This is a genomic window from Jannaschia aquimarina, assembly GCF_000877395.1.
GTDB lineage: Bacteria > Pseudomonadota > Alphaproteobacteria > Rhodobacterales > Rhodobacteraceae > Jannaschia > Jannaschia aquimarina.
Genome location: NZ_JYFE01000080.1, coordinates 1 through 55,798, shown reverse-complemented (window position 1 = coordinate 55,798; position 55,798 = coordinate 1). Strand labels below are relative to the sequence as shown.

57 protein-coding genes (1 of these 57 cut by a window edge) are annotated in these 55,798 nt (G+C 64.9%); 44 read left to right on the top strand and 13 right to left on the bottom strand.

The features are described from left to right. The 12 genes from jaqu_RS19540 to rpmD form a co-directional block, all read left to right on the top strand. Nucleotides 1-527, top strand: partial view of a TIGR02466 family protein gene (locus jaqu_RS19540; RefSeq protein WP_043920704.1) — the 3' portion only. 94 nt of this gene lie to the left of the window's left edge; only the last 527 of its 621 coding nucleotides appear in the window; its start codon lies off the left edge, out of view; its stop codon occupies nucleotides 525-527. Nucleotides 528-1,398: 871 nt separating this feature from the next. Beyond that, complete coding sequence (gene rpmC / locus jaqu_RS19535; protein ID WP_043920703.1) at nucleotides 1,399-1,602, top strand: 50S ribosomal protein L29; 204 nt, start codon at nucleotides 1,399-1,401, stop codon at nucleotides 1,600-1,602. Continuing rightward, complete coding sequence (gene rpsQ, locus jaqu_RS19530) at nucleotides 1,595-1,825, top strand: 30S ribosomal protein S17 (protein ID WP_043920702.1); 231 nt, start codon at nucleotides 1,595-1,597, stop codon at nucleotides 1,823-1,825. Before rpmC ends, rpsQ begins: the two co-directional genes overlap by 8 nt. Nucleotides 1,826-1,943: 118 nt before the next feature. Beyond that, a complete protein-coding gene (rplN, locus tag jaqu_RS19525) occupies nucleotides 1,944-2,312 on the top strand; it encodes a 50S ribosomal protein L14 (protein WP_013963207.1) in 369 nt (122 codons plus the stop codon). Further along, nucleotides 2,312-2,617 (top strand): 50S ribosomal protein L24, encoded by a 306-nt coding sequence (gene rplX, locus jaqu_RS19520; RefSeq protein WP_043920701.1) that lies wholly within the window; start codon nucleotides 2,312-2,314, stop codon nucleotides 2,615-2,617. Before rplN ends, rplX begins: the two co-directional genes overlap by 1 nt. Continuing rightward, a complete protein-coding gene (rplE, locus tag jaqu_RS19515) occupies nucleotides 2,617-3,180 on the top strand; it encodes a 50S ribosomal protein L5 (protein WP_043920700.1) in 564 nt (187 codons plus the stop codon). Before rplX ends, rplE begins: the two co-directional genes overlap by 1 nt. Nucleotides 3,181-3,190: 10 nt before the next feature. Continuing rightward, nucleotides 3,191-3,496, top strand: coding sequence for a 30S ribosomal protein S14 (rpsN, locus tag jaqu_RS19510; protein WP_043920699.1), 306 nt, complete (start codon nucleotides 3,191-3,193; stop codon nucleotides 3,494-3,496). 14 nt (nucleotides 3,497-3,510) lie between these two features. Next, nucleotides 3,511-3,903, top strand: a complete 393-nt coding sequence (gene rpsH, locus jaqu_RS19505; protein ID WP_043920698.1) for a 30S ribosomal protein S8 — start codon at nucleotides 3,511-3,513, stop codon at nucleotides 3,901-3,903. A gap of 10 nt (nucleotides 3,904-3,913) precedes the next feature. Further along, nucleotides 3,914-4,447, top strand: coding sequence for a 50S ribosomal protein L6 (gene rplF / locus jaqu_RS19500; RefSeq protein ID WP_043920697.1), 534 nt, complete (start codon nucleotides 3,914-3,916; stop codon nucleotides 4,445-4,447). Between the two features lie 12 nt (nucleotides 4,448-4,459). Further along, the gene (gene rplR, locus jaqu_RS19495; protein ID WP_043920696.1) at nucleotides 4,460-4,819 is read left to right on the top strand and encodes a 50S ribosomal protein L18; all 360 of its coding nucleotides are present in this window, start codon (nucleotides 4,460-4,462) and stop codon (nucleotides 4,817-4,819) included. Between the two features lie 128 nt (nucleotides 4,820-4,947). Next, nucleotides 4,948-5,535 (top strand): 30S ribosomal protein S5, encoded by a 588-nt coding sequence (gene rpsE, locus jaqu_RS19490; protein WP_043920695.1) that lies wholly within the window; start codon nucleotides 4,948-4,950, stop codon nucleotides 5,533-5,535. Then, nucleotides 5,536-5,721, top strand: a complete 186-nt coding sequence (gene rpmD / locus jaqu_RS19485) for a 50S ribosomal protein L30 (protein WP_043920694.1) — start codon at nucleotides 5,536-5,538, stop codon at nucleotides 5,719-5,721. It abuts the gene before it with no gap. A gap of 148 nt (nucleotides 5,722-5,869) precedes the next feature. Here the strand turns inward: rpmD and jaqu_RS19480 are convergent, their stop codons facing one another. Next, nucleotides 5,870-6,814, bottom strand: coding sequence for a 1-phosphofructokinase family hexose kinase (locus jaqu_RS19480; protein WP_043920693.1), 945 nt, complete (start codon nucleotides 6,812-6,814; stop codon nucleotides 5,870-5,872). Between the two features lie 16 nt (nucleotides 6,815-6,830). Beyond that, nucleotides 6,831-7,496, bottom strand: a complete 666-nt coding sequence (locus jaqu_RS19475) for a vWA domain-containing protein (protein ID WP_236687906.1) — start codon at nucleotides 7,494-7,496, stop codon at nucleotides 6,831-6,833. Between the two features lie 170 nt (nucleotides 7,497-7,666). On the opposite strand from jaqu_RS19475, the gene jaqu_RS19470 reads away from it, so the two are divergent. From jaqu_RS19470 to jaqu_RS19375, 20 genes are all read left to right on the top strand, one after another. Next, nucleotides 7,667-8,440 carry a substrate-binding periplasmic protein gene (locus tag jaqu_RS19470; protein ID WP_043920690.1) on the top strand — a complete coding sequence of 258 codons (774 nt, stop codon included), beginning with the start codon at nucleotides 7,667-7,669 and terminating at the stop codon, nucleotides 8,438-8,440. A 6-nt stretch (nucleotides 8,441-8,446) separates the two neighbouring features. Beyond that, complete coding sequence (locus jaqu_RS20880) at nucleotides 8,447-10,372, top strand: methyl-accepting chemotaxis protein (protein WP_084630066.1); 1,926 nt, start codon at nucleotides 8,447-8,449, stop codon at nucleotides 10,370-10,372. A gap of 599 nt (nucleotides 10,373-10,971) precedes the next feature. Continuing rightward, the gene (gene rplO, locus jaqu_RS19460) at nucleotides 10,972-11,439 is read left to right on the top strand and encodes a 50S ribosomal protein L15 (protein ID WP_043920689.1); all 468 of its coding nucleotides are present in this window, start codon (nucleotides 10,972-10,974) and stop codon (nucleotides 11,437-11,439) included. 124 nt (nucleotides 11,440-11,563) lie between these two features. After that, nucleotides 11,564-12,943: a preprotein translocase subunit SecY gene (gene secY / locus jaqu_RS19455; RefSeq protein WP_043920688.1), complete on the top strand. Its 1,380-nt coding sequence runs from the start codon at nucleotides 11,564-11,566 to the stop codon at nucleotides 12,941-12,943. Then, nucleotides 12,940-13,590 (top strand): adenylate kinase, encoded by a 651-nt coding sequence (locus jaqu_RS19450; protein WP_043920686.1) that lies wholly within the window; start codon nucleotides 12,940-12,942, stop codon nucleotides 13,588-13,590. The genes secY and jaqu_RS19450 overlap by 4 nt, the downstream gene beginning before the upstream one ends. A 167-nt stretch (nucleotides 13,591-13,757) precedes the next feature. Next, nucleotides 13,758-14,126: a 30S ribosomal protein S13 gene (gene rpsM, locus jaqu_RS19445; protein ID WP_043920685.1), complete on the top strand. Its 369-nt coding sequence runs from the start codon at nucleotides 13,758-13,760 to the stop codon at nucleotides 14,124-14,126. A 12-nt stretch (nucleotides 14,127-14,138) separates the two neighbouring features. Next, entirely contained in the window at nucleotides 14,139-14,534 is a 396-nt protein-coding gene (rpsK, locus tag jaqu_RS19440; protein ID WP_043920684.1) for a 30S ribosomal protein S11, read from the top strand. 116 nt (nucleotides 14,535-14,650) lie between these two features. Beyond that, nucleotides 14,651-15,667, top strand: coding sequence for a DNA-directed RNA polymerase subunit alpha (locus tag jaqu_RS19435; protein ID WP_043920724.1), 1,017 nt, complete (start codon nucleotides 14,651-14,653; stop codon nucleotides 15,665-15,667). Nucleotides 15,668-15,798: 131 nt separating this feature from the next. Further along, nucleotides 15,799-16,221 (top strand): 50S ribosomal protein L17, encoded by a 423-nt coding sequence (gene rplQ, locus jaqu_RS19430; protein ID WP_043920683.1) that lies wholly within the window; start codon nucleotides 15,799-15,801, stop codon nucleotides 16,219-16,221. A gap of 312 nt (nucleotides 16,222-16,533) precedes the next feature. After that, on the top strand, nucleotides 16,534-17,148 hold the full coding sequence (locus jaqu_RS19425) for a helix-turn-helix transcriptional regulator (protein WP_043920682.1): 615 nt from the start codon (nucleotides 16,534-16,536) through the stop codon (nucleotides 17,146-17,148). 76 nt (nucleotides 17,149-17,224) lie between these two features. After that, the gene (locus jaqu_RS19420) at nucleotides 17,225-17,812 is read left to right on the top strand and encodes an acyl-homoserine-lactone synthase (protein ID WP_043920681.1); all 588 of its coding nucleotides are present in this window, start codon (nucleotides 17,225-17,227) and stop codon (nucleotides 17,810-17,812) included. Nucleotides 17,813-17,895: 83 nt separating this feature from the next. Beyond that, nucleotides 17,896-19,227 carry a replication-associated recombination protein A gene (locus jaqu_RS19415; protein ID WP_043920680.1) on the top strand — a complete coding sequence of 444 codons (1,332 nt, stop codon included), beginning with the start codon at nucleotides 17,896-17,898 and terminating at the stop codon, nucleotides 19,225-19,227. 136 nt (nucleotides 19,228-19,363) lie between these two features. Continuing rightward, nucleotides 19,364-19,732, top strand: coding sequence for a fluoride efflux transporter CrcB (crcB, locus tag jaqu_RS19410; RefSeq protein ID WP_043920678.1), 369 nt, complete (start codon nucleotides 19,364-19,366; stop codon nucleotides 19,730-19,732). Beyond that, complete coding sequence (locus tag jaqu_RS19405) at nucleotides 19,729-20,757, top strand: RluA family pseudouridine synthase (protein ID WP_043920677.1); 1,029 nt, start codon at nucleotides 19,729-19,731, stop codon at nucleotides 20,755-20,757. Before crcB ends, jaqu_RS19405 begins: the two co-directional genes overlap by 4 nt. After that, complete coding sequence (locus tag jaqu_RS19400) at nucleotides 20,754-21,401, top strand: HAD family hydrolase (RefSeq protein ID WP_043920675.1); 648 nt, start codon at nucleotides 20,754-20,756, stop codon at nucleotides 21,399-21,401. The genes jaqu_RS19405 and jaqu_RS19400 overlap by 4 nt, the downstream gene beginning before the upstream one ends. Then, nucleotides 21,398-22,108, top strand: a complete 711-nt coding sequence (locus tag jaqu_RS19395; protein ID WP_043920674.1) for an ATP12 family chaperone protein — start codon at nucleotides 21,398-21,400, stop codon at nucleotides 22,106-22,108. Before jaqu_RS19400 ends, jaqu_RS19395 begins: the two co-directional genes overlap by 4 nt. 207 nt (nucleotides 22,109-22,315) lie before the next feature. Next, complete coding sequence (locus jaqu_RS19390; protein WP_043920673.1) at nucleotides 22,316-23,335, top strand: amino acid ABC transporter substrate-binding protein; 1,020 nt, start codon at nucleotides 22,316-22,318, stop codon at nucleotides 23,333-23,335. 110 nt (nucleotides 23,336-23,445) lie between these two features. Next, the gene (locus tag jaqu_RS19385; RefSeq protein WP_089268351.1) at nucleotides 23,446-24,741 is read left to right on the top strand and encodes an amino acid ABC transporter permease; all 1,296 of its coding nucleotides are present in this window, start codon (nucleotides 23,446-23,448) and stop codon (nucleotides 24,739-24,741) included. Nucleotide 24,742: 1 nt separating this feature from the next. Continuing rightward, entirely contained in the window at nucleotides 24,743-26,038 is a 1,296-nt protein-coding gene (locus tag jaqu_RS19380) for an amino acid ABC transporter permease (RefSeq protein WP_043920671.1), read from the top strand. Between the two features lie 12 nt (nucleotides 26,039-26,050). Next, entirely contained in the window at nucleotides 26,051-26,830 is a 780-nt protein-coding gene (locus jaqu_RS19375) for an amino acid ABC transporter ATP-binding protein (protein WP_392387226.1), read from the top strand. 201 nt (nucleotides 26,831-27,031) lie between these two features. On the opposite strand, the gene jaqu_RS19370 is transcribed toward jaqu_RS19375, so the two are convergent. The 3 genes from jaqu_RS19370 to moaA form a co-directional block, all read right to left on the bottom strand. Continuing rightward, a complete protein-coding gene (locus tag jaqu_RS19370; protein WP_043920723.1) occupies nucleotides 27,032-28,132 on the bottom strand; it encodes a PAS domain-containing sensor histidine kinase in 1,101 nt (366 codons plus the stop codon). 288 nt (nucleotides 28,133-28,420) lie between these two features. Then, nucleotides 28,421-28,888, bottom strand: a complete 468-nt coding sequence (locus jaqu_RS19365; protein WP_043920669.1) for a SixA phosphatase family protein — start codon at nucleotides 28,886-28,888, stop codon at nucleotides 28,421-28,423. Between the two features lie 192 nt (nucleotides 28,889-29,080). Continuing rightward, the gene (gene moaA / locus jaqu_RS19360) at nucleotides 29,081-30,097 is read right to left on the bottom strand and encodes a GTP 3',8-cyclase MoaA (protein ID WP_043920722.1); all 1,017 of its coding nucleotides are present in this window, start codon (nucleotides 30,095-30,097) and stop codon (nucleotides 29,081-29,083) included. Nucleotides 30,098-30,208: 111 nt separating this feature from the next. Between moaA and jaqu_RS19355 the strand changes: the two genes are divergently transcribed. The 4 genes from jaqu_RS19355 (at nucleotide 30,209) to jaqu_RS19340 (ending at nucleotide 36,802) form a co-directional block, all read left to right on the top strand. After that, nucleotides 30,209-30,709 (top strand): hypothetical protein, encoded by a 501-nt coding sequence (locus jaqu_RS19355; RefSeq protein WP_052501085.1) that lies wholly within the window; start codon nucleotides 30,209-30,211, stop codon nucleotides 30,707-30,709. A 5-nt stretch (nucleotides 30,710-30,714) separates the two neighbouring features. Continuing rightward, nucleotides 30,715-32,277, top strand: a complete 1,563-nt coding sequence (locus tag jaqu_RS19350; protein WP_316243076.1) for an AMP-binding protein — start codon at nucleotides 30,715-30,717, stop codon at nucleotides 32,275-32,277. Nucleotides 32,278-32,495: 218 nt separating this feature from the next. Further along, nucleotides 32,496-33,638 (top strand): efflux RND transporter periplasmic adaptor subunit, encoded by a 1,143-nt coding sequence (locus jaqu_RS19345; protein WP_043920667.1) that lies wholly within the window; start codon nucleotides 32,496-32,498, stop codon nucleotides 33,636-33,638. Beyond that, on the top strand, nucleotides 33,638-36,802 hold the full coding sequence (locus jaqu_RS19340) for an efflux RND transporter permease subunit (protein ID WP_043920666.1): 3,165 nt from the start codon (nucleotides 33,638-33,640) through the stop codon (nucleotides 36,800-36,802). Before jaqu_RS19345 ends, jaqu_RS19340 begins: the two co-directional genes overlap by 1 nt. Before the next feature lie 60 nt (nucleotides 36,803-36,862). Here jaqu_RS19340 and jaqu_RS19335 read toward each other — a convergent pair whose 3' ends face one another. Next, nucleotides 36,863-38,635: a PHA/PHB synthase family protein gene (locus jaqu_RS19335; RefSeq protein WP_043920664.1), complete on the bottom strand. Its 1,773-nt coding sequence runs from the start codon at nucleotides 38,633-38,635 to the stop codon at nucleotides 36,863-36,865. A gap of 191 nt (nucleotides 38,636-38,826) precedes the next feature. Between jaqu_RS19335 and jaqu_RS19330 the strand changes: the two genes are divergently transcribed. Genes jaqu_RS19330 through jaqu_RS19320 form a run of 3 tightly spaced genes read left to right on the top strand, consistent with a single transcriptional unit; the run spans nucleotide 38,827 to nucleotide 43,137 of the window. After that, nucleotides 38,827-39,576 carry an ABC transporter ATP-binding protein gene (locus tag jaqu_RS19330; protein ID WP_169746098.1) on the top strand — a complete coding sequence of 250 codons (750 nt, stop codon included), beginning with the start codon at nucleotides 38,827-38,829 and terminating at the stop codon, nucleotides 39,574-39,576. Then, nucleotides 39,573-41,942 (top strand): ABC transporter permease, encoded by a 2,370-nt coding sequence (locus tag jaqu_RS19325; RefSeq protein ID WP_043920663.1) that lies wholly within the window; start codon nucleotides 39,573-39,575, stop codon nucleotides 41,940-41,942. Before jaqu_RS19330 ends, jaqu_RS19325 begins: the two co-directional genes overlap by 4 nt. Nucleotides 41,943-41,946: 4 nt before the next feature. Continuing rightward, nucleotides 41,947-43,137: an efflux RND transporter periplasmic adaptor subunit gene (locus tag jaqu_RS19320; protein WP_043920662.1), complete on the top strand. Its 1,191-nt coding sequence runs from the start codon at nucleotides 41,947-41,949 to the stop codon at nucleotides 43,135-43,137. A 7-nt stretch (nucleotides 43,138-43,144) separates the two neighbouring features. Here the strand turns inward: jaqu_RS19320 and jaqu_RS19315 are convergent, their stop codons facing one another. The 5 genes from jaqu_RS19315 to jaqu_RS19295 all read right to left on the bottom strand — a co-directional run bounded on the left by jaqu_RS19315 (nucleotide 43,145) and on the right by jaqu_RS19295 (nucleotide 47,677). Beyond that, nucleotides 43,145-43,753, bottom strand: a complete 609-nt coding sequence (locus tag jaqu_RS19315) for an ABC-type transport auxiliary lipoprotein family protein (protein WP_043920661.1) — start codon at nucleotides 43,751-43,753, stop codon at nucleotides 43,145-43,147. A 5-nt stretch (nucleotides 43,754-43,758) separates the two neighbouring features. Continuing rightward, complete coding sequence (locus jaqu_RS19310; RefSeq protein WP_043920660.1) at nucleotides 43,759-45,273, bottom strand: MlaD family protein; 1,515 nt, start codon at nucleotides 45,271-45,273, stop codon at nucleotides 43,759-43,761. Further along, nucleotides 45,273-46,034, bottom strand: coding sequence for an ABC transporter ATP-binding protein (locus tag jaqu_RS19305; RefSeq protein ID WP_043920659.1), 762 nt, complete (start codon nucleotides 46,032-46,034; stop codon nucleotides 45,273-45,275). The genes jaqu_RS19310 and jaqu_RS19305 overlap by 1 nt, the downstream gene beginning before the upstream one ends. Next, entirely contained in the window at nucleotides 46,034-47,119 is a 1,086-nt protein-coding gene (locus tag jaqu_RS19300) for an MlaE family ABC transporter permease (RefSeq protein ID WP_043920658.1), read from the bottom strand. The genes jaqu_RS19305 and jaqu_RS19300 overlap by 1 nt, the downstream gene beginning before the upstream one ends. A gap of 213 nt (nucleotides 47,120-47,332) precedes the next feature. Next, the gene (locus tag jaqu_RS19295; RefSeq protein WP_161793908.1) at nucleotides 47,333-47,677 is read right to left on the bottom strand and encodes a phasin family protein; all 345 of its coding nucleotides are present in this window, start codon (nucleotides 47,675-47,677) and stop codon (nucleotides 47,333-47,335) included. Nucleotides 47,678-47,812: 135 nt separating this feature from the next. Between jaqu_RS19295 and jaqu_RS19290 the strand changes: the two genes are divergently transcribed. Together jaqu_RS19290 and jaqu_RS19285 are read left to right on the top strand one after the other, a co-directional pair. Next, nucleotides 47,813-48,526 (top strand): VIT1/CCC1 transporter family protein, encoded by a 714-nt coding sequence (locus jaqu_RS19290; protein ID WP_043920656.1) that lies wholly within the window; start codon nucleotides 47,813-47,815, stop codon nucleotides 48,524-48,526. Beyond that, nucleotides 48,516-49,652 (top strand): site-2 protease family protein, encoded by a 1,137-nt coding sequence (locus tag jaqu_RS19285; RefSeq protein WP_043920655.1) that lies wholly within the window; start codon nucleotides 48,516-48,518, stop codon nucleotides 49,650-49,652. The genes jaqu_RS19290 and jaqu_RS19285 overlap by 11 nt, the downstream gene beginning before the upstream one ends. A 148-nt stretch (nucleotides 49,653-49,800) precedes the next feature. On the opposite strand, the gene jaqu_RS19280 is transcribed toward jaqu_RS19285, so the two are convergent. Next, complete coding sequence (locus jaqu_RS19280; RefSeq protein ID WP_043920654.1) at nucleotides 49,801-50,637, bottom strand: universal stress protein; 837 nt, start codon at nucleotides 50,635-50,637, stop codon at nucleotides 49,801-49,803. Between the two features lie 129 nt (nucleotides 50,638-50,766). Between jaqu_RS19280 and jaqu_RS19275 the strand changes: the two genes are divergently transcribed. Further along, nucleotides 50,767-51,960, top strand: a complete 1,194-nt coding sequence (locus jaqu_RS19275) for a bactofilin family protein (protein WP_141134315.1) — start codon at nucleotides 50,767-50,769, stop codon at nucleotides 51,958-51,960. Further along, a complete protein-coding gene (locus tag jaqu_RS19270) occupies nucleotides 51,957-52,310 on the top strand; it encodes a DUF3775 domain-containing protein (RefSeq protein WP_052501084.1) in 354 nt (117 codons plus the stop codon). Before jaqu_RS19275 ends, jaqu_RS19270 begins: the two co-directional genes overlap by 4 nt. Nucleotides 52,311-52,356: 46 nt before the next feature. Here jaqu_RS19270 and jaqu_RS19265 read toward each other — a convergent pair whose 3' ends face one another. Then, nucleotides 52,357-54,903 (bottom strand): cation-translocating P-type ATPase, encoded by a 2,547-nt coding sequence (locus jaqu_RS19265; RefSeq protein ID WP_052501087.1) that lies wholly within the window; start codon nucleotides 54,901-54,903, stop codon nucleotides 52,357-52,359. Nucleotides 54,904-55,149: 246 nt separating this feature from the next. On the opposite strand from jaqu_RS19265, the gene jaqu_RS19260 reads away from it, so the two are divergent. Continuing rightward, nucleotides 55,150-55,764: an exopolysaccharide biosynthesis protein gene (locus tag jaqu_RS19260; RefSeq protein ID WP_043920652.1), complete on the top strand. Its 615-nt coding sequence runs from the start codon at nucleotides 55,150-55,152 to the stop codon at nucleotides 55,762-55,764. Nucleotides 55,765-55,798: the final 34 nt, after the last annotated feature.

Below are 55,798 nucleotides of genomic sequence, written 5' to 3'. Positions count from 1 at the left end.
GCTGCTATTCCATCGCCGAGGACGACGAAGCCGGCGACGCATGGTGCGAGGCGAACGGCTATCCCGGCTACACCTCCTACGCATCTCTGACCGACTTGCCGTGGCGCTTCCCGATCTTTGCCGATCTGGTCCGCGCGCTCGATGCCCACGTCGCGGCCTTCGCCAGGGATCTGGCCTTCGATCTGGGCGGCAAGGCGTTGGAACTGGAAGATATCTGGATCAATATCCTGCCCGAGGGCGGCAGCCATTCCGGCCACATCCACCCCCATTCGGTGATCTCGGGAACGACCTACGTGTCGATGCCGGAGGGCACGAGCGCCTTGCGCCTGGAGGACCCGCGCCTCCCCATGATGATGGCCGCCCCGCCGCGCGCGAAGGACGCGCCCGCGGAGTTGCGCGCGTTCCACTACGAGGCTCCGGAGGTCGGCGACGTGCTGCTGTGGGAGAGTTGGCTCCGCCACGAGGTGCCGCTGAACCGCAGCGAGGGCGAGCGTGTGTCGGTGAGCTTTAACTATAAGTGGGGTTGAAATGGCCCGAGCCGGTTCCGCAACGATCCCCCGCTCCTGCTCAAGAGGCACCCCATGCCCGTCGTGATCCATGTGGCGCATCGAAATGCGGACGCGCGTCGCTGCAGATGGCCCCGTCGGGGCGCCCGGTTACCCGCGCGAGCGATGGCCGGACCGTCGCCTCCGGTGCCTGGGGGCGACAAGGTCCGGTCCCAAGGGCGGATCCGACCGACGCCGATGACAAGTCGGCCTGTGGCTATCTCCGATGGCGTTCCGGCACCAAGGCGGCTGCCCATCCAGCGCTCGACGACATTGGGGTGATGCCGACCGAGACATACGTTTCGGTCATATCCCACGAGGGGTTTTTTCGGCATGTTGACGCCCTGCGCGAGGCGCGTTTTCTCGAGGGCGTATCGGCAGCCACCGCTATCGTTGTCTTCGTCCGCCCGCGTTCCCCATAATCGAGCACGTGGTCGGGACACAGTGCACCTTCCGAAACAGTGCCAATCCTTGGGCCATCCCCCGCGATCTGGCGGAGGCCATGTGCCGGGACATCGTCCGCGACACGCACCTCCGCCGGCTGACCTTGCAGATACACAACCGTCTTTTGCCAAGAGGCCAACCGTTGGGAACCGGTGATACATCTGGAATGGGAACGGAGTGGCGTCCATGTCCGCTGACATGACGTAGCAGGCGAAAACGATCGGTGCTTCGTTGAAGTGGGTCGGGCATGCGGTGGACTGGATGAGTCAGTCACATAAGCCGGGTCGAACCACCGATCTGCCCCTTGCGCCTTTTTGAACCTTCGTCTAAGCGGCGCGCTCCACCCACTCCACCGGGCGAAGGGTCACCCCACGCGGGGCCTTCCGGTGATGTTGCAAGGAGACAGGCGATGGACGCCACCGAACTCCGGGGCAAGACCCCCGACGAGTTGCGCACGCAGCTCACCCAGCTGAAGAAGGAGGCGTTCAACCTCCGTTTCCAGCAGGCCACCAACCAGCTTGAGAACACGGCCCGCATGCGCGCCGTGCGCCGCGACACCGCGCGCGTCATGACAATCCTCAACGAGAAGGCGAAAGGGGAAGCCGATGCCTAAGCGTATTCTCCAGGGCGTCGTCACCTCTGACCAGAACGCCCAGACCGTCACCGTGTCGGTCGAGCGCCGCTTCAAGCACCCGCTGCTGCAAAAGACGGTGCGGAAGTCGAAGAAGTATCGCGCACATGACGAGAAGGACCAGTTCAAGGTCGGCGACATGGTCCGCATCCAGGAATGCGCGCCGAAGTCGAAGACGAAGCGCTGGGAAGTGATTGCGAACTGATCGCGAGGGGTCTATAGGCCCCCTCTGACGAAGCCCGCCGCGCCAGCGGCGGGCTTTGGCCATACGAAACCCTGGGGACAAGGGCCGCATCGCCCCCCCACAGGTCGGGAGTAAACCAATGATCCAGATGCAGACGAATCTGGATGTTGCTGACAATAGCGGCGCGCGCCGTGTTCAGTGCATCAAGGTTCTTGGCGGATCCAAGCGGAAGTATGCCTCTGTCGGCGACATCATCGTGGTGTCGGTAAAAGAGGCGATCCCGCGGGGCCGCGTGAAAAAGGGCGACGTGCGCAAGGCCGTCGTGGTCCGCACCGCGAAGGAGGTCCGTCGCGACGACGGCACCGCCATCCGTTTCGACCGCAACGCCGCCGTCATCCTCAACAACAACAACGAGCCGATCGGCACCCGTATCTTCGGGCCGGTGGTTCGCGAGTTGCGTGCGAAGAACTTCATGAAGATCATCTCGCTCGCGCCGGAGGTGCTGTGATGGCTGCGAAACTCCGCAAGGGCGACACCGTGATGGTGCTGACCGGCAAGGACAAGGGCAAGACCGGCGAGATCGCCAGCGTCGACCCAAAGGCCGGCAAGGCAGTCGTCGACGGCGTCAACATGGCCATCCGCCATACCCGTCAGAGCCAGGCTTCCCAGGGCGGCCGCATCCCCAAGGCGATGCCGATCGACCTGTCGAACCTCGCCATCGTCGATACCAACGGCAAGGCGTCCCGCGTCGGCTTCCGTATGGAAGACGGCAAGAAGGTCCGCTACGCCAAGACCACGGGGGATGCGATCTGATGCTCGATCAAGCCAACTACACCCCGCGCCTGAAGACCTCCTATGCCGAGACGATCAAGCCGGCCATGAAGGAAGAGTTCGGGTACAAGAACGACCTGCAGATCCCGCGGCTCGAAAAGATCGTGCTGAACATCGGCGCGGGCTCGGAAAGCGTGCGCGACTCGAAAAAGGCGAAGTCGGCCCAGGAAGACCTGACCGCCATCGCCGGACAGCAGGCCGTCGTGACCAAGGCCAAGAAGTCGATCGCCGGCTTCCGGGTCCGCGAAGGCATGCCGCTGGGCGCGAAGGTGACCCTGCGCGGCGACCGCATGTACGAGTTCCTGGACCGTCTGGTGACCATCGCGCTGCCGCGCGTCCGCGACTTCCGCGGTGTGAAGGGCAGCGGGTTTGACGGCCGCGGCAACTACAACATGGGCCTCAAGGAGCACATCGTGTTCCCCGAGATCAACTTCGACAAGGTCGACGAGGTCTGGGGCATGGACATCGCTTTCGTGACGACGGCGCAGACCGATGACGAGGCGCGCGCCCTGCTCAAGCACTTCAACCTGCCCTTCGCTGCCTGAGGATCCTGATATGGCAAAAGAATCCATGATCCAGCGTCAGAAGAAGCGCGAGCGGCTGGTGAAGAAGTACGCCGCCAAGCGCGCCGAACTGAAAGAGATCGCGAACGACGAGTCCAAGCCGATGGAAGAGCGCTTCAAGGCGCGCCTGAAGCTGGCCGAGCTGCCCCGCAACTCGTCCCCGACCCGTCTCAACAACCGTTGCCAGCTGACCGGTCGCCCTCGGGGCTACTACCGCAAGCTGAAGCTTAGCCGCATCATGTTGCGCGACCTGGCCTCCAAGGGCCAGATCCCCGGCATGGTCAAGTCGAGCTGGTAAGGAGGATCTGACAGATGAATGATCCCATCGGCGATATGCTGACCCGCATCCGCAACTCGTCCATGCGCGGCAAGTCCACCGTCCGCACGCCGGCGTCCAAGCTGCGGGCCTGGGTGCTCGACGTGCTGGCAGACGAGGGCTACATCCGCGGCTACGAGAAGGTGACCGGCGAAGGCGGCCACCCCGAGATCGAGATCAGCCTCAAGTACTACGAGGGGGCACCCGTCATCCGGGAGCTCAAGCGCGTCTCGAAGCCCGGTCGCCGCGTCTACATGTCCGCGGCCGACGTGCCGTCCGTCCGTCAGGGGCTGGGCGTCTCGATCGTGTCCACGTCCAAGGGCGTGATGTCGGATGCCAATGCACGCTCCGCCAATGTCGGCGGCGAAGTGCTCTGCACCGTATTCTGAGGAGGGCGTCATGTCTCGTATCGGCAAGAAGCCCGTCGACCTGCCTTCCGGCGTGGAGGCGTCCGTCTCGGGCCAGACCATCAGCGTGAAGGGGCCCAAGGGCACCCGCCAGTTCACCGCGACGGACGACGTGACCCTGTCGGTCGCCGACAATGCCGTCACGGTCGAGCCGCGCGGCAAGTCCAAGCGGGCGCGTCAGCAGTGGGGCATGTCCCGCACCCAGATCGCGAACCTGGTGCAGGGCGTGACCAACGGCTTCAAGAAAGAGCTTGAAATCCAGGGCGTCGGCTACCGCGCCCAGGTTCAGGGCAATGTCCTGAAGCTGAGCCTCGGCTATTCCCACGACGTCAACTACGACATCCCCGAGGGGATCACGATCACGGCGGCAAAGCCGACCGAGGTCACCGTGGAGGGCATCGACCAGCAGCGCGTCGGCCAGGTCGCGGCCGAGATCCGCGCTTGGCGGGCGCCCGAGCCCTACAAGGGCAAGGGGATCCGCTACAAGGACGAGTACATCTTCCGCAAGGAAGGCAAAAAGAAGTAAGGACCGGACATCATGGCACTTTCCAAGCGAGAGCTGTTCCAGAAGCGCCGCATGCGCGTCCGGAGCAAGCTTCAGAAACTGGCCGCCGGGCGTCCGCGCCTGTCGGTCCACCGTTCGAACAAGAACATTAGCGTCCAACTCATCGACGATGCAGAGGGGCGCACGATAGCCTCCGCCTCGTCGCTCGAGAAGGATCTGGGTATCTTCGGCAAGAACAATGTCGACGCCGCCGCCAAGGTCGGTTCGGCGATTGCCGAACGGGCCAAGAAGGCTGGTGTCGAGGACGTGTTCTTCGATCGCGGCGGGTTCCTGTTCCACGGCCGCGTCAAGGCGCTGGCCGACGCGGCGCGCGAAGGCGGGCTGAAGTTCTGACGAAGGGCAGGGGGCGGTCCGCCGCCCCCTCGATGACCCGGGAGGGGTTCGTAGGTTTTCCACGGGCCGGCTCACCAGGGTTGCAGGAAACGTGAAGGGCGCCGTCCTTCCGCACGAGGAGATGCCGCATGGCAAGAGACGACAACAGAGGCCGCGGACGCGGCCGGGACCGGGACGAGAGCCCGGAATTCGCCGACCGCCTGGTCGCCATCAACCGCGTGTCGAAGACGGTGAAGGGCGGTAAACGCTTCGGCTTCGCCGCCTTGGTCGTCGTCGGCGATCAGAAGGGCCGCGTCGGCTTCGGCAAGGGCAAGGCCAAGGAGGTCCCCGAGGCCATCCGCAAGGCGACCGAGCAGGCCAAGCGTCAGATGATGCGCGTACCGCTGAAGGACGGCCGCACGCTGCACCATGACATCGACGGGCGCTGGGGCGCCGGCCGGGTGGTGATGCGGACCGCGCCGGAAGGAACCGGGATCATTGCCGGCGGCCCGATGCGCGCCGTCTTCGAGATGCTTGGCATCTCTGATGTCGTGGCCAAGTCGCTTGGCTCGCAGAACCCCTACAACATGATCCGCGCCACGCTGGACGGCCTGCGCAAAGTGCAGTCGCCCCGCTCGGTGGCGCAGCGCCGTGGCAAGAAGGTCGCCGATATCCTCCGCAAGGAAGACGCACCGAAGGTCGATGGCGAACAGGCCCCTGTGGTCGAGGAGGCGTAAATGGCAACCATCGTCGTCAAGCAGGTGGGCTCGCCCATCCGTCGCCCCGCCGAGCAGCGCGCGACGCTGATCGGTCTGGGCCTCAACAAGATGCACAAGACCCGCGAACTGGAGGATACGCCTTCGGTCCGCGGAATGATCAACAAGATCCCGCATCTGGTCGAGATCGTGGAAGAGCGCGGCTGAGGCTGCGCGGACGGTGGGTCCTTCCCACCCCGTGTTCCAGCGCCCCGGTCAGGAATGGCCGGGGCGTTTTCTCATGAGGGCAGGGGGCGATGACCTACCTTCGATCGAGACGAGGGCCAGATTGCAGAAGCGCGTCGGCGGCGCAGTTCTACATCCCGACCCGCTCCACCTGACCGAAGAACCGCTCGACCTCCTCACGCCTGCATAGCTCCGTCCCATGTGTCGTCACGGCGCTCGCCGCCGCCGCCGTGCCCCAGCAACAGGCGGTCACGGCATCCTCGCCTCGCGACAGCGACAGCGCGAAGGCACCCATGAAGCTGTCGCCCGCGCCGATCTTGGAATGCACGACCACGACCGGCGGACGGGTCAGGCCGCGCCAGTCGCCCGTGTCGATCACGGTTCCCTGCGCGCCAGCCGCGACGACGACGATCTCGGCCGCACCTGCCGCCCGCAGTTCCGACGTCAGCGCGGCGATATCGTGGAGGTCGCTCAGCGTGCGACCTGTCAGTTCTTCGGCTTCGGCGGTGTCCATCCGCAGCACGTAGAGACCCGCTTTCGCCTCCGCCGCACGGCTGAGCGCGGGGCCGGAGGTGTCGATGACCATCCGTGCGCCCTGTGCGGCAAGATCCGGGACCAGATCGAGGAAGAAATCCACCGATAGTCCTGGCGGCAGCGAGCCCGAGGGGATGACCAGCGCCCCGGGAGTGACGGCTCCCAAGATCGCGTCGCACGCGGCTTCTGCGTCGGATGCGGTCCAGTCGGATCCAGGCATCATGAACCGGTATTGAAGTCCCGTCGCCATATCCCGGACGCTGATCGATTGCCGTGTCGCGTAATCGACGCCGAGACTTCCGCATGTCAGGCCCTCGGCCTCGATCAGATCGACCAATTGCTGACCGGTCTGGCCCCCATACGCCACGAGGGCGCGGCTTTCTCCGCCGAGATTGGCGATCGCTCGGCTGATGTTCACGCCGCCGCCGCCCGGATGGATCAGCGGAGCCGTGCAGCGGAGCTTGCGGTCCGGAATGACCGCCGGTGCGTCGGTGGACAGGTCCAGCGCGGGATTGGCGGTGATGGTCAGAATCTCGGCCATGTGTCCTCCGTCGTGGCTATCCCCCGCGCGCCTGCCGGGGCACACGGACGCTTCCGGTCAGAGGACATCCCAAGGTGATGCGCAAGGCGTCCTCCAGTTCATCGACGGTTTCCGTGCCGAGAAACAGGCCGCCGGTTCGATCCGACAGGCACTTGGCGACCGTGTCGCCGGCGAAGATCTGCTGCTCAGGATTGTCCCAGGCAAAGAAATCACGGTTTGCGCGGAAACCGATGACGTGGATCGTTAGGTCACGCGCTTCTGCGGCCAACCGGTTCGAGAGCGCACAGGGCGTGCCGCCGCAGGTCTCGTTTCCATCGGTCACAAGGACGATGATCGCGGGCCTTTCGCGAAAGCTGAGCACCCCGGCCGCCTGCTCGACGGCTGCGGCCAGCGGAGTGAGCCCGGCGGGTGTCAGCGCATTCAATTCGGCGACGACCAGCGAGGCCGCGCGGTCGATCGGTGGGAAGGCAAGGCGGATGCCGGAACACGCGTCCTCGCCGTCCGGACCATAAGTCATGAGCCCTATCCGGCGGTAAGCTTCGATTTCGGGCATGACGCGCTCGATCGCCTCGCGGGCTTCGACGATCCGCGTCTTCAACCCGGTTTCGAACGTGATTTCCGACATCGAAGCGGATCCATCGAAAACGACCATCGCGTCGGTGGCGCAGGATGAAGCCGCCATTTGAGGAAAGGCTAGCGCGGAGAGGGCCAGAAGTGTTCGCATCGTCCCAGGTTTGCAGGACGTCCCGTGGGTCGCAAGGTCGATGGCACAGGTGATCTGTCGAGCGTCTCAATGATTTGTTCACTGCCTGCATGTCAGGGTCGTGCCGATTCCGAGGTCGAGGTCGCGCCATGTTCAGACTGTTTTCGCTCATTTTCGCTTTGGTCTCGGGCCTTCCGCAGGTCGGATCTGCCGAGACGATCCGCGCGGTGACGTCGGACTTCCTGTCCCCCCTGTCGATCGGCCCTGAGAGAGAGGACCCAGGTTTCAACGTCGAACTGATGCAGGCAATCGCACAGCGAGCCGGGCTGGATCTGGAAATCGAATGGATGCCCTGGAAACGCGCTCAGGCCGTTGTTGCACAGAAACCGGGGCTTTTGCTTTTCGGCGCGACCCGTACCGCTGCCCGAGAAGAGCGGTATGAGTGGGTCACTCCGCTCATAACGGCCGAGCGTGTGTTCATCACGGCCGGGGATCAGATCAACGATTTCGAAGGGGCTCGTGGGCTCGGGCTGATCGCGGCCCGATCGATCTATCGGGAAACGCTTCTCAAGATGGGCTTTCCGAATGTCGAAGAGGGGCACAGCCATTCAAACTACCAGAAGTTGAAGTCGGGTCGTGTCGATGCGATCTTCACAATCTCTGTCAGAGCCCGGTACATTTGGGAGAAAGAGCTCGGGTTCGCGGACGACGCATTCACGGTCGGTCGTTCGGTTTCTTCCTCCGATGTCTGGCTGGCTGCGAGCAAGGGCTACGACCGCGAGACTGCACGACGTCTCCACGAGGCTAGCCTCCAGATCCGCAGCGACGGCACCTTCGAAAAGCTGCACGAAAAGTACTTCGGAAATCTCCCGGTCGTGGAGCTGGCAAGACCGGACCAAGTCCCGACAACTCTTGCCGATTGATCCGGCATGTCAACATTCCAGAACCTGTCAATTCGGGCAAAACTCCTGTTTCCCGGGCTCTTTTGTCTCCTGCTCTGTGTGGGGCTGCTAACGGTATTCTGGATCCATCGGCATTCGAGTGCGCTTCTCACCGGCTTCGAAGACACCGTACGGATGAGTCAGCGCTTCGTTGCGCCGGGCCTATCCGCAGCAGTCTGGGAATATGAGGCAGAGCGAACCGCAACTGTTTTGTCAGGGCTGCACAATTTCGCGGCCTTCGAGGCCGCCTGGGTCATCTCCGAAGGTCAGATCTTTGCGGCGACCGGCGAAGAGCGAGCGGTATCGCCGGCGGTAGATGCCGCTATGTCGGACCCGCCGGACGAGTTCGCCGGTTTTCGGGATGACGGCACGTATCTCGCTGTGCTTCCCCTGTTCAGAAGTGAAGGGACGAGGATCGGAACTCTCATTTCCGTCTATTCTCCGGAGCCCCTGATGCGGGAGCTGGCACAGGCGCAGATGGTGGCCGGGGGGCTGGGACTCTTCTCTTTCCTGCTTTCCGGAACGGTCTTCTTTCTGGTTGCACGCTCCGTATCCGCTCCGATTCGGCGTCTCGTGAAACGTGTCGATGCGCTCAAGGCGGAAAAATTGGACATAGAGATCCCCGAGGCAGAGTACCGTGATGAGGTTGGACAACTTGGGCGTGCAATCGCGGGCTTCAGGGACTCCATAATCGCGAGACGGCGCCTCGAGGCTGCTGCCGCCGAGGAGCGTGAAGCTGCGGAAGCACAGAAGGCAGAGCTCGAAAGGGTTCAAAGGGAGCATGCGGAGGCGGATGCCCTCGCCGAATCGGAGCGGATCGAAGCGGAGAGAGATCGCAGACAAGCCGAGGTCGTCGAAGCCGAGCGTCACGCGCGCGAACGCCAGCTTCTCATCGATGAACAGGCATCCGTCGTCGAAGCGCTCCGGCAGGCGCTGGGCCGATTGGCCGATGGCGATCTCACAACGCGCATCGATGCAGTCTTCGAGGAAAAATACGAAGACCTTCAGGAAGACTTCAATCTGGCGGTCGAGCGACTTGGAGCAGCGGTTGCCCTTGCCGGAGAGAAGGTCACAGCCATCGAAGCGGGAACCGGCTCTATCTCGGACGCCGCGAAAGGATTTGCAGACCGCTCATCGACACAGGCTGCCGCGGTCGAGCGGGTCGCCAAGTCATTCCGAGAGATAACGGCGTTCGCCAAGGACTCGGCCGAGCGAGCCGCTGCCGCCAGACATCTCGCGGCAACCGTTCGGTCGGACGCAGAGAACGGGACGGAGGTCATCGAGGCGACCTCGAGTTCGATCCTACATATCTCCGAATGTGCGAAGAAAGTCTCCGAAACGATCCTGATTGTCGAAGACATCGCTTTCCAGACGAACCTCCTCGCCTTGAATGCCGGCGTCGAGGCCGCCCGAGCGGGCGAGTCAGGGCGAGGCTTCGCAGTGGTCGCGTCGGAAGTAAGGGCGTTGGCTACCCGGTCGGCGCAGGCAGCCAGCCAGATCGAGGAGATCACCCGGAAGACGGTTCTTGCCGTGGAGGACGCAACGGCCAGTGTGGCCGCATCGGATGAAGCCTTGGATCGGATCCTGAAATCGGCGACGGATATCAGCGACCAAACATATCGGTCGGCAGACAGCGTGGGCACGCAGGCAGATGATCTGGCGCTGGTCAACAAGGCGATGCAGGAGATCGATCAGACATCGGACGCGAATGGACAAATGCTCGGAGAGATCACAGCCGCGATCGAGACATTGGTCAGCCAGGCAGGGGATCTGCGAAGCGAGATGGTTCGGTTCCGGCTGGCTGAGGATACCCTGATGCCGGTGCATGGCACCGGAGGCTGCGATCAGCTTCGCGATCGGCTATCCGTGGTAGAGGATGCTTCAACAGTGGGACTGCGTACTGCACTCAAATAAAGCACGAGGAGACAAGAGGCTCGGATTGGGTCGTGCAACTGTTCCAAGACCACTCGGGCCTGTACTCACGGCAAGCTGATGTCCGGCTCGATCCAGAGCTTACCTCGGGACATATTGAGCAGCGGCTTCTCCCGCAGAGACTTGACGAGCCTACTCTGGCAATAAGCGCGTCGACCAGGGCTCGTGTGTAGCAGGCATCGGGGACGGCAAACGATGCCGGAGGTGTACCGAAGGACAGACTATGCGCAGCATACTCACCAGGCTCGGCGCGCTCGAAGCCGCTTTGTTCCATACGCCTCATCTGCCTGATCCGCTCTGCCCGCGGCGCTCACTTGAAATATGCCGCGCCCTTTTCCAGCCGTGCGCATGTGTCCGGGAGGAGGTCCAGGACCCGCCGCGTGATTCCCCGCCTTCCTGACACGCTGTGGTTTTGTACTCTTCGCATCCCACCCCCTCGCATGAGGCTGCAGATCGGCCCTTGTGTACAAGGCCGACGCCGTGTAGGCGCAGCCGTCCGAGATCAAAGTCTTCGGGTCAGTCGAGAAAGCCGTGTGCGTCCCGTTCGCTTCGGGGGCGTCTCCGGCAAGAGGAGAAGCGAAATGGTCAAACTGAACGAACTCCGGGACAATCCCGGCGCCACCCACAAAGCCAAGCGCGTCGGCCGCGGTCCCGGCTCCGGGCTGGGCAAGACCGGCGGACGCGGCATCAAGGGCCAGAAATCCCGCTCGGGCGTCGCGATCAATGGCTACGAGGGCGGGCAGATGCCGCTCTACCAGCGCTTGCCGAAGCGCGGGTTCAACAAGCCGAATCGCAAGAGCTACGCCGTCGTCAATCTCGGCAAGCTCCAGCAATTCATCGATGCGGGCAAGCTCGATGCCGGCGCGATCACCGAAGATGCGCTGGTCGCCAGTGGCCTCGTTCGCCGCAAGCTCGACGGGATCAGGGTTCTCGGCAAGGGAGAGCTGACGTCCAAGGCGACGATCACCGTCACCGGCGCATCGAAGGGCGCGATCGAAGCTGTCGAGAAGGCCGGCGGTTCGCTGACGGTGGCGGCTCAGGCCGAGTGATGTAGCGAGAGCGCCACACCGGGTTGTGGCCCGGTGCGGCCTTCCTTACATCTTCCCACGTGTTTCCAGGCGCCGCCGGACGGGACCCGTCGGCGGCGCCTCTCGCATCCAGAGAGGGGTTCGCATGGCATCCGCCGCAGAACAGATGGCCGCGAACATGAGCTGGGGCGCCTTCGGCAAGGCCAAGGAGTTGCGCGCCCGCATCCTGTTCACCATCGGCTTGCTGATCATCTACCGGGTCGGCACCTACATCCCCGTTCCCGGTATCGACGCCGATGCGTTGCGCGCTTTCGTCGATCAGGCATCGGCTGGTCTTGGTGGCGTGCTGAACATGTTCACGGGCGGTGCGATCGGGCGAATGGGCGTCTTCGCGCTCGGGATCATGCCCTACATTTCGGCCTCGATCATCGTGCAGCTCATGGCCGCCATGGTGCCGCAGCTGGAACAGCTCAAGAAGGAAGGGGAGGCGGGCCGGCGCAAGCTGAACCAGTATACCCGCTACGGCACGATCGCTCTCGCGACGCTGCAGGGGTATGGCCTCGCGATCAGCCTGCAGAGCGGGTCGGGCGGCGGTGTGCCGCTGGTTCCCGATCCCGGCTGGTTCTTCATCGCCTCCTGCGTGATCACGCTGGTCGGCGGCACGATGTTCCTGATGTGGCTCGGCGAACAGATCACGGCTCGCGGCATCGGCAACGGTATTTCGCTGATCATCTTCGTCGGCATCGTCGCGGAACTGCCCGCCGCTCTGGCCCAGTTCTTCGAGAGTGGCCGCACGGGGGCGTTGTCGACCCCGGTCATCCTCGGCGTCACGCTGATGTTGATCGGGACGTTGATTTTCGTCGTCTTCATGGAGCGCAGCCTCAGAAAGATCCACATTCAGTATCCGCGCCGCCAAGTGGGAATGAAGGTCTATGACGGTGGCTCCAGCCATCTGCCGGTGAAGGTGAACCCAGCGGGCGTGATCCCGGCGATCTTTGCGTCATCGCTGCTGTTGTTGCCGACCACGATCAGCACCTTTTCGGGCGGAGACCAGGCCGGTCCGATCATGTCGACGCTGCTGGCGTATTTCGGACCGGGGCAGCCGCTCTACCTGCTGTTCTTTGCGGGCATGATCATCTTCTTCACGTACTTCTACACCTTCAACGTGTCCTTCAAGCCTGATGACGTGGCCGACAATCTGAAGAACCAGAACGGCTTCATTCCCGGCATCCGGCCCGGCCGTCGTACGGCGGAATACTTGGAGTACGTCGTCAACCGCGTCCTCGTCCTTGGCTCGGCCTATCTGGCGCTGGTCTGTCTGATCCCCGAGATGGTCCGCAACGAATTGGCGATCACCGCCTATTTCGGCGGCACCTCGATCCTGATCATCGTCTCCGTCGGCATGGACACGATCCAGCAGGTGCAGTCCCACCTTCTCGCGCACCAATACGAAGGTCTGATCGAGAAGTCGCAACTTCGTGGTAGGAAGCGCGGCGCACGGAACAAAGGGACGGCTCGTCGATGAATATCATTCTGCTGGGCCCGCCGGGGGCGGGGAAAGGGACCCAGGCCAGACGGCTGGTCGACGAACATGACATGATCCAGCTTTCGACCGGAGACATGCTACGGGAGGCGCGGACATCCGGGACCGAGATGGGCGACAAGGTCGCTGCGATCATGGATGCCGGCGAACTCGTCACCGACGAGATCGTGATCGGTCTCATCGAAGAGCGGTTGAACGGCGACCGCAAGGGCGGTTTCATTTTCGACGGGTTCCCCCGCACCCTGAAGCAGGCCGACGCGCTCGGCGATCTTCTGGCGAACCATGACGAGCATCTGGACGCCGTCGTGGAGATGCGGGTCGACGATGTGGCGCTTGTCGAACGGATCACGGCCCGATCCACCTGCGGCAATTGCGGCGAGGTCTATAACGACATCTCGAAGCCGATCCCCGCAGATGGCAAATGCACCGTCTGCGGAGGCACCGAGTTCAAGCGGCGGGCCGACGACAACGCAGAGGCGCTGACGACGCGCTTGATGGAATACTACAAGAAAACCTCACCGCTGATCGGATACTACTACGCCAAGGGAGACCTGAAGACGGTCGACGGGTTGGGCGAAATCGACGAGGTGGCCAAGGCGATTTCGCAGGTTCTGCCTGAAATGGCTTGACAGCGATCCGGGGGCCTTGACGCTCCCGGCCATCCCCCCTAAGTGAGCGCACTCGCCGGGAATCGCAGGGTTCCCGGCTACGTATTTCTGGCCCGTCGACGCGCGACGGGCGGTTGTGAAAAAAGGGCCTGGGATCACGGGCTCGCAACGAAACAGGACGAGATAACTTGGCACGTATCGCAGGCGTTAACATTCCGACGGGAAAGCGGGTTCCGATCGCGCTGACCTACATCACGGGGATCGGCGACTCGTCGGCCCGCACCATCTGTGAAGCGGTCGGCATCGACCTGAGCCGTCGCGTCAACGAACTGTCGGACCAAGAGATCCTGCAGATCCGCGAGCATATCGACGCGAACTACACCGTCGAAGGCGATCTCCGCCGCGACGTCCAGATGAACATCAAGCGTCTGATGGATCTGGGCTGCTACCGTGGCCTGCGTCATCGCCGGAACCTGCCGGTTCGCGGCCAGCGCACTCACACGAACGCTCGGACCCGCAAGGGCCCGGCGAAGCCGATCGCCGGCAAGAAGAAGTAAGGAGCGCACAGCATGGCACGTGATACCCGCCGCGGCGCTCCCAAGCGCAAGGAACGCAAGAACATCGCCACCGGGGTGGCGCATGTGAACTCTTCGTTCAACAACACCAAGATCCTGATCTCCGACGTTCAGGGCAACGCCATTTCCTGGTCTTCGGCCGGGACGATGGGCTTCAAGGGGTCGCGCAAGTCGACGCCCTATGCGGCCCAGATGGCCGCCGAAGATGCGGGCCGGAAGGCTCAGGAGCATGGGATGCGTTCGCTCGAAGTGGAGGTGCAGGGCCCCGGCTCCGGTCGCGAAAGCGCCCTGCGTGCGTTGGCCGCTCTCGGGCTCCAGATCACCGCGATCCGCGACGTGACGCCGATTGCCCATAATGGTGTGCGTCCGCCCAAGCGTCGCCGGGTCTGATCCCACTTGCAAGTCTACCCCGGGGTCGTGTCACGCGGCCCCGGATCGCCGTTTGAAAAACCTCGAGCGTCCCGCGCATGCCGCCCCCGCGCAGGACAAGGATGGAGGGACAGGGCATGATCCATAAGAATTGGCAGGAACTCATCAAGCCCGCGCAGCTTGATGTCCGCCCCGGCAACAACCCGGCCCGCCAGGCGACCGTCGTCGCCGAACCGCTGGAGCGCGGCTTTGGCCTGACGCTTGGCAATGCGCTGCGGCGCGTTCTATTGTCGTCGCTGCAAGGCGCGGCCATTACCAACGTCCAGATCGACAATGTCCTGCACGAGTTCAGCAGCGTGTCGGGCGTCCGCGAGGACGTCACCGACATCGTGCTGAACCTCAAGGGCGTGTCCCTGCGTATGGATGTGGAAGGGCCGAAGCGTCTGACCATCCAGGCAAAGGGCCCGATGGTCGTCACGGCCGGCGACATCAGCGAGTCCGCCGGGATCGAAGTGCTCAACCGGGAGCATGTGATCTGCCACCTCGATGACGGGGCCGATCTCTACATGGAACTGACCGTCAATACCGGGAAGGGCTATGTCTCCGCGGACAAGAACAAGCCGGAGGACGCTCCGATCGGTCTTATCCCGATCGACGCGATCTATTCGCCGGTCAAGAAGGTCTCCTATGAGGTTCAGCCGACCCGTGAGGGCCAGGTGCTGGATTACGACAAGCTGACCATGAAGGTCGAAACGGACGGATCGGTAAGCCCCGACGACGCCGTGGCCTATGCCGCCCGTATCCTTCAGGATCAGCTCCAGACGTTCGTGAACTTCGAGGAGCCGGAGAGCGCCCGGTCCGGCGACGACGCCGACGATCTGGAATTCAACCCGCTTCTGCTGAAGAAGGTCGACGAGCTGGAACTCTCGGTGCGGTCGGCCAACTGCCTGAAGAACGACAACATCGTCTACATTGGCGATTTGATCCAGAAGACTGAGGCAGAGATGCTCCGCACGCCGAATTTCGGTCGTAAGTCCTTGAACGAGATCAAGGAAGTTCTTTCAGGGATGGGGCTCCACCTCGGGATGGACATCGTCGATTGGCCGCCGGAGAACATCGAGGAACTGGCCAAGAAGTTCGAGACGGATTTCTGAGCCTTTTCCGCCGCCGCGAGGGGGCGGATCCAATGCCCGCGGGATGCGGGGAATGACCGGGCAAGCTGCCCCAAGGTGAGGGCCCCGCAACGCATGGGGCCCCGGACAAAGCATAAGATGGAGATGGAAACATGCGTCACGCCCGCGGATACCGCCGCCTGAACCGGACCCACGAGCATCGCAAGTCGATGTTCAAGAACATGGCCGCCTCGCTGATCGAGCATGAGCAGATCAAGACGACGCTGCCGAAGGCCAAAGAGCTGCGGCCCATCGTCGAGAAGATGGTCACGCTCGCCCGCCGCAACGATCTGCATGCCCGCCGGCTTCTGGCTTCGCGTCTGCACGACGACGCGGCCGTCTCGAAGCTGATCGACGTGCTTGCACCGCGCTATGCCGACCGTCAGGGCGGATATGTCCGCGTCCTGAAGGCGGGCTTCCGCTATGGCGACATGGCGCCGATGGCAATCATCGAATTCGTGGATCGTGACGTCGACGCCAAAGGTGCCGCTGATCGCGCACGGCTGGAGGCCGAGGAGACCGACGTCGACGCTTGATCGGCGAGTCGCAGCAGAGCACAAAAAGGCCCCGGCGGATCCGCCGGGGCCTTTTGTCTTTCGCGAGCCGGTTGAACTGGCCTGCGGCTGGAGTTGACGCCACGTCATGGATCGGGAGCCGAGGAGCCGCGTTCCCTGCGACAGCCGGTCGCGCGATGCGCATAGTGCACCATGCGTTAATATCTTGACTGGCGATCATCTTAGTAGGACTGACGTTCCCCCGATAGGATTCACCATACGTTAACCTTTTTGACCACTCTAACGGAGTTCATGACAGGTTGACCGGAAAACGGCCTCCCTATCTAAAAAGATATGTCTGAGAAACGACGCCTCATGGTACGCAATCTGCAGGAACTGGAACGGATGGCGCCCAACGGCTACTCGGTGGGGCTCAACATCCGCTTCGCATCTCCGATGTACTTCAAGAGTACCTATCCCCAAGCGTGGCAGAACACCTACGCGCACAACAACTACGCGTTGCGCGATCCCCTGGTCTTTTGGGGCATCAGCCAAACCGGAGCGACGCGCTGGTCGAAGATCAATCTTCCAGACCCCTTCGGCGTCCTGAAGCAGGCACACGACCATGGGCTCACCTATGGAGCGGTCGCTTCGGTGGGCAAGATCACCTCGCGGTCCATCGTCGGGATCGCGCGTGACGATCGGGAGTTCACGGATGGAGAGATCGAGGAGCTCGAAGATCTGACGAGGCGGCTCCATGATTCCGCGGAACCCCCGGAAGAACTGACGCCCGCGATGGTCGAGGCCCTCGTCCTGATCGGACAGGGTTACCGCCACGCGTCGGCGGCGAGAGAGCTTGGAATTTCGGAGAGCGCGCTGAAAGCGCGGCTATCTTCTGCCCGGGAACGACTGGGCGCACAGACCACGGCCGAGGCGTTGAGGATGGCAAGAGAGTACCGGCTCATCTAGCGTTTCAGAGCCACCCAGACATCGCGAGACCCTTCGGCTTGGTGAACAGCTTCACCGGCAACAGGAGAGATTTGCCATGCAGACGACGACCCTTTCTTTCAACAACATCCACGCCCACGGCCCGCTCTTCGCAGACCTGCTTCGCGCCCGGCACAAGACCTTCATCGAGCACAACAAGTGGGATCTGCCCGCGGCGGACGGGATGGAGTTCGATCAATACGACACGCCTGCCAGCCGCTGGGTGGCCGTGCATCATAACGGGCGCATCATGGCGGGCGTCCGCCTGACGCCGACCACGCATCGGTGCGGCATCTACAGCTACATGATCCGAGATGCGCAACTGGGCCTCCTCGACACGATCCCTTCGGATCTCCTCTACGAGCCGGCGCCTGTGGCGGAGCATGTCTGGGAGTCGAGCCGCGTCTTCGTCTGCCATGACGTGCCCGCGAAGATGCGCATGCGGGTCCAGATGCAGCTCATCGGCGAGATGGTCCGCTCTGCGCGTGAACTGGGCGCATCGACCGTCCTGGGTCTCATCCCCGCGAACTCGCCCCGGCTTGCGAGACGGGTCGGGCTCGACTGCGTCGCGGCGGGACCGGTCATGGATATCGGCGGGTCCGACAGCGTCTGCGTGAACATCTCGATGCAGACAAAGATGCACTAGGTACTTTTATGGGTAAGGGGTCGGGGGCGCAGCCGGGGGGCGCGCCCTTTGTTTTTTGAAGGGACAATGGTCATATCACGCGCATGGCGGATCTCTTTGACATCCCTTCCGGACCGGCCGATCCGACGGCGGACAGCGGCACGGTTCCGAACGGCCCGCTGGCGGACCGCCTGAGACCAGCCCGACTTGAGGACGTGATCGGCCAGTCTCACCTGCTCGGATCCGACGGGGCATTGACGACGATGCTCGCAGGCCATCTTCCGAGCCTTATCCTGTGGGGGCCGCCCGGCGTCGGCAAAACGACGATCGCGCGGTTGCTCGCCGACCACGTGGGCGCCCAGTTCGTTCAGATCTCTGCGATTTTCACAGGGGTGTCCGAGCTTCGGAAAGTCTTCGACTCGGCTCGCAATCGCCGCGCCAACGGACAGGCGACGCTTCTTTTCGTCGACGAGATCCATCGGTTCAACAAGGCGCAGCAGGACGGATTCCTGCCCCATATGGAAGATGGGACGATCACCCTTGTCGGAGCGACGACGGAGAACCCTTCATTCGAGTTGAACGCGGCCCTGATGTCCCGGGCGCAGGTCCTGACGCTCAGGCGCCTGGAGCTGAAGGACCTCGAATTGATGGCGCAACGGGCAGAGATCGCCTTGGGCGCGAAGCTGCCACTCGACGGCCCGGCGCGGGATGCCCTTCTGGAGATGGCCGATGGCGACGGTCGCGCCCTCTTGAACCTGATCGAGCAGGTCATGGCATGGGTCGCCGCCGGACCGATTGACAGACATGCTCTGGCGACCCGTCTGCAGCGTCGCGCGGCCAACTACGACAAGTCCGGCGATGGACATTACAATTTGATTTCGGCGCTTCACAAATCGGTCCGCGGCTCCGATCCCGACGCTGCGCTCTACTGGCTGGCGCGCATGCTAGACGGGGGAGAGGATCCGCGCTTTCTGGGCCGTCGGATCCTGCGGATGGCGATCGAGGATATCGGTCTGGCCGACCCGGAAGCGCAGCAGGTCTGCCTTAGCGCATGGGAAACATATGAACGCCTGGGCACGCCCGAAGGGGAACTCGCTCTGGCGAATGCCGTCGTCTACCTCGCTCTCGCACCGAAATCGAACGCCGGCTACGCGGCGTACAAAGCTGCACGACGGGGCGCCAAGGCGCACGGATCCGCACCGCCGCCCAAACACATCCTGAACGCCCCGACGCGCCTCATGAAAGACGAAGGCTATGGCGAAGGCTATGCTTACGATCACGACGAGACGGATGGCTTCTCGGGACAGAACTACTTCCCCGATGGAATGAAGAGACCCGTCTACTACGTCCCCGTCGATCGCGGTTTCGAGCGTGAGTTGGGAAAGCGGCTCGACTGGTTCGTCGCTCAGCGGCAAAAGCGGCAATCGAAGGTGTGATCCTTCGGCGGATCGGGTAAGGTGCCCTCGATAGGGTACGGCGTCCATTTCCGCGTTTCTCTTTTCGATCAGAGATTATGGCGACCTGACCATCGGGCAGGTTGACAGCCCATCTGCGGGAGAAGAGACGGCGGCGATGTTTCCACAGATCCTTCATGTTGCCCTCGGGGGGGCGATCGGTGCAGCTTTGCGATACGCGATGTCGACCGCGCTGGCGCGTCCGGGCTTTCCCGTCGCCGTTCTGTCGGCGAACGTGATCGGGTCCTTTCTGATGGGCGTAGTCGCCTTCTGGCTTGTGCAGAGGGGCCTCACGACGTGGCAACCGTTCGTGGCCGCAGGCGTCCTTGGCGGTTTCACGACCTTTTCGGCCTTCTCGCTGGAAGCGTACGTTCTCTGGGAACGGGGCGAGGGGGCTCAGGCCGCGCTCTATATCGCTTTGTCGGTCGTGCTGTCGCTTGTGGCGCTGGCGCTCGGCGTCTGGATCGCGCGGAGCTGGCTCGCATGAGCGGGGTGCAGGTGGTGACCGTGGCGCCCGGCGAGGGCGGCCAGCGTCTGGATCGCTGGATGAGGCGGCGGTTCCCGCAGGTCACGCAGGGCGCGATCGAGAAGATGTGCCGCAAGGGCGAGTGTCGCGTCGACGGGGGGCGGGTGAAGGCCTCGACCCGTGTGGACGAAGGGCAGGCGGTGCGCATTCCCCCCCTGCGCGATGCCCCGTCGCCCGTCGCCACATCTCGTCCGAAAGTGTCCGCCGCGGATGCCGCGATGATGGAGGCGGCGGTCCTTTACCGCGATGAGCATCTGATTGCTCTCAACAAGCCGCCGGGCCTGGCCGTTCAGGGCGGGACGGGGCAGGGCCGCCACGTGGATGGCCTGTCCGCAGCCTTGCAGGGCGACAAGCCTGAGCCACCGCGCCTGGTCCACAGATTGGACAAGGATACTTCGGGCCTCCTGCTTCTGGCCCGTGACCGCGAAACGGCCGCCGCGATCTCGGATGCGTTCCGCGCCCGGGAAACGCGCAAGATCTATTGGGCCGCCGTCGCCGGCTCGCCGAGCCCTCGGATGGGGACGATACGCTTTGGCCTCGTCAAGGCTGGCGGAGAGACGGAGAAGATGCGCGCGATCCACCCGGCCGAGATCGACGAGGTGAAGGGCGCAAAGCGCGCGACGACAGACTATGCGGTTCTCGAAGACTTGGGCGGACGGGCGGCATGGGTTGCTTTGGTCCCGGTCACGGGGCGGACCCACCAACTGCGGGTCCACATGGCCGAGATGGGGCATCCCATCGTCGGAGACGGGAAGTATGGCGGCTCGGGGCAGGAGAATCTCGGCGACGGCTGGGGCGCGATGCTCGGCGGAGAGATCAGTCGCAAGCTGCATCTCCATGCCCGGTCGCTGGATTTCGATCACCCCGTGACGGGGCGGAGACTGCATCTTACCGCGCCCCTGCCTGAGCACATGGCGAAGACGTGGGAGATGCTGGGGTGGCGCGCAGAGGATGTGCCCGATGATCCGTTCGAGGATCTGGAATGACACGGCTCGCGATCTTTGACGTCGACGGAACGCTTCTGGACTCGCTCGGCGTCATTCACGATTGCCTGCGGGTGGCCTGTCAGGGCGCGGATACCGTACCCCCGTCCCGCAAGGATGTCGGTCGGCGCGTGGGGCTGTCATTTCCCCAGATGGTTGCGGATCTCTTTCCGGACCAGCCGAGGCGGAAAACCGACGAGATCATCGCGCGTTACAGGATCTGCTTTGTCGGAAAGGCGGGCGAGGCGACTCTCTACCCGGGTGTCGCTGACGGGCTGATGCGGCTGAGGCGCACGGGCTTTCAGCTCGGTCTCGCGACGGGGAAATCGCAGCGCAGTGTTGAGCGGATGATTGCGATGAACGGTTGGGAGAAGATGTTCTCGACCTTGCAATGCGCGGACCATCACCCATCGAAACCGCATCCCGCCATGATCCAGACAGCCCTGAGACAGACGGGATTTGCCGCCGACGAGGCGATCATGATCGGCGACACGACCTATGATGTCGCGACCGCGCGGGCGGCTGACGTCGATTGCATCGGCGTCACGTGGGGCTATCACGACGCACACAGTCTGAAGGAGGCCGGCGCGGTGGCCCTGTTCGACGACTTCGCATCCTTGACACAGCATCTGGAGAGCCTGGCGTGAGCGAATGGGCGGCAAGACGGTTCTGGTCCGAGGCGCGTGTCGAAGAGACGGCCGAAGGTCACGCGATCCGGCTGGACGGCCGTCCGGTACGGACGCCCGCGAAGACCGAACTGATCGTCCCGACCCGCCCCCTGGCTGAGGAAATCGCGAGCGAGTGGGACGCTCAGGACGGTGTGATCGACCCGATGTCGATGCCTCTGACCCGCGCCGCGAATGCGACGCTGGACAAGGTGCGCCCGCAGCGGGATGCGGTGATCCAAGAGCTTTCGGGATATGGCGCGTCCGACCTGCTTTGCTATCGGGCCGACGCTCCGGCCGGGCTGGTCGAGCGCCAGACGGAAAGCTGGGATCCGATGCTCGCCTGGGCCCGGGACGAGTTGGGTGCTGGGCTGAACACGACGTCCGGCGTGATGCCCGTCTCGCAGGATGCCGCAGCCTTGGCCACGCTTCGTTCAGAGGTGGCCAAGGCCACGGATTGGCAGCTGACCGCCCTCAGTGAATTCGTCACCCTGTCCGGAAGCCTTGTTCTCGGGCTCGCGGCCCTTGTGCGGAGGGCGCCGCTGGAGGCGCTCTGGGACGCCAGCCGCGTGGACGAGATGTGGCAGATCGAGCAATGGGGGGAGGACGTGGAAGAGGCCGAGAGGGTGGCCGTGAAGCGCGGCGCGTTCCTTCAAGCGGGCCGATTCCGCGATCTCGCCGCCGCCTGACCGGGCGCCCCTACCGTTCCAGCGCCTAGTTTGAAGGCATCTGCTCATTGAATCGGCCTCAGCGCCTTGACCTTCCGGTGCCCATCTCGTTTCTTTCCGCGCAGTGAGGGGATGACATCCTCACATGTCCAACAGTCCCGATGCGGCTCCTGCCCGTCGGGGTTCCACATGCGGGACAGCATGTGGGCCATCAGGAAGAGGTAGAAAATGAACAAATCCGTATTCTTCGGCGCACTGGCCTTTACCGGCCTCGCCGCGGCCGGTGCATCGGCTGCGACGCTCGAGGACGTGCAGGCCCGCGGGACGCTGAATTGCGGCGTAACGACCGGGGTTCCCGGTTTTGCCGAGCCGGATGCCGACGGCGTGTGGCAAGGCTTCGATGTCGCGGTCTGCCGCGCGGTCGCCGCAGCCGTTCTGGGCGATCCGAACGCCGTGGAATTCGTCCCGACCACCGGCAAGACGCGCTTCACGTCGCTCGCTTCGGGCGAGATCGACATGCTGGCCCGGAACACGACCTGGACCTTCTCGCGCGACACCGACCTGAAGTTCGACTTCACGGGCGTCAACTACTACGACGGCCAGGGCTTCATGGTCCCCGCCGACCTCGGCGTCAGTTCCGCGACCGAACTCGACGGCGCGACCGTCTGCATCCAGACCGGCACCACGACCGAGCTGAACCTCGCGGACTACTTCCGCGTCAACGACATGAGCTACGAGCCCGTGCCGATCGAGACCGGTGCTGAGGCCGTACAGCAGTTCCTCGCCGGAGCTTGCGACGTCTACACGACCGACCGTTCGGCGCTGGCCGCCCAACGGGCCGGCTTCGAGAACCCGGACGACTACACGATCCTCCCCGAAGTTGTCTCGAAAGAGCCGCTCGGCCCGCTCGTCCGTCACGGCGACTCCGAGTGGTTCGACATCGTGAAGTGGACGCTCTACGCCCTGATCGCCGCTGAAGAATACGGCGTGACGCAGGAGAACGTGGAGCAGCTGGCATCCGAAGCGACCGACAACCCCGAAGTGAACCGCCTTCTGGGCACCGAAGGTGAACTCGGCGCGATGATCGGTCTGAACCAGACCTGGGCCAAGGACGCGATCGCCGCGGTCGGCAATTACGGCGAGATCTTCTCGACCAACATCGGTGAAGAGACCGCGATCGGCCTCGCCCGTGGCTTGAACGCCCAGTACACCGACGGCGGCCTGATCTACGCACCGCCGTTCCGGTAAGAGATGAAGAGGAAAGGGCGCCGGGAAACCGGCGCCCTTTTCCGATTGCCAACGCTCATCGCAACCCAGACGGCGCAAAGCCGCAAGCGATGGTCCCAGGGGGAAATTTGATGACAGCCAGCGACCTCCAGGGCGCGGATCAGGGCTTCCGTATCGGGCAGCTGATCAACGACACGCGCTATCGTTCGATCACCTTTCAGGTCATCACGCTGATCCTGCTGGTGCTCGGCATCGGCTACCTGATCTCGAACCTGCTCGCGAATCTGGCCGATCTGGGCCAGGATCTGAGCTACGACTTCCTCGCCGCGCCGTCGGGCTACGACATCAACCAGCAGCCGATCCCCTATGACAGCCAGTCGACGCACTTGCGGGCTACCATCGTCGGGGCGCTGAACACGCTGATCGTGGCCTTCCTGGCCTGCGTCACCGCCACTGTGCTGGGCGTCATCGCGGGCGTGCTGCGCCTGTCGAAGAACTGGATCATCTCCAAGCTCATGGCCGTCTATGTCGAGGCGTTCCGCAACATCCCGGTCCTGATCTGGATCATCATCATCTTCACGGTCGTCGCCAACGTCTTCCCGCAGCCGCGGGATTTCCGGGGCGATGACGCCACCGCCTCGCCGATCTTCGGCGTCGTCGCGGCCACGAACCGGGGCGTCTATGTCCCGCGCCCCTATTTCACCAACGGCTTCGGCCTGAGCGACGAGGACGCCATCGCCGAGGTGGGCGACGATGCCGTCGCGCAAGCCGCCGCACAGGGCAGCGTCATCGACTGGCTGGTGATCCTTGCCGTCCTGATCGGCTCGCTTCTGGCCACGCGGGCGATCACGCGCTGGGCGGACCGGACGCAGGAAAAGACCGGCAAACGTCCCACGACCTGGTGGATGTCGCTGGCCGCCTGGATCCTGCCCATAACGATCGTCTGCTGGATCATGGGGCTGAGCTGGGAAATTCCAGAACTGCGGGGCTTCAACTTCCAGGGCGGCCTTTTGATGCGCGGCTCGCTCATCGCGCTTTGGCTGGCCCTGTCGATCTATACCGGCGCCTTCATCGCCGAAAACGTGCGCGCGGGCATTCTGGCCATCTCGAAGGGCCAGACGGAGGCGGCGGCGGCCCTGGGTCTGCGGCCGGGCCGGATCATGAACCTGGTGATCCTGCCCCAGGCGCTACGGGTCATCATCCCGCCGCTGATCTCGCAATATCTCAACATCACCAAGAACTCGTCGCTGGCCATCGCGGTGGGCTACATGGACCTGACCGCGACGCTGGGCGGCATCACGCTGAACCAAACCGGCCGCGCCATCGAGTCGATCCTGCTCTTGATGCTGTTCTACCTGACGATCAGCCTGCTGATTTCGTTCTTCATGAACATCTACAACAACTCCGTCCGGTTGAAGGAGCGCTGAGATGAGCGATACGCACGCCGAATCCGTCGCCTTCGTCCGCAAGACAGAGATCCCCCCGGCCCCGCCGCCGGTGACCGAAACAGGCGCCATCAAATGGGTGCGCGAGAACCTGTTTTCGGGGCCCTTCAACACGATCATGACGCTGCTGGGCCTTTATGTCGTGTATTGGCTTCTGTCCGGCGTGATCCCCTGGATCCTGAACGGCACGTGGGAAGGATCTTCGATCCGCGATTGCCGCGAGATCATCGGCGATACCGGCGGCGGATGCTTCGCGGTGCTGGGGGAGCGGTGGAACCAGCTTCTCTTCGGGTTCGAATACCCGTCCGAGCTGTATTGGCGGCCGACCCTGGCCTTCATCCTGCTTTTCGTGACGGTTCCGCAGGTCCTTTTCATCAGCCTGCCCCGCAAGCTGCTGATCCTGACCGGGCTCTATCCTTTCCTGGCCTATTGGCTGATCTGGGGCGGTTCGATCCTGATCCCGTTCTTCGCTTTGGTGGGCCTGGTCCTGGGCTACGCCGCGTTCACCCGGGCCGAACGGATCAATTTCGCCGCGGGTCTTGCCGCGTTCGTCGTGGCGGCGGTCGTCGCTTGGTGGCTGGGTGGCTTCCTGACCGCAGCCGCGCCGAACTTCCTGGCGCTCGAAGCGGTGGACAGCCGCAACATGGGCGGCTTCATGCTGAACCTGATCCTCGGCATCGTCTGCGTCTCGCTTTCGCTGCCTCTGGGCATCGTGCTGGCGCTGGGCCGGCAATCCCGCATGCCGCTGATCAAATATGTCTGCGTCGTATTCATCGAGTTCGTGCGGGGCGTGCCGCTGATCACGCTGCTCTTCGTGGCGAACGTCGTGCTGGCGTACTTCCTGCCGCCGGGGACCAATTTCGACCTGATCCTGCGCGTCATCATCATGATCACACTCTTCGCCTCGGCCTATATCGCCGAGGTGATCCGGGGCGGTCTGGCCGCGTTGCCCAAGGGGCAGTACGAGGCGGCGGACAGCCTTGGCCTGGATTACGCGCAGGCGATGCGGCTGATCATCCTGCCGCAGGCTCTGAAGATCTCGATCCCGGGCATCGTCAACGTGGCCGTGGGCCTGTTCAAGGACACAACGCTGGTCTCGATCATCTCGATGTTCGACCTCGTGGGCATGATCCGGGGGCCGATCCTGTCCTCGACCGACTGGGTGGGCGTCTACTGGGAGCTGTGGGCCGCGGCCTGCGTGCTGTTCTTTGTCGTCTGCTACGGCATCTCGCAATATTCGCAGTGGCTGGAACGCCAGCTGCAGACCGACCACCGCTAAGGAGGCCTGACCATGGCTATGGCTGACACCAATCCGCAGGGCATGACCGTCTCCGACGAGGTCGCGATCGAAATCAAGAACATGAACAAGTGGTACGGGCAATTCCACGTGCTGCGCGACATCGACCTCACCGTCCATCGCGGAGAGCGGATCGTCATCTGCGGTCCGTCCGGTTCGGGCAAGTCGACGCTGATCCGCTGCATCAACGCACTCGAAGAACACCAGCAGGGGAGCATCGTCGTCGACGGAACGCCGCTCTCGTCGGATCTGAAGAATATCGACAAGATCCGCTCCGAGGTCGGGATGTGCTTTCAGCACTTCAACCTGTTTCCGCACCTGACCATTCTCGAGAATTGCACCCTGGCTCCGCTCTGGGTCCGCAAGATCCCGAAGAAGGAAGCCGAAGAGACGGCGATGTACTTCCTGGAGAAGGTCAAGATCCCCGAACAGGCGGACAAGTATCCGGGCCAGCTGTCGGGTGGCCAGCAACAGCGCGTGGCGATCGCACGGTCGCTCTGCATGCGGCCGCGCATCATGCTCTTCGACGAACCGACTTCGGCGCTTGATCCCGAGATGATCAAGGAGGTGCTGGATACGATGATCCAGTTGGCCGAAGAGGGGATGACCATGCTCTGCGTGACCCACGAGATGGGTTTCGCGCGACAGGTGGCGAACCGCGTGATCTTCATGGATGCCGGCCAGATCGTCGAGCAGAACGAGCCGGAACCATTCTTCAAGAACCCTCAGAACGACCGGACGAAGCTGTTCCTGAGCCAGATCCTGGGGCACTGACAGGTCGGGCCGCTGTTGCCGGCGCCTGCCTTTTCGCCGGCGCAAGCCTCTTTTGTGGCATTTGTCGTGAAAGCGATCCGTGCCCTCATGGCGCGAGCCGTTCGTCGTCAGAGTTAGACGTATGGCCGAGAATGCCGGCAAATCCTGCTTGGATTGCGCGCGGCAGTCTGACCGGAACCCTCAACGCGGCTCGTTGTGACATCACGCGGTTCTGAGATGGTGGATCGGGTCCGAAATCGTATCGACCAGCCGCATCCCGCGCGGCATCTTGAATGTGAAGGTGGTCTCGGTCCCGCTCGACTCGACTTCGATGTCGCCGCCGTGCCCCTTCGCGATTTGTTTGGCGATGAACAACCCGAGACCGAGGCCATTCTGGCTGCTGCCGGGTTCTGCCCGGGTGAACGGCTCGAACAGAAGTGCCTTCACCGCGGCCGGGATCTTCCCGCCCTTGTTGCTGACGGCCACGGCTACATCCGCCCCGACGTCTTGGGCGTGTATCAGTACGGTTCCGCCGGGCTCTCCGTGAAATACGGCATTTCCCAAGAGATTGGAGACGAGCTGTGCGACTCGTTCCGGATCGCATGTGACAGGGTCAGAGAACTCGTACATCTGCTCGATCGTGACTTCAGGGTGGGCGAGCGCGATCTCGTCTACCGTTCGGCGGAGGACTGGTTCCAACCGCGTTCCCGGACGTGAGTCGATCCCGATATCGCCGCCGAGCCTCGCGCGGGCGAAGTCGAGAACGTCGTCGATGAGGTGTGACATGCGGCGAAGCGACTGGGTCGCGGACGTGGCCATCAACTCTCCGTCGGAAGAAAGCCCCTCGCGCATGCGGAGATTTTCGACGGCGCAGGCGGCACCGGCAAGTGGGTTGCGGAGGTCGTGCCCGAGGATCGAGATGAATTGCTCCCGCAACTTCGCCTCCTTGTCGCGCAGGGCCAGCGCAGTCCGATCGTCATGGGCCCGGGTGACGTCACGGGCCGAGCAATAGTAGAGATCCTCGACCGGCACGGCGTTCCACGAAAGCCAGCGATAGGTGCCATCGGCGTGGCGATACCTGTTGATGAGATCGAGGACCGGTCGCCCGTGTTGGACATCGACGAACGCTTTTGCCGTAATAGCCATGTCGTCGGGATGCAGGAATTCGAAGAACAGCTTGGTTTCGATGTCTTCCGGCGTCCGGCCCAAAGTCGTGAACCAGGCTGGGTTCGTCTTCATGAAGACCCCCTCCTTGTCCAAGACGCCTAGCAGATCCGGCGTCACCTGCCAGATACGGCTTGTTGGATCGTAGTTGTCGGTCATCGCTGCCTCGTCATGCACCTTTTGCCGGACCTCAATCGGCACGGGGCACACTGCCGTCTCCCTCCCTAACCGGGCCTTAATTCGCATGGCGAGAAAGAGGCGAAATCCACACGATTGTCAGAGAACTGAGATGATTGCCCCGCCACCGGTCCGATCGAGGGGACCTGCGAAAGCAAATGTCGCCAGCAGGTTGCGGGATATCCTTGCACGATTGATCGGATCGGTTTGTTTGATCGGACGTTCGCGACCAGCCGCTCAATTCTGGCCGAATTGTGGCGCGGGTCCAGCCTATCCGTCCAGGTCGCGCGGGACGGCAAATCCGGCGACTCGGCCCTTCCGCCAGTCCGGCCCATTGTCGAAATCGAGGATCGTGCACGCGGCCGTCGGATAGCGATAGAAGTCCGGGTGGTCGGGCGGCGTCTCGGCAAAGGCTTCGGCCGCTATGCCGATCCCGGGGTTGTGTCCGATGACCAGAACGCATCCCGCGCCTGGAAGGGCCCTGCGGATAGTCACAGCATCGGCATGATAGAGGTCGTCACGGAACGAGGGCGTCCCCGAAAGGCCCAGCAGGTCCCATGTCTCCCGCGTGCGGGCCGCGGATGAGACCAGGATCGTATCGGGGTCGGCATGTTCCGCGATCCATTTTCCGATCTTCGGCGCGGCGTTCCGCCCTCTCTTGTTCAGAGGTCGGTCGAAATCATCCTGATCCCGGGCGTCCCACGAAGACTTGGCATGGCGCAACAGGATCAACCGCATCGTGCCGTCCCTGTCGAAACCAAAACGGCACGCTGGGCACAGACAGCGGCGATGCCGCTCAAGATCAAGGTGATGTCAGAAGACCGACACTGTCCTGCGAACGGGCTTGTCCGCGGTTTCAGAGCATCTCTCATAACTTCGACCGAGGCTCCGCTTGGGCGATCGCCGCCCTGGGACAGGCGGGTCTGCGGGTCACCCCCCCGTGTGGCTCATATGGCGTGACATGCGTCCTTCGACCTTCTGGCGGGAATAGTCGAAGTCGTGTCCCTTGGGCTTGCGGGCAATCGCGGCGCGGATGGCGTCTTCCAACGGGGCGTCCGCGGTCGACGTCCGCAGGGGCGCGCGAAGGTCTGCCATATCATCCTGCCCGAGACACATGAATAGCTGGCCCGTGCACGTGACGCGGACGCGGTTGCACGACTCGCAGAAATTGTGGGTCAGTGGCGTGATGAACCCTATTTGCTGGCCCGTCTCTTCCATCCGGACGTAGCGGGCAGGGCCCCCGGTCCGGTGGTCCAGATCGGTCAGCGTGTAACGCGTCGCTAGCCGGCCACGCAGATCCCTGAGCGGCCAGTACTGGTCCAGCCGCAGGGTCCCGTCGGTGCCGTCTCCCATATCGCCCATGGGCATGACTTCGATAAAGGTCAGGTCCATGTCCTCGCGGGCGCACCATTCCGTCAGATCGAAGAGCTCGTCCTCGTTGAAGCCCTTCAGCGCGACCGTGTTGATCTTCACCCGCATTCCCGCGTCGCGCGCCGCGTCGATCCCGCGCAGCACCTTGTCGAGCGTTCCCCAGCGGGTGATCTCGCGGAATTTCTCGGGGTCGAGGGTGTCGAGGGAGACATTGATGCGGCGAACCCCGGCCTCGGCCAGCGGCGCGGCGAACCGATCGAGCTGCGATCCGTTCGTCGTCAGCGTCAGCTCCTCCAGCCCGTGCCCCAGATGCTGGGACATGCCTTCGAAGAAGGACATGATGTTCCGCCGGACCAGAGGTTCGCCCCCTGTGATCCGCAGCTTGCGGACGCCCAGCCGGACGAAGGCCGTGCAGAGCCTTTCAAGCTCCTCCAGTGTCAGAAGCTCTTTCTTCGGCAGGAACTGCATGTGTTCCGACATGCAGTAAGTGCAGCGGAAATCGCAGCGGTCCGTCACCGACACACGCAAGTAGGTGATCGCGCGGGCGAAGGGGTCGATGAGCGGCGCTTGGGTCATGCCCGGACGATACCGGCGCTGCATGGCCCCCACAAGGTCGAGACGCGAATGGGGGCTGACACCTTCGTCCCATGCGGTAGATGTCGCCTCGTCATCGCTTTGGGGGACAGGATGCGGACACAGATCGCCACGATATCCACGGTCATTCTGCTGGCCGGATGCGGCAACATCCCGTTTCTGAACCGTGATGCACCCGCGCCGGCGCCGGCGCCCCGACCTGCAACCGTCGAGACGATACCGGCGCCGGGTCCCGTGGTCCGCAGCCCCGTCTCGCCTCCGCGTGCCGTGACCAGCACGGTCGGGGCGCTGGACACGGTTTCGGACGCCGAGAAAGAAGAGGCGAGGGAAGCGGCGCGAACCTCCAGTGGCGGCGCGCTCGGATCGGCGACGGTCGCCTTGGGCGACCCGGCCGATGCCGGCCTGTGGGTCAAGACGGATCTCGTCTCGTCCGAGACGGCCGGCACGGTCACGGCCGCGGACGGAACCAGTGTCGCGGTCACGTTGCGGCCACTCGGCGGGGCGGGGGGCGCGCAGATCAGCCTGTCGGCCCTTCAGGCGCTGGGCCTGCCGCTTGCCGGACTGCATCCCGTGACCCTGGCGGGCGCCTCCTGACCACGTTGCGCGACGACCGCCGGACGCTCCCGCGTCTTGCGCCATGGCGCGAGATGCACGCGGATTTCCGATGGAACATCCCCGAGCGCTTCAATATCGCGGCCGCCTGCTGCGACGCCTGGGCCGAGACCGACCCCGATGGAATGGCCGTCGTCGATCTGTCCGCTGGACGGCGCGTCTGGACGTATCTCGACCTCAAGCGCGCATCCGACGCCTTGGCGGCACATCTGGCCGGGCAGGGCGTCGGTCGGGGCGACCGCGTCGCGATCCTGCTGCCCCAACGGGCCGAAGTGCTGGTGGCGCACTTTGCGGCCATGAAGCTCGGGGCCATCTCGCTGCCGCTCTTCACCTTGTTCGGACCCGAAGCGCTGTCCTATCGTCTGAAGGACTCGGGCGCTGTCGCGGTGATTGCCGATGCCGAGGGTCTGGCCAAGGTCGCGGACCTCCAGTTGCCGGATCTGAAGGTCGGCGTGGATGCCGACGCGCTGCCCGAGCACGGGCAAGTGACCTGCGCGGAGACACATGCCGACGATCCGGCGATGATGATCTATACGAGCGGGACGACCGGCGATCCCAAAGGTGTGCTCCACGCACATCGCTTCCTCTTCGGCCATCTCCCCTGTGTCGAGGCGGCGCTGGAAGGCTTCCCCAAGGCGGGCGATGTGGGCTGGACCCCGGCGGATTGGGCCTGGATCGGGGGCCTGATGGACCTCGCCCTGCCGTGCCTCTGGTTCGGCGTTCCACTCGTCGCAAGGCGCTTCGGCAAGTTTGACGCGGCAGCCGCGTGGGACCTCATCGCGGCGGAACGGGTGACGGCCGCCTTCCTGCCGCCGACCGCGCTCAAGCTGATGCGCCGGACGCCCGTGCCGAAGGATGCGACCCTGCGCGTCGTCATGTCCGGTGGAGAGGCGCTCGGCGCCGATCTGGTGGAGTGGGGCCGGACCGACCTGAGTGCACCGATCAACGAGATCTACGGCCAGACGGAGGTCAATCTCGTCATGGCCGCCTGTGCCGGCACGCAAGATGTCGAGCCGGGGACCCTCGGCCGGGCCGTGCCGGGCGTCGATGTCGAAGTGCAAAGAGACGATGGCGTGCAAGTGCCGGTCGGCCAGGTCGGCGAGATCTGCGTCCGCGGCTCTCCCGCCGCCTTCCTGCGCTACTGGAACAAACCGGAAGAGACGGCGAAGAAGTGGCGCGACGGCTGGATCAGGACCGGTGATCTGGGGGTGCGGCTAGCGGATGGCGTGATCCGCTATCATGCCCGCGACGACGATGTGATCACCTCTGCTGGCTACCGCATCGGCCCAACGGAGATCGAGAATTGTCTCAACGCCCATCCCTCTGTGGTCATGGCCGCGGTCGTCGGTCTTCCTGATCCCGAAAGGGGGGCGGCGGTGACGGCATTCGTGGTGCCCGAGGGGCGTGTCGACGGCCTCGAAGCCGAATTGATCGCATGGGTTCGTGCGCGCCTCTCGCCGCACATGGCGCCCCGTTCGGTCCGGTTCCGCGAGGCGCTCCCGATGACGGCGACCGGCAAGGTGATGCGACGCGCCCTGCGGGACGGTTGATCCGAAATCCGGGCTACCTCAGGATGCGTGTTCGGCTCCAAGCACTATCTTGGCCGCACCGTGGCGACATTGCCCGATATTTGGGCCTTCAATGACTTGCGCGCCACCCGAGCAGTCAGTGGAGGCACCGCTTGACGGGATCGAGAGCCATCCCCCGCAACTCTTCATTTTCCGACCGGTCAACGGCCCTATGTCGTCAGGGAGAAGTCGAGGTTCCCATGTTCCGATACATCTCCCTCCCGGTCATATCTCTGATGCTCGCGGGCCCCGCCCTGGGCCAGGGCGGACCGTCCGCGGTCGGCGTCGAGACCGTCGACGTCAGACGGTTGGCCGAGACCGTCCCGATCTTCGCCGAAGTCGTCACGGGACGCGACGGAGAGGTGGCGACCCGCGTCTCTGGCAGCGTCAGTGTCGTGGATGCCGTCGAGGGGAACACCGTGTCCGAAGGCGACCCATTGGTGACGATCGATCCCGAACTTCTGTCGATCCTTCTGCGACGCGCGGAGGCAGAGGTCTCCGTCGCCGAAGCGGGGCTGGGCGTGGCTCGCGCCCGGGCGGATACGTCCCGTGTGGCATTCGATCGTGTGGCAGGGCTGCAAGGCACATCGGCTTTCTCTGGCGGGCGCTTCGACGACGCGCAGGGCGAGCTCCTGGAGGCGGAGCGCCTGATCGCAGAGGCCGAGGCCCGCCTCGCTGTCGCCCGCGCCGCCGAAGCGGAGGCCGCCTATAACCTTGAGCGCGCCACCGTGAGCGCGCCCTTCGACGGTGTGGTGTTGGAGGTTCTCGTCAACCCGGGGGAATTCATCCAGAGCGGTGCTCCCGTGGTCAGGCTTCTCGACACGACGACCCTCGAAATAGAGGCCAGCGTGCCTGCGCGCTTCATTGATCTGATGGAGCCGGGCCTTGCCGTCGATGCGACGACCGAGACGGGCGAGCAGTTCGAGGTGGCCGTTCGGGCCCTGCTGCCGATCGAAACGGCGGCGACCCGAACGCGCCCGGTCCGGTTCGCCGCGCCGGATCTCGCTGAGGCGCGCACGACGGCCGTCGGGCAATCGGTCACAGTGATGATCCCGGTCGACGCGCCGCGCGATCTCCTGACGGTTCCAAAGGACGCGCTGGTGCAGGCGCAGGGCGGCTGGACTGTCTTTGTTGTCGAGGATGGCGCGGCCCAGCCCCGCACGGTCGAGATCGGCCTGGCCGTCGGGGATCGGTTCGAGGTCGTCAGCGGCCTGACGGATGGCGATGTGGTCGTCGTCCGTGGAAATGAGCGGTTGCGTCCCGGGCAGGAGGTCGCGCCGGTGACTGCGGGCCTTGGCCCAGGGCCGGGCGGCACGGCTGAAAGCCCGGAGGCATCGAACTGATGGACCCGATCAGGCTTGCCATCGAAAGGCCCGTCGCGGTGCTTGCCGCGGTCATCATGGCCGTCCTGTTCGGCCTGATCGCCGTCTCGCGCATCCCGATCCAACTTGCGCCCGACGTGCGCAAACCGATCGTGGTCGTCTCGACCAACTGGCCCGGCGCCGCCCCCGCCGAAGTCGAGCGCGAGATCGTGAACCCGCAGGAAGAGGCGCTGCGCGGGCTCGACGGGCTGGAATTGATGACCTCCCGGTCCCAGACAGGAGAAGCCGAGGTCACGCTCGAATTCGCGATCGGGACGGATATGTCCCAGACGCTCTTGCTCGTGTCGAACAGGCTGGATCGCGTGTCGGGATATCCGGACGAAGCGTCCGAACCATCGCTCGACACGTCAGGCGCCGACGACAGCGCAATCGCCTGGGTCATTCTTCGCGCGGCCGAGGGCAACACGAGGCCGATGCCGACCTATGGCGACTTTCTCGAGGACGTCGTGCAGGACCGGCTGGAGCGCATTGAGGGCGTGTCCGCCGTCAATATCTTTGGCGGCGTGACCCGCGAGCTTCAGATCGTGATCGACCCCCGGCGCATGGCGAACTTCGGGCTGACGGTGCCCGACATCGTCGCGACCCTGCGGCGCGAGAACATCTCGCTGTCTGCCGGGGACGTGGAGGAGGGCAAGCGTCGGTACGTCGTGCGCGCCGAAGGCAATCTGAACACGGTGGACGCAATCGGCTCGGTCGTCCTGCGCTCGGACATTGCGAACGGGTCGACGGGCCGGCTGCGGGTCGCCGATATCGCGGACGTCTCCTTCGCCTATCAAGAACCCAATGCCCGTCTGCGCTTTCGGGGTGAGCCCGGGCTGGCCTTCAATATCGTCCGTGAACCGGGTGCCAACGTCATCGAGACCATGGAGGAGGTCCGCCGCACCCTCGCCGAACTCGAAGCCGGCCCGGTGGCCGAGCAGAACCTGCTGATGCGTCAGGTCTATGACGAGACGATCTATATTCAGGGCGCCATCGACCTGGTGATCCAGAACATCTGGATCGGCGGGATCCTCGCGGCAACGATCCTGATGCTGTTCCTGCGGTCGCCTCGCGCCACGCTGGTGGTGACCCTCGCGATCCCTGTCTCCATCGTGGCGACCTTCGTCGCGATGGCCGTTACGGGGCGAACCCTAAATGTTATTTCTCTGGCGGGGATCGCCTTCGCGGTCGGCATGATCGTCGATGCGGCGATCGTGGTGCTGGAGAACATATACCGACTGCGCGAAAAGGGCCTCTCCCGCCGCGAAGCCGCCTACGAGGGGGCCAGGCAGGTCTGGGGCGCGATCCTGGTGTCGGCGCTTACGACCGTCCTCGTGTTCGTCCCGATCCTCGTGATGGAGCTGGAGGCCGGGCAACTCTTCCGCGACATCGCCGTTGCGATCTCGGTGTCGGTTCTGCTGTCGCTGTTGGTGGCGGTGACGGTCATACCCGCCCTTGCCTCTCGTCTTTTGAAGGGTGGGCAACAGGAGAGGTTCGGGATCTGGGGGTTGGACCATGCCGCGGCGGCCTTCCGGGCGGCGGTTATGGCCTATGTCAGGCTCACCGTGCGGGTGCGGACGATCGGCATTGCCATGGTCGCCGTGATCGCCGGCGGCGCGGCCGTCGCGACATGGGCTTTCCTGCCTCGGCTCGAATACCTGCCCGAGGGGAACCGGAACCTCGTCTTCGGCCTGATCATTCCGCCGCCGGGCTACAATCTCGACACGACCGAGACCATCGCCAACCGGATCGAGAGAGTGGCCCAACCGCTCTGGGAAGCCGCGCCCGCGATGGAGGCGGAGGGCGGCGTGCCTGCGATCGACAGCTTCTTCTTCGTCGCTACCCCCGGCAATTCCTTCGTGGGTGCCGCCGCCGTCGATGGCGCGCGCGCGGGCGAACTGATCCCGGTCCTGTCGCGGCCGATCTTCGCGGAGCCGGGGACGTTTGGGTTCATGACGCAGCCCTCTCTCTTCGGGCGCGGTGTCGGCGGCGGCCGCACGATCGAACTGAATGTCTCCGGTCAGGACCTGGAAGAGATCCTGGCGGTCGCCGGTCGGGCGGCCGGGATGGTGGCGGGGCTCCTGCCGCGGTCGGAAGGACATCAATTCCGCCCGATCCCCGGACTGGAACTCGGCGCGCCAGAGGTCAGGCTCATCCCCGACCGGTTGCGCCTCGCGGATGCCGGGCTCGATGCATCTGCGCTGGGCGCCACGGTCGACGCCTTCAACGACGGGTTGCGCGTGGCCGAGATCACCGTCGGGGCAGAAAGGCTGGATCTGGTTCTGAAAGGGGATCCGAACCTCCGGACGGGGCAGCGGACGCAGGACGTCGGCCGGTATCCGGTCGTGACCCCATCCGGAGAGATCGTGCCGGTCTCGGCCCTCGCCGAAGTCATCGTGACGGCCGGTCCGACCGAGATCCGCCACAGGGATCGCTTGCGCACGATCACGCTGGAGGTGCGGCCCTCCGACGCCCTCCCTCTGGAAGCGGCGGTCGAGTTGCTAGAGGCGGAAGTGGTGGCACCCCTGACGGAGAGCGGCCTGCCCGATGGCGTGCGCCTTACGGTTTCGGGGACCGCCGATCAGCTCAGCCAGACCTGGGGGGCGATCCAGATCAACCTGCTCGTCGCCCTTGTCATCGTCTTCCTCGTCATGGCGGTCCTGTTCGAGTCTTTCGTTCTGCCGCTCGTGATCATGATCTCCGTTCCGGTGGCGGCCGCGGGCGGTGTGGGGGGATTGGCGCTGCTCAACACGTTCCAGACGCAGCCGCTCGACATGCTGACCTTGCTGGGGTTCGTCATTCTGGTGGGGATCGTGGTCAACAATGCGATCCTGATCGTGCACCAATCGCTCTATCACCTGCGAACGGACGGGATGGCTCCGATCGAAGCAATCGAGGAAGCGACGCGGAATCGCATCCGTCCGATCTTCATGTCGACCCTCACGTCGATCGGAGGGATGCTCCCCCTCGTGGTGTTCCCGGGAGAAGGTTCCGAACTCTATCGGGGTCTCGGTGCCGTGGTCGTGGGTGGCTTGTCGATGTCGGCGTTCCTGACGCTGCTTACGGTACCGCCGTTGCTCCGGCTCTGCCTGCGCGCGCCGGAGGCGGAACAGGATGCGCCGCGCGAGGCGGTCGCGGCGGAATAGCCGGGCCGTTTGGCGGCGGGGCTGTGGCCCGCGTGACGCCAAGGGCTTACGCGGGTCCGATCAAGGTTCGAGGACGTAGGTGCCCGGCGCGTTGAGCCGCTTTCTGCCTGAGCCGCGAAGAGTGGGGATGGCCGGAGGGGTGCGTCGTGCGCCGGAACGGCAGGCAAGCCATTCTGCCATGCTCGGCCACCAGGATCCTTCCCGTTCCTCGCGTGAGGCTATCCAACTGTCAGGATCGACATAGAGGCTGTCTGGCTCGCGACGATCTATCCGATAGTGGCGCCGAGGGTGGCCCGGTTCGCTGAGGATGCCGCCATTGTGCCCGCCGCTCGTGAGGACGAAGGTCAGATCGCAATCCGTGAAAAGGCGGATCTTGTAGACCGACCGCCACGGCGCGATGTGGTCCGTCTCGGTGCCGACGACGAAGAGCGGGACCGAGATATCCTTGAGGGCGATCACCCGTCCCTCGACCGCGAAACGGCCGGCGGTCAGTCTGTTCTCCAGGAAGAGCCCGCGAAGATACTCGGAATGCATTCTGGCGGGCATCCGCGTGGTGTCGCCATTCCAGACGCCAAGGTCCGTAGCCAAGTCTTCCCGACCCAGGAAGTAGCGGTTGGTCGCCCGGCTGTAGATCAGATCTTCGGCACGGATCGAGGCGAAGGTCCGCGTCATCTGAGGACGGTCCAGATATCCTTGGTCCCACATGAAGTCCTCGATGAAGGCGACCTGGCTTTCGTCGACGAACAGGAGCAGTTCTCCCGCCTCGGCAAAGTCGATCTGCGCCGCCATCAGCGTCACGGAAGCGAGCCGATCGTCCCCGTCCCGCGCCATTGTGGCCGCCGCGATGGCCAGCAACGTTCCCCCGAGACAATACCCATTCGCATGGACTTTCGCATCGGGGACGATGCTGCCGATCGCGTCGAGCGCGGCCATGACGCCGTGTTTGCGGTAGTCTTCCAGCGACCAATCCGCATGTTCCATGCCGGGGTTCCGCCACGAGATCATGAAGACCGTGAACCCTTCACGAACGAGATAACGAACCATCGAGTTCTCGGGCGACAGATCCAGTATGTAGTATTTCATGATCCATGCCGGTACGAACAGGATGGGCTCGGGATGCACGTCGTCTGTTTGTGGTCGGTACTGGATCAGCTCGAACATCTTGTTCCGAAACACGACCTCGCCCGGTGTGCAGGCCAGATCCTCCCCGATCCGGTAGCCTTCCGGGGCGGGCTTCTTCGCCTGCAGCAGAGTCCGGGTAAGATCCTCGGCGAAGTGGGCCGCCCCTTCGACCAGGTTCCAGCCACCGCGCGTCGCGGTTTCCTCGATGATCTCCGGATTGAGCCACGGGAAGTTCGACGGCGCGACCAGATCGAGCGCCTGACGCACCTGAAACCGCGCACGATCGGCATCCTGCTTGCGCAGGCCCGGCATCGTGGACGTGGCGGCATCCCACCAATCCTGCGCGGCCAGGAAGCCCTGCTTCCAGAACGCAAAGGGGGGCTTCTCCCAGGATGGATGGTCGAAGCGATGGTCGTAGGGCCGGGGCTCGAACGGGGGATCTGCGCCCTCGGGAAGCGCCGCGCCCATCCCATGGGCCCCGAGTTTGGCGAAGTTCGCGGCGAACAGCTCGGCGAGCTCGAGCTGCCGTCCCGGCGAACGCGACAGGTGCAGCGCCCAATCCTGCCAGGCTGCGATGATGGAATGCGGCGAGACACCCCCCGTCAGGCGGGCCAATGCCGCCCGCGACGCCCGGTCCAGGATTGCGTGGGGATGACGCTCGGCCTCATTCCTGGCGTCTGGCACCGGCACGAGCGCATTCGCACGAGACATAGAAGTCCCTTGTTCCTTCGCGACTGTGCTCACGGCACCGTTGGGACGAGGATCGACCATGGTTTCGGACCGTAGCATTCAATGGGCTCCGCGCCCTGACAAAGATCAGGTCATCCGCGCGCCACGTTGATCCTTGTCAGGGTCGAATTGCGGCCGGTTCCGCAGGGTGGCCGCGAACGACGGGGGCCGGCATGGCAATGATCGAGGAAACCAGCGCAGCAGGCGGACCGACCGCGATGCTGCCGGCCTTCCGGACCGTCGGGCTGACGAAGGTCTACGAGACCGGGCCGGTCAGGGTCGTGGCGCTAGACTCGGTGGACCTGACCTTGCAGGCGGGCGAGTTGACCGTCCTCTTGGGCGCGTCGGGATCCGGCAAATCGACGTTGCTCAACATCCTCGGGGGTCTGGATCACGCGACATCGGGCCAGGTCTGGTTTCGCGAGACCGAGCTGACGCGGTTGGGGGGACGCGCCCTGACGCGCTACCGGCGCGATCATGTCGGCTTCGTCTTCCAATTCTACAATCTCGTTCCCTCTCTGACTTCGCGCGAGAACGTCCGGCTGGTGACCGACATTGCGGTCGATCCGATGCCCGCCGAAGAAGCCCTGGACCGGGTGGGGCTGTCGCACCGCATGGACCATTTCCCGGCCCAGCTTTCCGGGGGCGAGCAGCAGCGCGTCGCCATCGCCCGTGCCATCGCCAAACGTCCCGGTGTCCTGCTCTGCGACGAGCCGACCGGCGCGCTGGACAGTCGGACGGGCGTTCAGGTTCTTGAGGTGCTCGACCGGGTCAATGCGGAGCTTGGCACCACGACCGTCCTGATCACGCATAATGCGATGATCCGCATGATGGCTCACAGGGTCCTGCGTTTCGCGGACGGACAGCTGGTGCAGGAGGAACTCAACGAGACCCGCCTCAGCCCGTCGGAGATCCACTGGTGATCCAGTGGCGCGCCATAGATCTGAAGCTTCTGCGGGATTTGCGCAGGCTCTGGGCGCAGACGCTGGCGATCGCGCTGGTTCTTGGATGTGGCGTCGCCGTTCTGCTGATGTCGCTTGGCATGTCCGACGCGCTCGACCGGTCCCGGACGGCCTATTACGAACGAAACGCATTCGCCGACATCTTCGCCCGCGCCACCCGCGCGCCCCGGCTTCTTTTGGAAGAGGTGTCCGACATTCCCGGCATCCGCAGTGTCGAGGCGCGGGTGTCGCGCTTCGTCATTCTCGATCTGCCCGGACGGACCCGCCCGGCGACCGTGCAGATCGTCTCTATCCCCGAGCATCGTGCTCCGCGCCTGAACGTTCCCGTCCTGCAATCGGGCCGGTGGCCCGATCCGGGTGTTTGGGATGAAGTCGTCGTGAATGCCCCCTTCGCCGAAGCGCACGGGTACCGCCCCGGCGACCGCTTTGCCGCCAATCTCGGAGGCACGCGGCGGGATTTGCGGATCGTCGGCACGGCCCTCAGCCCGGAATTCATCTACACCGTCGCGCCCGGGGCGCTGATGCCCGACCCGTCGAGCCATGGCGTCATCTGGATGACGGATCGCGCGATGGAGGGGGCCTTCGACATGACCGGGGCGTTCGACGATCTGGTGCTCGCGCTCGACCGGAATGCGGATCCGCTCGCCGTGATCGACGCCGTCGACACGCTGCTCGACCCCCATGGCGGACGCGGGGCGCACGATCGCGACGACCAGATCTCCCATGCCTTTCTCGAAGCGCAGATCGACGAATTGCGGGTGATGGCGATGATCCTGCCGCCCGTCTTTCTGCTGGTGACGGTTTTCCTGGTGAATATGGTCATCGGGCGCATCGTGGCCCTTGAGCGCGCCGAGATCGGACTGCTCAAGGCGGTCGGCTATTCGGACCGTGCCGTCCTGCTTCACTATCTGACCCTCGCGGCCTTGGTCGCGTTATGCGGCATCGTCGTCGGATGGGCGGCAGGCACGTGGCTCGCGCGATGGACCTCCGCGATGTATGCGAGGTTCTACGACTTCCCGGAACTGCTCTTCGGCCTGTCATGGACGAGCTATGCCCTGGGCGCGTTGACCGGGCTCGTCTCCGCGGCCTTGGGCGCCTCGCGGGCGGCGCTCTCGGCAGCGCGCCTGCCGCCCGCTGTCGCCATGGCGCCCGCCCCGCCGCCGCGCTTCCGCCGGACATGGCTGGACCGGTTGCTGGCCGTGGTCAGGTTGCCCCAGACCGATCTCATGATCCTGAGGGCGATCTCGCGATGGCCGGTCCGGTCCGGCACGGCGGTACTCGGCTATGCTCTCGCGACAGCGGTTCTAGTCGCGCCGAGCTTCTTTCAGGACGCGCTGGACGGGATCATCGACTTGTCCTTCAATCAGGCGAACCGGCAGGATGCCATCCTCCTCTTCCCCAATGATGTCCAACGCTCCGCCGTGGAGTCGGTCAGGCGCCTGCCCGGCGTCCTGCAGGCGGAGCCCCAGATCTTCGCATCCGTCGCCCTGAGCCGGGGACCTTACACCGTCGATACGACATTGACCGGCATGGAGGCCGATGCCGATCTCGCCCGGGTGGTTCAGGATGGCGCGGCCGTGGTCTTGCCAGAGAGCGGCATAACGATCGACGCTCGCACGGCAAACAAGCTCTCGGCTCGTCTGGGCGACAGGATCCTGGTCGAGGTGAAGGACCGGGACGACGATCCCGTCCCGATGCCGATCACCGGGATCGTGCCCCAGATCCTCGGAACCGGCGCGTATATGTCGGCCGATGCGTTCGACGCGATGTTGCGGCGCGGCCCTCGGACGAGCCTGGTCAACGTGACCCTCCGCGCCGACCGGGAACCGGCCTTCCACGAGGCGGTCAAGATGGCGCCCTCGCTGGGCGGCGCGATCCTGCTGTCGGACAACCGAAGATCGTTTCAGGACACGATCGCCGCGAACATGAACGCGATGGCGCTGATCTATATCGGGCTCGGAGCGGCGATCGCGATCGGCGTGGCCTATAACGGGGCGCGGATCCAGCTTTCGGAACGTGCGCGGGAACTGGCGTCGCTGCGCATCCTCGGCTTCGGCGCAGGAGAGGTCTCGTGGATCCTGATCGGAGAGACGATGCTGTTGGCCGTGCTCGCGCAGCCTCTGGGCTGGTGGATCGGTCACGCGGTCGCGGAGCTGATGGCCGACCGCTTTTCGTCCGACCTCTACAACCTGCCGTTGGTCCTGACGCCCTCCACCTATGCGCGGGCGAGCCTGATCGCGCTGGCCGCGTCGCTTGCCGCGGTCCTGATCGTCCGTCGCCGGGTCGATGACCTCGATCTCGTGGCCGTCATGAAGACAAGGGAGTGAACCGATGCCGACCCTCCGGACCATTCTGCTGGGGCTGATCGCGATCGCGATCGCCGGCGCATTGTCGGTTGTGACATTCCGGACCGAGCCCTCTCCGGTCGACCTGCATGTGCTGGAACGAGGCCCGATGGAGGTCACCGTGAACGCTGACGGGATCGTCCGTGTCCGGGAGGTCTACGAGGTGGCCGCCCCCGTGGCCGGGATCGCGCGACGCGCGCCCGTCAGGCTCGGCGACCGCGTGGTCGCGGGACAGACCGTCGTCGCGGAGGTCGTGCCGGCCAATGCGCCGATCCTCGATGCGAGAAGCCGGGCCGAGGCCGAAGCGACCCTTCACGAGGCCGAAGCAGCACTCGCCGCGGCCATCGCCGAGATCGCGGCGGCCGAAGAGGAGGAGGCCTTTGCACGCACGCAGAACGACCGCATCAGCCGCATGGTGGACCGGGGCCTGTCGCCGCTGACCGCGCTGGAAGAGGCCGCGCGCCGGCTTGCCTCTGCCGAGGCGGCCCTGCGCGCAGCGGTATCACGCCGCGACATGGCCGGCGGATCCGTGGAACGCGCGCGCGCCGCCCTCAGCGATCCACAGGACGGAACGGGCACCTGTTGCCGCACGATCCTCGCACCTATCGACGGGGTCGTGCTGCGCGTCGACACGCTGAGCGAACGTCCCGTGCAGCCAGGGACCCTGTTGCTGGCAATCGGCGACCCGACCGACCTTGAGATCTCGGCCGATCTTCTGTCGTCGGATGCGGTCCGCCTGCCGCCGGACGCCGAAGCCTGGGTCGAGCGGTGGGGCGGCGAAACCGCGCTGCGGGCCCGTCTCAGACGTGTGGACCCCGTCGCCCGGACGGACGTCTCCGCCCTTGGCATCGAGGAGCAGCGCGTGGATGCGATCTTCGACTTCGTGTCGCCTTCGGACGAGAGGCCCGGTCTGGGCGACGGCTATGGCGTTCTTCTCCGCATCGTCCTCTGGCGCAGTGACGATGTGCTTCGTCTGCCTCTTTCGGCCGCGTTCCGCATGAACGGGGACTGGGCGGTCTTCGTGGAGGAAGACGGCGTTGCGCGCATCCGTGCCGTGACCCTTGGACGTATCGGGGAGGATGTCGCCGAGGTGACGTCCGGCCTCGAACCCGGGATTCGGGTCATCCTCCATCCGGGCGACGGGATCGAGGGCGGCACGCCGATCGCCCAACGTTGATCGCGGCTTAGACCCGCGCGGCCGTCCAGTCCGAAAGCGCAGGCAGCACACCGTCGAGCGCGGCCTGAAATGCGGCTACGACGGTTTGAGCATCGTCGGTCTGCGACACTGCTGAACCGGCGAATGTCCGGCTCGAGAGGAGTGCCTGATCCCGGTCGCGGATCAGGGTCGCAGCGATGGAAACGCGACTGGCGAGGCCTTCGCCACCAGTGATCGGCTGTGCTTCGAAGGCGTCGATGCGCAGCAGTAGGGCGACATCCGGGGTCGGCCCTCCTTCGGCCGGGCCGACATATCCCAGCCGATCCGTCCCGGCGATCGAGCGGACCACGAGTGATTGCACCAGCGACGGAACCTCATCCGACCAGCGCGCCTCCGGGAGGTAGGCGACCGACAGGGGATCGGGCCGGACCAATATGCGATCCGTCCGCAGTGCAGCCGTTGCGCTCGGCAGGACCACGGCCAATGCGACGCCACGGCGGCGCCCCTGGCCGCCCGGTACGGGGATCAGATCGTAGGTCGGCAAGGGCCGCGCTGCGCCGTCCAGCGCAGTGAGGGTTGCACAGCCGGGCAGCAGCATCAGCCATGGCAGGACGGCGCGCCTGGTGGGGAAAGCCATCTGTCTTACCTCCGGTACTCGGGCACTTGGCCGCCTTGGATGAAGCGGGCGGGATTGCGCTCTATTTGTCGGAACAGGTCGGAAAGCTGCCGGACGAGGCCACGCGCCTCGCTGGCGAAACGGTCGATCTGGGGAAGCGTCGAAGTGCCAAAGGTGCGCAGCGCCGGCGAGACGGCCCTGACGGCCCCGCCGATATCGGTAAGGACCGCCTCGGCCTGGCGCGTCAGACCGGGCAGGTCGCGGGCCACCGCGGCGGATGCTGTCCGGAGATCGGTGAGGGCCGGTCCGATATCGGTCTCGATGACCTCTGTCGCCGAGACAAACGCGCCGTCCGCCGAAGCGAGGGCCCGGTCGAGCGTATCGAGCACCGGCCCGGCCCGGTCGAGCACCTCCTGCGCCTCGGCAAGGGCGGCGCGCGCGTCCGTCGCCAGCGGGTCGAGTTGGCCGGTCGCCGCCGTCAGATTGTCCGAGATCCGGCCGACCGCCATCCGGGTCTCGTCTGCTGCGGCGCGGAGATCGGACATCAGCGCGGGCAGGTCGTCGCGTATCGCGGGTGTCGCGGCCTCGGTCGCTTCCCTCGCGGCGGCAAGGAGTGCCGCGCCATCGCCCGTGGACAGGACGGAGACGTCCTGCGCGGCGGTATCGAGGGCTGCGAAGGCCGCCTCGGCACTGGACAGCGCGTCGCCCAACCCCGCGCCCCCGCCGCGCCAGACCGTCAAGGTATCCGGCAGGTCCTGTGCCAACACGGCCTCGCCCGCCTCCAGGATACCGTCCACCCGCTCCAACGCGGGCGAAACCGCGTCAACGGCTTCCGTCACCGCGACCAAGGCTGCGTCCGCATTCCCGAGCGTCGTGCGGACGTCCCCTTCCAGCGCGCCGATCGTGTCACCCAGACCCGCGATCTGGGTCGCCGCGTCGGACAGCCCTGCCGTCAGCGCGTCCATCCCGTCGAGCGTGGAATCGAGCTTGGCGGATGCGGATTCGACATTGCCGAGGATCGTTCGAACCTGCTGGCGCGTCTCGGGCCCGGCGATGGCGCGGAGGTCGGCGACGAGGGCGGAAGCCTCTTCGATCAGGTCCGGCACGTCGTCCATCAGGCTTTGCAGACCCGCCCGGCGCGACGGGATGAGGGGCGGGCCATCCTCGCGGGCGGGCAGGGGCGGCGCGTCCGTCGTCCCGCCGATCAGGGCGATATAGGCGACACCGGTCACGCCCTGGATCGTGAGTTGTGCCAGCGTGTCGGCACGGACCGGCGTGGCCGCGTCGATCTCGATCTCGACGTAGATCAGCGACGGGTTCGGATCATGCAGGCGCAGATTGACCACGCGACCGACCGGAAGGCCGTTGAACACAACCTCCCCGGACTCTGGTAGGCCCGAGACGTCGCTGAACAGGATCCCGTACCTATCGACGTCCCGGTCGATCCGCACGGCACCAAGCCAGAGAAAGGCCGCGAGGATCGCGCCCAGACCCGCCAGGGTGAAGGCGCCGATGAGCAGGAAGTTGGCCTTGATCTCCATCAATGCTCTCCGGCGGCGGCGCGCCCGCGCGGGCCGCCGAAATAGTCGCGGATCCAGGGATGGTCCACGGCCCGCAACTCGTCCAGCGTTCCGATGGCGAGCACGCGCCGCTCTGCGAGGACGGCAACCCGATCGCAGATCGCGTGAAGCGTGTCGAGATCGTGGGTCACGAGAAACACCGTAAGCCCCAGCGCGTCGCGCAATTGTGCGACCAACGAGTCCAGCGCCGCCGCCCCGATCGGGTCGAGCCCGGCAGTCGGCTCGTCGAGGAACACGATCTCGGGGTCGAGTGCAATCGCGCGCGCGAAGCCCGCCCTTTTGCGCATTCCGCCCGACAGTTCCGAGGGGCGCTTGTCCATCGCGTTTTCGGGCAGGCCGACCATGCGGACCTTGATGGCGGCCAGCGTCTCCCGGAACTCGTCGGGCAGGTCGAACTGTTCGCGCATCGGCGCCTCGACATTCTCGCGCACGCTGAGCGACGAAAAGAGCGCACCCCCCTGAAACATGACGCCCCAGCGTCGGCGCAGCCTTCGGAACGCCTCGGGCGAGGTGTCGCGCACAGGTTCGCCCAGGACTTCGATCTCACCCTCGGCCGGATCGAGCAGCCCGATGATCTGACGCAGCAGGACCGACTTGCCGGTGCCCGACCCGCCCACGACGCCGAGGATCTCGCCCCGTCGCACGTCCAGGTCGAGATCTTCGTGGACGATGTGATCCCCGAAGCGGGTGCACAGGCCGCGGACCCGGATGACGTGATCCATCACACCCCCATGAGCGCGAAGAAGATCGAAAAGACGGCATCCGCCGCGATCACGAGGAAGATCGACGTCACCACCGAGGTCGAGGTCAGCCGGCCCAGGCTTTCGGCATCGCCGCCCACGCGCAGACCGTTGCGGCATCCCACCAGCCCGATGATCAGCGCGAAGAACGGGGCCTTGATCAGCCCGACGGCCAGGTGCCAGGCGCCGATCCCCGTGACGATGCGATCGGCGAAGGCTCCCGGCGCGATACCGAGGTCGATCCACGCCATCGTCGCGCCCCCCGCCAAACCGGCGATGTTCGCGAGGATCCCGAGAATGGGCAGCATGATGATCAGCGCAAGGATCCTGGGCGCGACCAGCACGACATCCGGGTCCAGGCCGAGCGCACGCAGCGCATCGACCTCTTCGCGCATTTTCATCGTTCCGATCGCGGCCGTGAAGGCGGACGCGGATCGCCCGGCGACGATGATCGCAGTCAGCAGGATACCCAACTCGCGGAGGACCGAGATCGCGATCAGATCCACGACGAAGATCTCGGCCCCGAACCGCTCGAGTTGAGCGGATCCTTGGAATGCGACCACGACGCCGATCAGAAAGGCCATCAGCGTCACGATGGGAACGGCATCGAGCCCGGCAGCCTGCATATGATGAACGAGCGATACGCCGCGAAGGCGCGTCGGATGACGCAAGAGCTGGCCCAACTCGGCCACGAACCGCCCGAGGAAAGCCGTCAGGCCGAGGACATCGCGGATCCCGTCCCAAACGATGTGCCCAAGGGCGACGGTCCCGCCTCGCAAGGTGACGTGGTCCTCGGGCGGATCCTCTGCGGCGCCGGCGCTCCGGCGGACCGTCTCTATCAGCGCAGTCTGCGACGGCGTCGCGCCGTGGATGGAGGCGCCACCGGCCCGCTCCGACAACTGCACCAGAAACCAGGCACCGGCCGTATCCAGTTTTTCGACGCTGTCGAGGTCGATCCGGTCCACCGGAAGGTGATCGGGGATCTGCATCCTGGCGACGCGTCCCAGCGACAACTCGCCCGAAAGGCGGAGCGTGTCGTCCGAGATCTCGAATGGCGCGTCGGTCACGTTTCCCCTCCGATTCCCTCGATGGGGCCGGACGACATCTTTGAGAAGCGGTCGCGCCGGAAAGTCCATCCACCCGATTGAGGCAAAGTGCCATCAGGTCGCGCAATGAAAGGCATCGAATCGTCCGGGACGCCGTGACCCATTGAAGCGGATCCCGAACGCGCAGGCAGCCGGCATTTCGGCAGGGGCGACCAGCGGTGCCGGTCGGTCCAACTACGCCTTCGCCTTGGCGTCCGGAACCAGCCGCAGTGCCATCTGTGACAGGCGGGACGTCTCGGTCATGTAATCCTGCACGGAGCGTTGCAGGAATTGGGCATAGAGGCTCTGCGCTTCGATCGGAGAGCCGCAGATCGCGATCTGGTGATGCGCTTCGGCATCCGTCTCGAGCCGGTCTGCGACGAACCTCGCCCATTCCGCATTCATCCGTGCCGCACCTTCGAGCCAGGTGGATGCCATCCTCGTCCCCATCGACCAGGGGGCGAATGCCACTGCGAGCGCGTGGCCCATATCCGGGCGCTCCGCAGCCTTTCCGGTCTTCGGTTGGGTTTCCTTTGCCATCATCCTCTCCTGCTTTTCTGCGAAGGAAGTCCCGGCATCATCTGAGTCTTTCGAACGGTGCACATTGACGTCGATCAGGTCGGCGACAATGCCGAAAGGTCATCATGGCCGGACCTGTCACGAGAGACCCGACCCATGGAAGATCACGGCCACACGTCCGAGGAGATCGCAGCCCGCCTGGCAAAGCCGAAAGGGGCCGGTCACCTTCGGGACGCCGTCTACGGCGGCATCGACGGAGCGGTGACGACATTCGCCATCGTGGCCGGCGTGGCAGGGGCGGGGTTGCCGGTCACGGTCATCCTCGCACTGGGGATCGCAAACGTTCTCGCCGACGGCTTCTCCATGGCGGCGGGCAACTATTCCGGGACCAAGGCGGACCGGGACGAACGAGACAGGTTGCGTGCACGCGAAGAGAGGCACATCGACAGATTCCCACAAGGCGAACGCGAGGAGCTTCGTCAGATCTTTGCGGCCAAGGGGCTATCGGGGGAGGGGCTCGAGGCGGCCGTCGAGGCCGTCTCGTCGGATCGTGCCGCGTGGGTCGAGACGATGCTCGTCGAGGAATATGGGCTCGCCCCCGTGGATCCCGCGCCGATGAAGGCCGCGCTCGTCACGTTCGGTGCCTTTCTCGTGGCCGGGCTGGTTCCCCTGTCGCCTTTCGTGACGCCTGCCGCCGACCCGTTCGCCTGGTCGGTCTTCCTGACGTCGCTGACGTTTCTCGCGATCGGGGCACTCAAGAGCCACTGGTCCCTCGCGCCCTGGTGGCGATCCGCAATCGAGACACTGGCCATCGGAGGCACCGCTGCCGCGATCGCCTATGTCGTGGGTGGAATGTTCAATGTGGGGTAGGTCGATCTCGCTGGGAAAGATCGCCGGGATCGATCTTCGGCTGGATGCAAGCTGGTTCCTCGTGGCCGCCTTGCTGACCTGGTCGCTTGCGGCGGGCTATTTTCCGGGTCTCGTCCCGGATCAGACGCCACTGAGACTGTTTTCCGCCGCGTTGATCGCGATGTTTGGCCTGTTCGGTTCGCTGATCCTGCACGAATACGCCCATGCGCTCGTCGCGCGGCAGCATCGCATGGAGGTGCCTGCGATCACGCTGTTCCTCTTCGGAGGAGTTGCGGAATTGCGAACGGAACCACCCAATGCGAGGGCCGAGTTCAGGGTCGCGATTGCGGGGCCGCTGATGAGCCTCGCGATCGCAGGCGTGGCCATGCTGCTCAGTCGGATCGGGGAGGCGGCAGGCCTATCCGAGTTGCCTCTTGCGGTCCTCGTCTATCTTGCAGCGGCCAATCTGTTAATCGCGATCTTCAACATGCTTCCGGCCTTTCCCCTCGATGGGGGGCGGGTCTTCCGGTCGTTCCTCTGGAGCCGGAGCGGAGACCTGACCCGCGCGACCCTCACGGCGGGGAAGGTGTCGTCCTGGATCGCTCTCGGGATGATCATACTGGGTGTTCTATCCATCCTTTCAGGGTTCGGCGCGGGCGGTTTGTGGCCTGTGCTTATCGGGATCTTCATCCTGACCGCTGCGCAGGCGACCCGCAGTCAGGTGCTTCTCCAGGATGCGGTCGCGGGCCTTTCGATCCTGGACATGGAGCAGCGTGATCCGATCGTGGCCGCACCCGATGCCACGCTCCAAGAGGTCGTGGATGACGTAATGCTTCGCCACGCGCTATCTTATGTCCCAGTCGTCGAGGAGGGCGTGCCGGTGGGCGAAATCGACATGGCGGCGATCCGGGGCGTGGAGCGGGGGCTATGGGCCACGACGCGCGTCGGGGATGTGGCCCGGCCCATCGGATCCGAGGACGTCGTGTCGCCCGGTGACGACGCTCGGGAGCTTCTGGACCGCATGGTGCGGGACGGGCGTCGCAAGTTCCTGGTCCTGGATGGCCGGCGACTCGTTGGCATCGTGACGCTGTCCGACCTCTTCGCCCGCAGCCGCATGAAGGCGGAGCTTTCGAAGCCGCGGGGCTGAGGCCGCGGCCGACCGTTCACGCTCGGGCATGGCCCTTGTCTGCCGCGACACCCGGCGATCACCCCCACCGCAGGAACGCGCCATTCGTCGACGCGGCCGATGAGGATCCGCCAGGCAGCGCGGGTTGTCTGCCCGGCGGCCCGTCAATTCATCCGGAGAACAGGACGGGGATCTTCGTGTGGCGGATGAGGGATCCGGTCGTGTCCCCGAGGAAGAAAGCATAGGTCCGGGAATGCCCGTAGGCCCCGGCGGCGATGACGTCGGCCCCGACCTCTGTTGCCGCAGCCAAGAGCGTGTCGGCGATCGACTTGCCGTGGCGGGTCCGGTGGGACATCGTGACGTTATGTCCGTAGCGCGAGATCGACGCGCTCAGCTCGGTCATCGCACCGTCCCGCAATTCGTCCTTCTCGTCCCCGATATGGACGACGTGGACATCCGCCTTCTCCTGCAGCAGCGGCAGAAGGTCGAAGGCGGCACGCGCCGACTCGCGGGTTCCCGCATGCGCGATCAGGGCGATCTTTCCGAAGGTCGGCGCGAGCCCGTTGTCGGGAACCAACAGGACCGGACGGCCACCGTCCCGGATCACCTGATCGAGCGCGAAGCGCTGGTCGGGGCGGTCGTAGTCGCGATCCGGCCGGGTCATGACCACGAGGTCGACGGTCCGGGCGCTCTCGATCATCCGGTCGGAAGCGAGCGCACTTCCGGCGTCTATGGCACGCCATTCCGACTTCACGTCGGCCTTGCGCGTCACCTCGCGGAAGACGGCCTCGATCGCGCGCGATTGCGCGGTCTGCGCGTCGTTGAAGGCCGCGTAGGTCGGGCCCGGGATGTGCATCGCGACACCGGGATAGACGAGGATCGCTTCGAAGGTGTGCTGTCCGACGAGATGCGCGTCGTACTGTGCCGCAAGTGTCGCCGACGCCTCGGAAAGAAGCGGCGCGGACGCCTCGTTCAGAAGACATGTGAGAATTGTGCGGATCGTCATCGAGGCCTCCCTGGACTGATCGAAGATACCATAGCCCCACTTCGGGGTTGCCGGACTGATTTCGGTCAAGGCAGCGACTGCTCTCGACATGGGATGGTTCGACAGGCCGACTTGTCCGGGGGCGACGAAATGAAGGTCTTCAAAGCAATTCTGATCGGAGCACTGGTCGCGGGGCTCACGCCGCCGGCGATTGCGGACCGATACGAGGCGACGATCGGCGGCGACAGGTTGGTCACAGGAGACCGGCTGGACGAGACCGAGCCGGCAGCGCGGGACGTGCTCGCCTCGGGCGCGCAGGTCTCTCTTCGCGGTGACGTCGCCCACGACCTTCTGGCGGCAGGGTTCGACGTCGATGTCCAGAGCGACGTGACCGGCGACGTGACCGTTGCGGGCGCCCGCGTCCAGCTTGACGGCAGCGTCGCGGGCGATGTCACGGCGTCCGGTTTCCTCGTGTCGCTGGAAGACGGCGCAGCGATCGGCGGCAACGCCCGCGTCTTCGCCGGCTCGGCCACGCATCGGGGCAACGTGGCGGGTGCCCTGATCGTGATGGCATCCGAGGTCAGGTTGGACGGGGTCGTGGAGGGAGACGCCCGCATCGCCGCACAATCGGTCTCATTCGGGCCGGATGCGCGCATCGACGGAAGGTTGACGCTGGTGGTGCCGTCCGAGATCGATGTGCCGTCCTCCGTGATACCCGGAGGCCGCGTCAGCTACGAATTCTTCGATGCGGGGCAGTGGCGGAACATCGAGGAATTCACCCGTGGCGCGATGCCCGAGCCGCCATCGGCGGCGACCGTCGGGGCGGGGTCCTTCATCGGTCTGGCTTTCCTGCTCATCATCGGTGGCCTGTTCCTTGTCCTTGCGCCGAGGAAGGTCGCGACCATGCGGCGAATGGCTCTGGCCCGGCCCGGCATCACGATCCTGATCGGGGCGGTTGGCTTTTCGACTCTCGTGGGCTTCGTTCCCGTTTCCGCGATGACGCTCGTCGGCCTGCCGTTCCTTCCCTTCGCCATCCTGCTGGTTCTTGTAGGCTGGCTGCTGGGCTACCTTCTGGGTGCCTATGTCGTCGCGATGGGTGTTGCTCGGGCGGTCGGTGTGGGCGACAATCCCTCCACCGCGCTGCGCCTCGGGATCCTTGCGGCGGCGATCGTGGTCGCGGCCCTCTTGAACTTCATTCCGATCCTTGGATGGGTGCTCAACATCGCCCTCGTCTTTCTGGGGCTCGGCGCGATCACCGAGGGCGTTCTGCGCGCGATAATGCCATCGGTGGATCCGGCGGAAGATGATGAGACCTTTGCGAACGAGGAGGACCGCAAGCGATGAAAGAACTGACGATTCCGCCCGACGCCCTGCGGCTCTTGCTGGAACAGCTCCGGAGCGTCGAAGTGCCCGTCGAGAGCGATGATGGCGGCAACGACCTGCGGCGGAACGAGTTGCAGACCGAGATCGAAGGTCTGGACCGCGATCAGCAGCACGAGCTCGTGGCGTTGCTCTGGATCGGGCGCGGCGACTACCAGGAGGTCGACTGGGACGAGGCGAAGGCCCTCGCCGAAGAGCGTCACGTCGGTCCGACCTTCGAGTACCTCGCGAGCCATCCGCAGGCCGCGGACCACATTGCCGCGGGGCTGGAAGAGATCGGGCACGAGCATCTGCTGCTGGACGGCGAATACTGAGCGACGCTGCTGCTGTATCTATTGACCTGCGCGCGCCGCTCACGCTTCAGGCGCGGGTTTCGCGCCGCCTTGCCCTCAGGATCTTGATCGCTTCCGGAACCACGATCAAAGGCAAGGCCAACAGACCGATCGCGGCCCAGATGTCCGCGCTCAGCGGAACCGTCGACAGGAATGTCTGGAGCAGAGGCACATGGAGGGCGGCAAGTTGCGCCGCGAGCATGGCCGCCAATGCTGCCCAGAGCCACGGGTTCGAACCCCACCCGATCCGGGTGTTCGAATTGCGCATCGAGCGGAACGCAAAGACCGAAACCTTCTCGAAGATCACCATCCCCGTAAAGGCGGCGGTCCTTGCGAGGATCTCGCCCTGCGGCATCAGCCAGAAGAAGAGCACGAGACTCGCGCTGCCGGTATAGAGGCCGAAACAGAGGATCAGGCCGAACCCCCTCCGGTCGATGATCGGCTTGGCGGGGTCGCGGGGCCTGCGACGCATCTGATCCGGCTCGCCACGTTCCAGGCCCAGCGTCAGCGCCGTCACGCCATCGGTGACGAGGTTCATCCAGAGGATCTGGATCGGAAGGAAGATCAGCGCGCCCCCCATGGCGAGCGCCCCGATGATGGCGACGACTTCTCCGACATTCGAGGCGAGCAGGTACTTCACGAACTTGGACACGTTCGCGAATTGACGGCGCCCCTCCGCGATAGCGGCAACGATCGTCGCGAAATTGTCGTCCAGAAGGACGACATCGGCCGCCTCTCTGGCGACGTCGGTTCCGCGCTGGCCCATCGCGACGCCGATATTCGCCTTGCGCAGCGCGGGCGCGTCGTTGACGCCGTCCCCCGTCATGGCGACGATACGCCCCTGCCGCTGGAGCGCCTCGACGATCCGCATCTTGTGGGCCGGTGCGGCGCGCGCGAAATGCACCCCTTCGTCGAGGATCGCCTCAAGGGCCGCATCGTCCAGCTCCTCGATCTCGGCCCCGGTCAGGACCCGACCTTCCATGCCGAGCTGGCTTGCGATCGCCGAGGCGGTCACGGCGCCATCTCCCGTGATCATGATCGGACGGACGCCCGCCGAAATCGCCTCCGCCACTGCCGCGCGGACCTCGGGCCGGGGCGGGTCGATCAGACCTGCCAGACCGTGCAAGGTCAGGCCCGTCTCGGACAGATCGCGCCCTTTCTCGGCGCGGGACGCCAACGCGATGACACGCATGCCATTGGACGCCATCGCCGTCGCGGCCTCTTCCGCCTGCCGTCGCCCGTCGTCGGTCATCGGCCGATCATCCGCGCCGATATGCGTGCATTCCGAGAGGATCGCTTCGGGGGCACCCTTCACAAGCAGCCGCCGCCAGTCCTCGCCTTGCGAAAGGACGGACATCATCCGGCGTTCGCTGTCGAACGGGCGTTCCGCCATGCGGCTGCCGTGAACGTCGTCTCCGCCCTTCATCGCCATGGCGAGCAGCGCGCCTTCGGTCGGATCGCCGTCCATCTGCCAGCCGTCGCCCGCGCGCCTGAGGGCCGCATCGTTGCAGAGCCGCGCCACCCGTAGCGCATAGAGCGGTTCCGGTGCCGGGCCCGTGATGGTCCCCTCTGGCGTGTAGCCGGTGCCCGAGACCTCGAAGTCTCCATCGGGCGTCCAGAGCCGGGTTACCGTCATCACGCTCTCTGTCAGGGTGCCGGTCTTGTCGGTGCAGATGACGGAGGCGGCACCCAGCGTCTCGGCGGCCTGGAGCCGGCGGATCAACGCGCGCCGCCTCGCCATAGCACCCGCGCCCAAGGCCAGCGTCACCGTCACGACTGCCGGCAAGCCTTCGGGCACCATGCTGATCGACAAGGAGAGCGAGACCATGAACATCTCGCCCAGCGGTCGCCCCGTCCAAAGACCAATGAGAAGCACGAGACCCGCCATCCCGATTGCCGCCATCGCGATCGTCCGAGCCAAGCCGGCCAGACTCCGCTGGAGCGACGTCTGTCCGCGGTCGATCTGCGCGGTCATGTGGCTGATCCGTCCGAACTCGGTGGATGATCCGGTCGCGATGACATGGCCCTCGGCCCGGCCCGCGACGACGTTGGAGGAGGCGCGGAGCGTGTCTCCGAGCCCTCGCGAGATCGGGAGGCTTTCTCCGGTCAGGACACTTTCATCCAGCATCAGGTCGACGGCATGGGTGACCTCCAGATCCGCCGGAACCTTATCCCCGGCGGCCAGCAGGATGACATCGCCCATCACGAGGTTCTGGGCCGGCACCGTGCGGGGCGCCCCGTCGCGCCTGACCGTGGCGTAGGTGACGAGGAGGTTGCGCAAGGTCTCCAGCGTGCGGTCCGCGCGCCATTCCTGGACGAAGCCGAGTGCTGCGTTCAGCAGGACGATCAGTCCGATCGCCGCCGCGTCCACGAGATGACCGAGAGCCGCCGACACGATCGTGGCGGCGATCAGCAGCACGATGAGCGGACTGCCGAACTGGTTCGACAGAAGCCTGAGCGCCCCGGTCCCGCGCGATCGGGGCAGGGCGTTCGGGCCATCCGCAGCCAACCTGCGCGCCGCCTCGGCAGAGGTCAGGCCGTCCGGGGCGATCCGTATCTCTGGCTCTTGGCTCATCGCGGTTCCCATCTCTTTCGAACGCCTTCGTCAGTGGAGCCGGTCGGCGTCGCCTTGACCCGCATCAGTCAAGATGGCCACAAGCCCGTCAAACCGCTCCGGCCACCGGCCGCCTTTCGGATCGTGCTTGCGCTCGACCGACACGACCGGGGCGGCGACTGGACAAGCGGACAGGCTTCCCGGACTCTGCGGCGTGCCCACGTGTCATTCGGGATGCGACCCAACCCACATGCAGTCAGGGGACCGATGTCTGGCCAGGAGATTGCCGAGAAGCCGATCTCCGTCGTCCTGACCGAACTTTCGGCCAGGAACGGCGAAGGGGTCAATGTCCGCCTCGGCGATGTCGTCGACATGATCGGAAGCCGCGGCCACGGGATTGCAATCGTGCTTTTGGCCCTGCCGGACACGATCCCCGCGCCTATCCCCGGACTGTCCGGGATCCTTGGGATCCCCCTGTTCTTCATTTCGTTGCATTTGGCGATCTTCGGAGAGACGGGGCGATTGCCGAAACGGGCGGAACGTGTTGCCGTCCCCGGTCGCTTCCTCACGCTGCTGGCTCGCTACGGGGCGCCGGTCCTTCGTCGTGCGGAACGTGTGACCGGTCCGCGATTTCTGGCGATCGCCGGTCGCGAGCGTCTGGTCGGGCTCTTCTGCGTGTTGTGGTCCCTGGTCCTGTGGCTGCCGATCCCATTCCTGAACGGGCCACCCGCCACCCTGCTGGTGCTGATGGCCTGGGGATTGATCCAGCGGGATGGCCTGTTTGTCGGCCTCGGACTGGTCGGCTCCTTCGCGCTGATCGCGGCGAGTGTCCTGTTGGGCGACGTTTTCGTCGACCTTCTGATCCAGCCTGACCCGGTGTGACCCGGTAAGCCGGCTGGCCGCCGCCCTTTCTAGG

Coding starts and splice junctions, on each gene's coding strand:
- jaqu_RS19310 (WP_043920660.1), bottom strand. CDS start 45,273: ATGGAGATCAAGGCCAACTTCCTGCTCATCGGCGCCTTCACCCTGGCG.
- crcB (WP_043920678.1), top strand. CDS start 19,364: ATGTTTCCACAGATCCTTCATGTTGCCCTCGGGGGGGCGATCGGTGCA.
- rpsH (WP_043920698.1), top strand. CDS start 3,511: ATGAATGATCCCATCGGCGATATGCTGACCCGCATCCGCAACTCGTCC.
- jaqu_RS19305 (WP_043920659.1), bottom strand. CDS start 46,034: ATGGATCACGTCATCCGGGTCCGCGGCCTGTGCACCCGCTTCGGGGAT.
- rplQ (WP_043920683.1), top strand. CDS start 15,799: ATGCGTCACGCCCGCGGATACCGCCGCCTGAACCGGACCCACGAGCAT.
- jaqu_RS19345 (WP_043920667.1), top strand. CDS start 32,496: ATGTTCCGATACATCTCCCTCCCGGTCATATCTCTGATGCTCGCGGGC.
- jaqu_RS19405 (WP_043920677.1), top strand. CDS start 19,729: ATGAGCGGGGTGCAGGTGGTGACCGTGGCGCCCGGCGAGGGCGGCCAG.
- jaqu_RS19295 (WP_161793908.1), bottom strand. CDS start 47,677: ATGGCAAAGGAAACCCAACCGAAGACCGGAAAGGCTGCGGAGCGCCCG.
- rplR (WP_043920696.1), top strand. CDS start 4,460: ATGGCACTTTCCAAGCGAGAGCTGTTCCAGAAGCGCCGCATGCGCGTC.
- jaqu_RS19475 (WP_236687906.1), bottom strand. CDS start 7,496: ATGGCGGCTTCATCCTGCGCCACCGACGCGATGGTCGTTTTCGATGGA.
- jaqu_RS19450 (WP_043920686.1), top strand. CDS start 12,940: ATGAATATCATTCTGCTGGGCCCGCCGGGGGCGGGGAAAGGGACCCAG.
- jaqu_RS19320 (WP_043920662.1), top strand. CDS start 41,947: ATGCCGACCCTCCGGACCATTCTGCTGGGGCTGATCGCGATCGCGATC.
- jaqu_RS19380 (WP_043920671.1), top strand. CDS start 24,743: ATGAGCGATACGCACGCCGAATCCGTCGCCTTCGTCCGCAAGACAGAG.
- rpsQ (WP_043920702.1), top strand. CDS start 1,595: ATGCCTAAGCGTATTCTCCAGGGCGTCGTCACCTCTGACCAGAACGCC.
- rplO (WP_043920689.1), top strand. CDS start 10,972: ATGGTCAAACTGAACGAACTCCGGGACAATCCCGGCGCCACCCACAAA.
- rplF (WP_043920697.1), top strand. CDS start 3,914: ATGTCTCGTATCGGCAAGAAGCCCGTCGACCTGCCTTCCGGCGTGGAG.
- rpmD (WP_043920694.1), top strand. CDS start 5,536: ATGGCAACCATCGTCGTCAAGCAGGTGGGCTCGCCCATCCGTCGCCCC.
- jaqu_RS19315 (WP_043920661.1), bottom strand. CDS start 43,753: ATGGCTTTCCCCACCAGGCGCGCCGTCCTGCCATGGCTGATGCTGCTG.
- jaqu_RS19415 (WP_043920680.1), top strand. CDS start 17,896: ATGGCGGATCTCTTTGACATCCCTTCCGGACCGGCCGATCCGACGGCG.
- jaqu_RS19470 (WP_043920690.1), top strand. CDS start 7,667: ATGTTCAGACTGTTTTCGCTCATTTTCGCTTTGGTCTCGGGCCTTCCG.
- jaqu_RS19270 (WP_052501084.1), top strand. CDS start 51,957: ATGAAAGAACTGACGATTCCGCCCGACGCCCTGCGGCTCTTGCTGGAA.
- rplX (WP_043920701.1), top strand. CDS start 2,312: ATGGCTGCGAAACTCCGCAAGGGCGACACCGTGATGGTGCTGACCGGC.
- jaqu_RS19390 (WP_043920673.1), top strand. CDS start 22,316: ATGAACAAATCCGTATTCTTCGGCGCACTGGCCTTTACCGGCCTCGCC.
- jaqu_RS19340 (WP_043920666.1), top strand. CDS start 33,638: ATGGACCCGATCAGGCTTGCCATCGAAAGGCCCGTCGCGGTGCTTGCC.
- jaqu_RS19385 (WP_089268351.1), top strand. CDS start 23,446: ATGACAGCCAGCGACCTCCAGGGCGCGGATCAGGGCTTCCGTATCGGG.
- jaqu_RS19285 (WP_043920655.1), top strand. CDS start 48,516: ATGTGGGGTAGGTCGATCTCGCTGGGAAAGATCGCCGGGATCGATCTT.
- jaqu_RS19280 (WP_043920654.1), bottom strand. CDS start 50,637: ATGACGATCCGCACAATTCTCACATGTCTTCTGAACGAGGCGTCCGCG.
- jaqu_RS19420 (WP_043920681.1), top strand. CDS start 17,225: ATGCAGACGACGACCCTTTCTTTCAACAACATCCACGCCCACGGCCCG.
- jaqu_RS19355 (WP_052501085.1), top strand. CDS start 30,209: ATGCGGACACAGATCGCCACGATATCCACGGTCATTCTGCTGGCCGGA.
- jaqu_RS19265 (WP_052501087.1), bottom strand. CDS start 54,903: ATGAGCCAAGAGCCAGAGATACGGATCGCCCCGGACGGCCTGACCTCT.
- jaqu_RS19375 (WP_392387226.1), top strand. CDS start 26,051: ATGGCTATGGCTGACACCAATCCGCAGGGCATGACCGTCTCCGACGAG.
- jaqu_RS19425 (WP_043920682.1), top strand. CDS start 16,534: ATGTCTGAGAAACGACGCCTCATGGTACGCAATCTGCAGGAACTGGAA.
- rpsN (WP_043920699.1), top strand. CDS start 3,191: ATGGCAAAAGAATCCATGATCCAGCGTCAGAAGAAGCGCGAGCGGCTG.
- rpmC (WP_043920703.1), top strand. CDS start 1,399: ATGGACGCCACCGAACTCCGGGGCAAGACCCCCGACGAGTTGCGCACG.
- moaA (WP_043920722.1), bottom strand. CDS start 30,097: ATGACCCAAGCGCCGCTCATCGACCCCTTCGCCCGCGCGATCACCTAC.
- jaqu_RS19400 (WP_043920675.1), top strand. CDS start 20,754: ATGACACGGCTCGCGATCTTTGACGTCGACGGAACGCTTCTGGACTCG.
- jaqu_RS19260 (WP_043920652.1), top strand. CDS start 55,150: ATGTCTGGCCAGGAGATTGCCGAGAAGCCGATCTCCGTCGTCCTGACC.
- jaqu_RS19275 (WP_141134315.1), top strand. CDS start 50,767: ATGAAGGTCTTCAAAGCAATTCTGATCGGAGCACTGGTCGCGGGGCTC.
- jaqu_RS19370 (WP_043920723.1), bottom strand. CDS start 28,132: ATGACCGACAACTACGATCCAACAAGCCGTATCTGGCAGGTGACGCCG.
- jaqu_RS19435 (WP_043920724.1), top strand. CDS start 14,651: ATGATCCATAAGAATTGGCAGGAACTCATCAAGCCCGCGCAGCTTGAT.
- jaqu_RS20880 (WP_084630066.1), top strand. CDS start 8,447: ATGTCAACATTCCAGAACCTGTCAATTCGGGCAAAACTCCTGTTTCCC.
- rplN (WP_013963207.1), top strand. CDS start 1,944: ATGATCCAGATGCAGACGAATCTGGATGTTGCTGACAATAGCGGCGCG.
- jaqu_RS19335 (WP_043920664.1), bottom strand. CDS start 38,635: ATGTCTCGTGCGAATGCGCTCGTGCCGGTGCCAGACGCCAGGAATGAG.
- rpsE (WP_043920695.1), top strand. CDS start 4,948: ATGGCAAGAGACGACAACAGAGGCCGCGGACGCGGCCGGGACCGGGAC.
- jaqu_RS19365 (WP_043920669.1), bottom strand. CDS start 28,888: ATGCGGTTGATCCTGTTGCGCCATGCCAAGTCTTCGTGGGACGCCCGG.
- jaqu_RS19290 (WP_043920656.1), top strand. CDS start 47,813: ATGGAAGATCACGGCCACACGTCCGAGGAGATCGCAGCCCGCCTGGCA.
- jaqu_RS19330 (WP_169746098.1), top strand. CDS start 38,827: ATGGCAATGATCGAGGAAACCAGCGCAGCAGGCGGACCGACCGCGATG.
- secY (WP_043920688.1), top strand. CDS start 11,564: ATGGCATCCGCCGCAGAACAGATGGCCGCGAACATGAGCTGGGGCGCC.
- rpsK (WP_043920684.1), top strand. CDS start 14,139: ATGGCACGTGATACCCGCCGCGGCGCTCCCAAGCGCAAGGAACGCAAG.
- rplE (WP_043920700.1), top strand. CDS start 2,617: ATGCTCGATCAAGCCAACTACACCCCGCGCCTGAAGACCTCCTATGCC.
- jaqu_RS19480 (WP_043920693.1), bottom strand. CDS start 6,814: ATGGCCGAGATTCTGACCATCACCGCCAATCCCGCGCTGGACCTGTCC.